Below are 57,671 nucleotides of genomic sequence, written 5' to 3'. Positions count from 1 at the left end.
TATTTGTTCATGGATCGTATGTCAGGGCTGATCAAGGAACGGGAAGAACAGAATTTGCAAATATCGCTGGAGCGGGCTAGAAAGGACATTCACACCATGATTGACGGGGGTATCGCTGTCAGTCACGCCTTAATCACGGACAAGCTGTTGTCCGAATCCATGGATCGTGTGTACAATGGTCAACTGGATTTCTACAATACGTTCGATGAACAGCTTCGCCATAGGGTGACATCTTATATACCCGTGAACAATCAGATCCAGCGAATCGGCATCTACACGAATAACCCAACCATCGTGTCTGGAGGAGATTATTATTATTTGGACAGCTCAATGTATGCCAGTGCCTGGTTCAGACAATGGGAAAAGGCAGGGGAATCACTGAGTGTGCTCGCTTATCGCGATCAGGCGGCGAATGATCGCGCGGCGACCTCATCATATTTTAGTGTGATTGAAAAAATGGACTATTACAACGTAGACAATTCTTACGAGAAGCTGGTGCGGATTGATTTTTACCTTAATCGATTCTATGACGTTATTGCGAGAGAGAAAAGTTCGCTGGACCTGTATCTGGTCAACGCCAAGAATCAGATTATTGTGTCTGCAGATGACAAGTATCAGGGCGAGGTAGACAGTGATTATGCGTTGTTCGATATGAGCAAGGTAGCGGAAAAGGATCTACATATCGTTCCGATTGGTAATGCCAGCTATGTGAAAGGTTGGAAGCTCATCGGCGTGCCTCAGGAAACACGTGTCAAACAAGCGATGTTCTCCATGAAGCTTTATTTCGGCATGTTGGCCGGTATCATTACTTTGGTTACCTCCATCTTCATCTATGTCATGCTGCGTTCATACAATTATCGAGTAAAGCGTCTGTCCAGACATATGCAAAAGGTGGGGAACGAGAAATTTGATCTGATCAACATTGATGGTGGACAGGATGAGATAGGTCATTTAATTCGTAATTTTAATATGATGACCGCGCAGATCCATTCCCTGATCAATAATGTGTACAAGCTTGAAATTCAGCAGCGGAGTCAGGAGGCCGAGCGCATTCGCGCTGAGCTAAATTTGTTGCAAAGCCAGATGAATCCTCATTTTTTATTCAATACACTTAATGCGCTGCTGGTGGTCAGCACCAAAAACAATTATGCGGATGTCAAAGATATTATTAAGGACCTCTCCAAGTTGCTTCGCCGCCTGTTGAATTGGAAGGATGATGTGGTCACTCTGGAAGAGGAAATGAGTTTTACGGTCATGTATATGGGAATTGAAAAATTCCGTTTTCGAGATAAGTTTGAATATTACATTGATATTAGCGATGAGGCGAGGCAGTATAGAATTCCAAAAATGAGTATCCAGCAGTTGGCCGAGAATGCTTGTAAACATGGAATTCAAGCCATTGAAGGACTTGGCTATGTGAAGATTAAAGCAGAAGTTGTAAGCGAGCGCTTGCGTGTTGTTGTATCCGATAATGGCAAAGGCATGGATAAGGAACGGCTACAAGAGGTTCTGTATCATATGCGGAGCAAAGAGGAGAGTGGAGGAAGTAATATTGGCATACGCAACGTATATCGTCGTCTTGAATTGTATTATGACGATAAAGTGAGCTTTAACCTGGTGAGCAGAATAGGTGAGGGAACAGAGGTATCCTTCGAAATTCCATTACAACTGCTGGAGTATCAGGGAGCAAAAGGAGGTAGGGACAATGGCATTTAAAGTGCTGCTGATTGATGACGAGCCATGGGCGCTAGAGGGCTTGGAGCTGTGGATTCCATGGGAAAGTCTTGGCTTTGAGGTATGCGCTTTATGCGGCAACGGGGTGGAAGGGTTGCAACGAATGGAAGAGCTTAAGCCGGATCTTGTTATGGTTGATATTCATATGCCAGTGATGAATGGACTAGAAATGATTGAAGAATGGCGACATCGAGGGAATTGGTCGACCAAGTTTATTATTCTTACGGGGTACAGCGATTTTGAGTTTGCGCGAAAAGCGCTTAAATTCAAAGTTTCCGGTTATCTGTTAAAACCATTGGATGAGGAACAGGCGAAGTCCGAGGTTCGCATGATGGGCATCGAACTAATGAAGGAGCAAGAGCAGCTTTATATTGGACAGATTGCATTGAGAGAGCAGGAAATGTTGACGATGAAGGAAGCTTTGATGGGCAAAGTGCTGTCTACAGAAGGTACTCAACTCATGGAGTCCCTGTCCCGGTCAGCTGAATCCTGGAATGTGTGCCTGGTTCAGGTGTCCGAGAAAGAGGTTGGCCGCTTGATTAGTATTGCTTCAGAGGTTCTGAGCGGACAACATGTCATTTATATCATTCGTCTGCGAAATGATCTCGTGTCCATTGTGTTCGGCGATGTTTCCTCCGAACCTCAGAGAACGAGCGGGAATTTAAGAAAACAATTAGAAGCACTGGCTCGCCGTCTGGCGGGCTTTCGTACATATATGGCGATTGGCACAACCGAATCCTCTCTTCATCTTATCAGCAACTCCCGAATAACAGCAGAGAAGGCGCTGCTGCACGCCTTTTATGAAATGCAAGGGAACAGCATAATGGATTATGCCGATCTCCAGCACCACGATTTTCAAAGGCATAACAAACAGGTCGAACTGGTCGAGCGAGTACTGGGAGCACTTCAGCTCATTGATTACGCCAACTTCCAGTCCGCTGTGGAGTTTATTGAGCAATCCTTTCGACAGATGCGGGTTCACCCGGATGAAGCCCGAAAATTTGTGATTTACCTTCTTCATGAAATTCGGGCTTATATGAGGGCGCAAATGGCAGAAGATTCAGAGAATTACCGTTTGTTCGAAATACCGGATCTGGATGAAGCACTGTTAACCTTTGATGATTTAGTTGGCATGTTGCATGCGTGTGGAAGAGTCTGCTTTGAGTTTTTGCTTAAAGAGAGCGTCTTCGAAGCACAGGGTATTGTACAGGATATCAACGATTATATTCATGTACATTTCCGGGAGGGATTGACCATTAAGATGCTGGCGGAACGTTTCTTCCTGCATCCGGCCTATTTAGGGCAACTGTTGATTCGCAAAAATGGAATCGGATTCAATGAACTGCTTCATAACCTGAGGGTAGAGGAGGCGTGTCGGTTGCTGCAGAAGAATCAGTACAAAAATAGCGAGGTCTCGGAACAGGTTGGATACGCCAATTACCATCATTTTTTAAAACAATTTGAGAAACGCATGGGCATGTCTCCTAATGAATACAAGAAAACCTGAGCTTTTCTCGGAAAGAGCTATAATTCGAATATAGTTTCCATAGTGATGTAAATTTATAATTAAATTATTCAAATGAAAGGGCTTTCATGCAGTGAGATCAAACTTTGGAGGTGCTTTATGGGGGACAGTAAAAAATCAATTTTCCGTATGGGGGCAACACTGTTATTGTCGTTGAGCGTTGTGCTAGCAGGTTGCTCAAGTGGCAATTCAGGCAGCGGAGAGGAAAGCAGTAAAGGTAGTGAGGTTGGTGCTGATAATCCGTTAGAAATCTCGGTATTCCTGAACGAGGCCGGACAACAGCCAACTGCTGACAACAAAATCTACAAAAAAATCAAGGAAGAGCTTGGCGTTACATTCAAATTTGAATTTTTGGCCGGCGACAAAAACCAAAAGCTCGGCGTCATGATTGCCGGAGGAGATTATCCCGATTTGATCTCTGCGGATACCAAGCTGACAGCAGCAGGGTCGGTCATTCCTCTAGAGGACCTGATCGAGGAACATGCGCCTAATCTGAAGAAGCATTACGAGAAATACTGGAACCAGATGAAGGACCCTAACGATGGACATATCTATTACTTGCCTAACTACGGTGCTTACAACGGTGAGGTGTCAGATACCTACTACAGCGGACCTGCCTTCTGGATTCAAAAAGCTGTGTTGAAAGAGTTTGGCTATCCAACACCAAAAACACTGGACGAATACTTTGATCTGATCGCGAAATACAAGGAGAAGTATCCTACTATCGACGGCAAGCCGACCATTGGCTTTGAAGTGCTGAACTATGACTGGAAAAACTGGGGGCTGCTGAACCCGCCACAGCATTTGATCGGTCATCCGAATGATGGGGGCGTCGTTGTAAACGACGGCAAGGCAGAGATCTTTGCAGACAAGGATTATGCCAAAACATACTATGAAAAGCTTAATGAAATTAACGGACAAGGCTTGCTCGACAAGGAGGCTTTTGCCCAGAACTACGATCAGTACATGGCCAAATTGTCCAGCGGCGCAGTGCTCGGCATGTTCGACCAGCATTGGAACTTTGGCAGTGCGGAAGATTCTTTGATAACGCAGGACAAAATCGAACGCACATACGTTGGCTTCCCACTGGTATACGACAGCAGCACAAAGGACTACTATCGCGATCGCGCAGCGCTTAACCTGAACAATGGTTACGGCATTACGGTAAGTGCCAAGGACCCTGTGAAAATCATTAAAGCGCTCGACAAGCTTATGGAAGAAGATTGGCAAAAGACGCTCACTTGGGGCATTCAGGATCAAGACTATTACGTCAATGACGAAGGTCGTTTCATGAAAACACAAGAACAGCGCGACAATGCTGCGGATGCGGCCTGGAAGCTGGCCAACAAAGCAGACGCTTTCTATGGAACCGCACCGAAGATGGAAGGTTATTTCAGCGATGGCAACGCCACTTCAGCAAGCAATCAGCCGGAAGAATATCAGGCCAGCTTGAAACCGTTTGATAAGGAAGTTCTGGATGCATATGGATTAAACAGCTTTATAGAGTTCTTCAGTGATCCGCCGGAAAACCCAATCTATTACCCGGCTTGGTCCGTCGATCTGGTTGAGGGCTCTCCAGCTAAAATCGCCAATACGAAGCTGAACGAATTATCAACCAAATATTTGCCGAAAGCGATTTTGGCCAACACATCCGAATTCAGCAGTGTGTGGAGCGAATACGTTTCCGAAATTCAAAAGCTGGATATCAAGGTATTCGAAGGCCGCATCAATGAAGTATTGCAGTGGAGAATCGATAACTGGTCTGTGAAATAAGAAGTTGCTGTCAGGAAGGAAGGTTACCTTCCTTCCTGATTTTTCAAAGAAACATGTCACTGGGCGCGGATTGTCATAGTGGGAAATGTGTCGCTAGACGTTTTTCCTTACAATATAAAGATGGATAGGGAGCTTGATATTATGGAGGAAATTGTAGTGGGCAGCAAGCCGCTCAGCCCAAAGAAAAAACCGAAAATTAGACGGCTGACCTGGCAGAACATCAAAGCGCAGAGACAACTGATCTGGATGTCTGTTCCTTTGCTCGCGTATATTATCACCTTTTCTTATGTGCCTGTCTGGGGCTGGACAATGGCTTTTCAGGATTATAAGCCTGCGAGAAGCTTCTCCCAGCAAACCTGGGTAGGATTCAAGCATTTTCAATTTTTATTCACCGATGACAATTTCCTGCGTGTGCTGCGTAATACGCTGGCCATGAGTGTTATCAATCTAATTTTGGGATTTGTAACCGCTATTATTCTGGCCCTTCTGCTTAATGAGATCAAAAAGGTCATGTGGAAGCGGACAGTGCAAACGATCTCTTATCTGCCCCATTTTTTATCATGGATTATCGTTACTGGCATCGTAGCGACCTCACTTGCATCCGATGGTATTATTAATGATATTTTAATGAGGCTGCATCTCATCAATGAGCCTATTCTCTGGCTGACCGAAGGGAAATATTTCTGGGGAGTTGTTGCGGGGTCCCATGTCTGGAAGGAAGTCGGCTGGAACACGATTATTTATTTGGCAGCCATAGCCTCTATTGATCCGGCGTTGTACGAAGCTTCTGACATTGATGGAGCCAATCGCTATCAAAAAATGTGGAACATCACCTTGCCGGGAATCAAGCCTACCATTGTCATCCTGCTGATTATGTCTATCGGACATATTCTGGAAGCAGGTTTTGAGGTTCAATATTTGCTGGGCAACGGACTGGTTGTTGACTGGTCGGAGACCATTGATATCTTTGTACTCAAATACGGGATCGCCCAGGGCAACTATTCGCTCGCTACTGCCGGCGGTATATTCAAAACGGTAGTCAGCATTACCATGTTGCTCATCGCGAATTGGACCGCCAAGCGGCTTGGGGAAGAGAGGCTTTTATAATGATGAAAAAAACACCATTGTCTGGTTCTGGAAATACAGCGGCACTTTCCGTTCGCCGCCCGGGTGGCAGAGGTATCGAACCACTTCTGTTCAACACCTTCAATACGATTTTCATGATTTTGCTGGTCATTGTAACGTTGTACCCGTTTCTTAACACGATTGTCGTTTCGTTCAATGCAGGGAACGACACCATCCGAGGGGGGCTTTATTTATGGCCCCGCGATTTCACGATGCAAAATTACAAAGCCGTATTTGCGTCAGGCACGATCTATAACGCGTTTTTGGTGTCCGTGGCGCGTACAGTTCTGTCCACTGTATTGAATATATTCCTGACCACGATGCTTGCCTACACGCTGAGCCGGCGGGATTATATTTTCCGTAAACTGATTACGACCATTTTTGTACTTACGATGTATTTCAATGCAGGGCTTATTCCGGGGTACTTCCTGATGAAGGACCTTCACTTAATCAATACGTTCTGGGTGTATGTTTTACCATCGCTGATCAGTGCGTTCAACCTGATCGTCATCCGTACTTATATTTACACGATTCCCGAAAGCCTGATCGAATCAGCAAAAATCGACGGTGCGGGAGATTTCAGAATCTTCTGGAAAATCATTTTTCCGCTGTGCAAGCCTGTGCTGGCAACCATCGCGCTTTTCGTTGCGGTAGGTGCGTGGAACTCCTGGTTCGATGCTTTCCTGTACACATCTTCGCGTCAAGAGCTGAGCACGCTGCAATATGAATTGATGAAGCTGTTGTCTTCCAGTATGAATGCCAATAGCAATCCATCGGTAGCCAATGGTGTGGGTATGGAACATTCCACCCAGGTTACACCGATTTCAATCCGAGCCGCGATTACAATTGTTGCTTCGGTACCGATCTTGCTGGTGTATCCGTTTATGCAAAAATACTTTGTTGTGGGACTAAATGTAGGGAGCGTGAAGGAATAGATGAAACAACTCGAAACGAATACCATCTGTTATGCCAACCCAATCCTTCCCGGATTCTATCCGGATCCCAGCATCGTAAAGGCGGAACAATATTTTTACCTCATTTGCAGCTCGTTTGAATATTTTCCCGGAGTGCCGATCTTTCGGAGCCGGGATCTCATTCATTGGGAGCAGATTGGCAATGTGTTGAATCGGGTCAGTCAGCTTGATTTGACCGGGCGGAAAAGCTCAGACGGCATTTATGCTCCTGTACTGCGTTACCATGAAGGAACATTTTATATGATTACGACAGATGTGAGAGGCATTGGCAATTTCTACGTTACGGCAACCAACCCTGCTGGCCCTTGGTCTGATCCGATTCGCATCCCATATGGGGGAATCGACCCATCGCTGTTTTTTGATGATGATGGCAAAGTATACGTGACCGCTCAACAAGGCGCCGATTACGATTCTCATGCCATCCAGTACGAGATCGACATCGCCACGGGTGAGGCGCTCTCTGAGCCACAAGTTGTGTGGCATGGGGATGGCGGGCCGTGGACCGAAGGACCGCATCTGTATAAAATTAATGGCTTGTATTATATGATGTCCGCTTCTGGCGGGACGGCTAAGGAGCATCGTGAGATCATCGGCCGAAGCGATCGACCTTATGGTCCTTTTGAACGCTATCCTGATCCCATTCTGACCCATCGCCATCTGGATCATCCGATTCAGTATTTGGGTCATGCCGATCTGGTGGAGGATCACAATGGGGACTGGTGGGCCGTTTTCCTTGGCGTGCGTTTGACAGCGGATGGATATAGCGTGCTTGGACGTGAAACCTTCCTCGCACCGGTTGTTTGGAACGAGGGGTGGCCGCACATTGACAACAATGAAGGACTAGTGAGTTTGGATATGAAGGTCCAACGTTTGCCAGTGGCATCGCCTTCCTTGCCTGAGAGCGATACAGCCATCATTGTCGGCCGGGAAGAATTCGACGGTGAGCTTGGGTTGCAATGGATGTTTGTGCGCAACCCGACAGAAGGAGTATGCATGCTTACGGAAAAACCAGGTTACCTGACGTTGTATGGCCAGGCGGGAAGTCTTGATGACATCGGTCAGATCACGTTTGTAGGTCGCAGGCAGCAGCATAGTCATGCCAGTTTTACGACCTGCCTTTCATTCATGCCAACTGCCGATGGAGAAGAAGCGGGATTGTGCGTTCGACGGGATGAGGACGCACATTATGAGATTGGAATTAAGCGGTTGAAAGGACGAAACGTTCTCTTTGCTCGCTTGACGGTGCGGGGAGAGTCGAACACGGTTCATGAGAGCGAGATTGTAACGGAGCGGCTATCGCTCCGAATTGAATCAACAGAGAAGGAATATAAGCTGGCTTGTTCCGAGGACGGACAGAACTGGACCGTATTGGGTTCAGGCTCGGCACAAGCCATTTCCCCGGAGGATTTTGTTCACAAAATGTGCTTTACCGGGGCGGTGGTCGGACTATATGCTACCGGAAATGGTCAGGCAAGCAGTGCACCTGCCCGATTCGACTGGTTCGAATACTCGATCTAATCCGCCAATAACAAGAGCTAAACTGCTAGTCAATTAGAAATAATAGAGGAGGGAAATCATGGGTTCATTTCGAGAAGAGGTTCCACTGAAGGACCTGTACAAGGATAGCTTTCACATTGGAGCAGCAGTGAATCCAAAGACGATCGAAAGTCAGCGTTCATTGCTTGCATATCACTTCAACAGCCTAACGGCAGAAAATGAAATGAAATTCTCCAGTGTGCATCCACAGCAGGGACTGTATACGTTTGAGGATGCGGATGTGATCGCTTCCTTTGCCAAAGAGCAAGGCATGGCGCTGCGCGGTCACACACTGGTCTGGCATAACCAGACTCCGGATTGGCTGTTCGAGAATGAAACTGGCGGACTGGTGGAGCGCGATGTATTGCTGGAGCGATTGAAGGAGCACATTCAGACCGTTGTTGGCAGATACAAGGACGTTATTTATGCATGGGACGTCGTGAACGAGGTTATTTCCGATGATGCAGATGACGAAAGCGCGCTCCTGCGGCCATCCAAATGGTTGGATATCGCCGGGGAGGATTTTATTGCCAAAGCGTTCGAATTCGCCCATGAGGCAGATCCACAGGCGCTTTTGTTCTATAACGATTATAACGAATCCAATCCGCAGAAGCGGGAACGCATCTTTCGGCTTGTTCGTTCGTTACTCGATCAAGGCGTGCCAATTCATGGTGTTGGCCTGCAGGCACACTGGAATCTGTATGATCCTTCCCTGGATGATATGCGCACCGCGATTGAGCGTTATGCGCAGCTTGGCCTGCAGCTTCAGCTCACCGAACTGGATGTATCGGTATTTCGCTTTGAAGACAGGCGGACAGATCTAGTTCAGCCTTCACAAGAGATGCTAGAATTACAAGCTGAGCGATATGAATCCATCTTCCGCCTGCTTCACGAATATAAGGAACATATTAGCGCTGTAACATTCTGGGGGGCTGCCGACGATTACACATGGCTGGACAATTTCCCAGTCCGAGGACGGAAAAACTGGCCATTCCTGTTCGATGAATTGCATCGCCCCAAGGAAGCCTATCAGCGTGTCGCGCGAATCACTGTACCCAAGTAAGCTGGAGCGGATCAATACCGTTTCGTTTGATCCATAGCAGTCTCGAAGAGAAACTCGGGAGTGCATATCTTTTGGAAGGAGACATTTGTATGTCCGAATTACCTAAACCGCATCAACCTATAGTTACGCATATATTCACTGCTGATCCTTCAGCGCATGTGTTCGAGGGTCGCATTTATATTTACCCATCCCATGATCTGGATCACGACGGTCCGGTAAATGACAATGGAGATCAGTACAAGATGGAGGATTATCATGTGCTATCTATGGCGGACACGGCTTCACCCGTGACGGATCATGGCGAGGTGCTGCATGTGAGGGATGTCCCTTGGGCGTCCAGTCAGATGTGGGCACCGGATGCCGCATACAGAAAAGGCACCTACTATTTGTTTTTCCCGGCACGGGACCATGATGGCATTTTCCGCATCGGCGTGGCTACGTCGTCGTCTCCAGCAGGACCGTTCAAGCCAGAGGAGCAATATATTCAGGGCAGCTTCAGTATTGATCCCGCTGTATTCGTGGACGAGGATCAGCAGGCCTATATGCTCTTTGGTGGCCTGTGGGGGGGACAGTTGGAAAAATGGCAGACTGGAAGCTATGTGGAACATGCGGAGGGCCCTGCTCCGGGTTCTCCGGCGATCGGCCCAAGAGTTGCAAAGCTGAGTGAAGATATGCTCTCAATGGCTTCGGAGGCGCTGGAGATATCCATCGTGGATCAGGAAGGAAATCCGTTGACCGCTGGGGACGAGAATCGCAGATATTTTGAAGGACCATGGATGCACAAATATAATGGAAAATACTATTTGTCCTATTCCACAGGAACGACGCACAAGTTGGTGTACGCCATCGGTGACAATCCCATGGGTCCGTTTACGTTCCAAGGTACCATTTTGCCGCCAGTCATGGGCTGGACAACACATCATTCAATTGTACAATTCAAGGAAAAGTGGTATTTGTTCTATCACGATTGTTCCCTTTCCGGCGGAGTTGATTACAAGCGCTGCGTAAAATTTGCCGAGTTGACGTACAACCCGGACGGCACGATTCGCATGATTGATCCATATCCAGAGAAATAAGATGCTTAAACTTTAAAACTCCGTGCTTTGGCACGGAGTTTTAGTTTTTATTGTACAGGCAGATTGAGTCTGATTAACCTACTTGGTGCGATCCATTGAACCATACGGATTTGATCGACAAGGTATCCGAAATCGTAGTTGTTGGATCACCGTCAACGAGAATGAGATCTGCTCGTGCACCTTCGGTAATGCGGCCGCGATCATGAAGACCAAAGCAACGGGCCGGTTTCGAAGTAGCCGACTGCAGAGCTTCGATCGGAGTGAACCCGGCCTTCACCAGCAGCTGCATTTCGTGGTGGACACTTGCTCCATGAGCAAGGCCGCCCAGATTTGGTACGGGAACCGGCGCGACATCCGTCCCTACCAAAATATCAACTCCGGCACGGTGAAGATCCATCACATTTTTAAAGCTGTTCTCCATATTGCCTTGGGGGAACGTATTGAAGCTTGAGTTCAAAATATCGATCCAATCTGAACTTAATTTGGAATGAACACGTGGATCATTCGCCAATTCGGATGCCGGATTTCCGATAATCGATGAATTCAACACCAAGCACGGAGTAACAAATGCGCCTGAACTCGCTATAGATTTCACTAACTCGGAGGTGTACTCGGGTCTGTCAATAAACAAGTGGCCCAAACCGTCGACTCCAAAATCGATGGCTTGTTGAGATGAAAGAGCTGTCAAGACATGGGCGATGACCAGCTTATCGAACTTGTGGGCTTCTGTCACGGCTGTTTTTAGAATCTCGTCGCTTAATACTGGCAGGCCAGGTGCACCCATGACCGTTCCTTCTTCAATCATGATCTTAATATAGTCGGCCCCATTCTCGACTTGGGTATGCACATGTTTAATCGCTTCTTCCACCGTTGTCACTTGCGGTATTTCTTCATGATCGTGAGCGTAAGCGGCTAACATGGCTTCCCGGTCTGCCTCCGATAACTTCGCTAATTCCTTTAATACGAATTCCGGTATTTCATCTCCATCCGGTAGTAATTCATCCGGGTGACCACCCGGAGCCGTGATCGCTGTGCCAGCAGAACGCACATCTGCGAGGTCATTCACGTTTTTTAACTGGATTTCGCGCCCTCTTTGAGTAAAATCGCCGTTCATTTCGAGTTCCGTGGTAACGCCGAATTTTAGGGCATCTCGTAATCCGCCGATCGAGGTGTGAACGTGTGCATCAATCAGACCAGGCATTAAAGTCGCATTTTCTCCATCGATAATCCTTGCATTGGCTGGAAGGTCGCCACCGACTGAAATAATAGACTCCCCTTTAATAACAACATGTCTAGGCGCAATGATTTGCTCTCCATCAAAGATTCGTACATTTGTAATCGCCGTAACTTGTTCTAACGCAGCAGTTTGAGTTAACTTCTCCATCTGAATTCCTCCTGAATGTTGTATTTGAACAATTTGAATGTTAACTGTTAGTTTTCTAACTGTCAATAGACTGATGTTTTTTGACAAGCGAATAGGATCGCTGTATAGTTTATTTACTTACAATTAGATAACTAACAATCAAAGGGGGGACGATGATGAAATCCCGAAAGGAAACACCTTATCTAGATTTATTTCAGATTATCGGTCTTAAGTTAAAGAAAAGAGCAGACGAGAGTATAAAAGAGCTGGGGTTAAACGCTCAACAAGGAAAAGTAATTGACTATATTAACGAGAACCAAAATAAAAATATTATCCAAATGGATCTTGCTGATCGGTTTCATTTAAGTCGGGCCAGCATTACAAGTATGCTTCAAGGTCTAGAGCAAAAAGGGTTCATCGAACGTAAAATCCCGGCCAATAATGAACGGCAAAAAAATATATACGTATTGCCAAAAGCGGTTGAACTGATTGAAGACTTTCAAGACTCTTTTCAAAAGGTGGAGGAAGAAATCGTTCAAGTCCTTACCGACGAGGAGAAGCAAGTATTAAAGAAATTGTTGATCAAAATCAATGAGACTATATAAATCCTCTGGGGTGAAAAACAAATCATTTGCCCCCGGCATAACGAGTGCAGGAGAGGAGATTTTACGTAATGCCTGCTCGAAGTTGTACCGATCGACGGGATTATCGCTAATGTCTCCACTTCTTCCTGTACGTAACATGGTAATCAAGTCATTCGCATCAAAGGAAAGAAACACTTGAACGTTTCCGCAAAGACTTTCCAGACGTTCGTCTTTTGTTTCGTCCCTTGTCAGGACAAGAGCTTAGAAATAGCCTAAGAGAAAGGCTTGCAGATGTGATATTTGTATTGGATGAATTCGTTGCAGCCAAAGACCTTCATTCAGAATTTTTGAAAGAGGAGTATTTTAAAATGGTGGTTTCTCCAGATCATCTTTTAGCAACTCGCTCCTCATTGAGCATTGATGACTTTCATAAACAGCACTTTTTGTTGAGTGAAAAAAATTGCCCTTATCTTACTCATTTTCACCAGTCCTTAATAAAAAAAGGCGCCAATGCTTTGACAGAACTGGAGTTTCATAGTGTAGAAGCAATTAAACAATGTGCTGTGGCTGGTCTTGGTATTGCACTGTTACCTGAGAGGGCTTTGAAGGAAGAATTAAGAGAGGGAAGACTAGTTGCTTTATCATGGGATTTATCGGATGTATCCTTTTCCGCACAGATGCTCTGGCATCGTGAGAAATGGATTTCTCCATCAATGGCTGCCTTCATTGATATCGCAAAGAGTGAGTTAAAAACGGAAGAAGTATCTGACTCATAAGAGGGAGAACACCAAAGGCAACGCCCATGAAAGGGATTTAAGGAGAGAGTCATATGCTACTAAAAGAGTTTGATTTAGATTTACCATATATTGTAGATCAAGATAATGTTAATTCAATAATAAAAATCAGAAATGTGAGTATAAAGAAGCAATAAAAATTTTGTCCACGACGGCATTTCGGTACTCGTAGGGGAGTTCCTTCTCCGAAGAAAAGCAGAGGACAATATCGGTTTTATTGTTATAGGTGTTCAGCATGATCGCCTTACCCGGCTCGTTGTACATCTGTGTCGTATTCTCCCTGATCAACAACTTATCCACAATCGTGATAGAGAAATACGTTTTAAGAAAATGCGAAAATTCCGCCTCCTCGTCGAAGTACAATTTTCTGACGGCCGAATGAATACCATCACAGCCGAATACCAGGTCATACGAGCGCTTTTGTCCTCCTTTGAAAGCTACCTCAACGCCATTATTTTCTTCCTTCAATGATGTAATGCTATCTCCGAAAATAAACTCAACGTCATCTTTGACAGCCTTGAACATGATCTCCCCGTGATGGGTTATTTCCTCAATTGGCTGCTTCCGGTCATCCCGCTGGCGGCAGCCTTTGCATTGGCGGCTGCACTAGCACCTACCGATGCTGTGGCCGCGGGTGCATTGGAGCAGAAAGTGAAGATTCCCCATCAGACGATGCAAATTCTTGAGGGAGAATCTTTAATAAATGACGCATCGGGGCTGGTCTCATTTCAATTTGCCGTAGCCGCAATGGTCACTGGTGTGTTCTCACTCCAATCTGCCAGTATCAGCTTTATCTCCATTTCACTTGGGGGTGTTGTACTCGGCCTTCTGCTTACCTTTGTAAAATATGGTGTGGTGAAGTGGTTACGAAAACTGGGGATGGAGAATGTCACGCTCCATATGCTGATTGAGATTTTGACTCCCTTTTTGATTTTCATGGCAGCGGAGGAATTAGGAGTCAACGGTATCCTCGCCGTCGTCGCCGCAGGGATTGCACATTCTCTGGGTTACAAGAAAATGAACCCCGAGGTAGCCAAGCTGAGTGTTGTATCCAAAAGCACCTGGTCGGTCATTATCTTTGTGTTGAACGGACTGGTTTTCCTGCTGCTTGGAACACAGCTTCCTGATATTATCCAGAGGATTTGGAGTAACCCGGAAATAGGGAATTTTAAAGTCATTATGTATACACTGGTATTGACTTTGGCTGTACTTGGGCTGCGTCTCATCTGGGCTATTCTGATGGATATTTCTAAAGGACCCAAACAGAGCGAACCTTGGAAGCATAGATTGAAGAATGCGCTTATCCTGAGCCTATCGGGAGTCCGGGGAACGATCACACTGGCGAGTACGTTGTCATTGCCGTTTTTTCTTAATGATGGCACTGCATTTCCGGCCAGGGATCTGATCATTTTCCTTGCGGCTGGCGTTATCCTGTGGACGCTTCTGGCATCCAACTATCTGTTGCCGCTTATATTAGGTAAAGAAACACAAACGGAGCAGGAAGAGGATGAGATTCAGGCCAAAATTGAGATTCTGAGGAATGTGGTTACCGGATTAAATGAACTGACCACGGACCAGAACCGGCTTGCGACCGCTCAGATCATCAATACGTATACTTCCAGAATCCGAACGCTTAAGAAAGATGAAAATAAAAATAAGGCACAGCGATCCTTGGGCTTGTCCGTTCTGAAATGGGAAAGAGAGAATACGCTGCTTGCACTTGAAAAGAAAGAGGTGAATCCGTACACAGCGTACCGTTACCTTAACCGAATTAACCAACTCTTGTTTATGCATACAAGAGATGCGAGTTATAAAAAAGAGCTGTTCCCGGTAAAACATTGGGACGAGGTGCTCGGAGTGCTGCAGCAATTCCGGTTAAGTTTCCGAGAAAGAAGGGCGGAATTGAACAGACTTAGAATTCAAAATGTTACTTATGTCATTAAGCAGCTAAATGTCCTGCTCGCAGAAGGCGAGCGGGATATGGAGATGGTCAGCTCGCTGATTCTGCAATATGAACGTATGCTGCTGGGTCTGACCAAAAATGAACGGGATGCCGACACCCGAAAAGACTTCGGCATATCGATGCAGGAGCTGGCACGGGTCGGAATTCAGCTGGAGAGAGACAACATCCAGTCCATGTTCGAGACTGGCCGGATTTCAAGACAGGGCATGAAGGAAATGAAACGAGACATTCTCTTCATGGAGCATGATTTGCGAGAAGAGACAAGTTGAGATTGATCCGGATTAATGTTCTTGTCAAAAACCTAGAAGAGGTGCACACATCGTTCCTGGTAACCCATTGAGAGTCGCTATTTTAGCGGCTTTTTTGCTTTGCGGAACAAGTTTCTTCCCAAGTTCAGGACAGTTCTCGTCCCGATTAACTATAGGCAGTTTTTTAGAGAAGGAGTTGTCTGGAGGAAATAAGTGTGTTAAAGTACCTATTAACCAAACATCCTACGTTTAAATAAAATAGATGAAATGAGGACTGAATTATGCTTCAGAAAACAAATCGGCTGACGCTGGTCGAGCAAGTCGCCTTGCAAATGGAAAGACAGATCGAATCTGGCAAGTGGGCTGTCGGGACACGTATTCCGGCTGAACCGGAATTGATGGTCGAATTGAATGTTAGTCGTAATACATTAAGGGAAGCCATTCGGGCGTTGGTCCACGCAGGACTCTTGAAGACGAAGCAAGGGGACGGGACGTACGTTTGCTCTTCAAGCGTGCTGGGAGTTGTGCTACATAAACGAATCATGCGCTCCGACACGATGCAGACATTGGAAGTCCGGCATGCGCTTGAGCGCGAGGGAGCCCATCTTGCCGCACAGCGCAGAACGGGCGATGAGGCGCGCGAACTTCTTCTCCAATTGGAACGCTGGGAGGGGGCGGCAGCACGCGGTGACATGGATGGAATGGTAACGGAGGATATCCGTTTACACCAAGGCATCATCGCGGCGTCTCATAATGAGATCTTGATCGAATTATACAACCATATCGCGGACGCATCACAAGATACGATTATCAGCTTGACTCGTTATGAAATCGACGCGAGTTTCAAGGAGATGCACCGGCAGCTGGTTGAAGCGATTGTTGATCAAGATGCCGATCGTGCCGTGGCAGCGGTTCACCGTCATATTGCAGAATCGAAAGCTGTTCTTGAGGTCAAAGGAGACGAGCAGCCATGAGTGTATTAAGCGATACAAAGTCAACGATCAGGAAGAAGCCATTGTCATTGGGTTGGCCGATCATCCTTGGCATCGTCCTAATTGCAATGATTATGCGGTCGCCGTTAACATCGGTAGGCCCATTGATTGGCTCGATTCGTGAATCCCTCGGACTGTCGAATGCTACAGCAGGTCTTCTCACCACACTGCCGTTACTTGCTTTTGCACTGCTCTCACCGTTCGCGCCCCTTCTGGCACGCCGTTTTGGGGTAGAACGGACCCTGCTTTATGCACTTGTTTTACTCATGGTGGGTATTGCGATCCGTTCGTTGGCTGCAACCGCGTCTTTGTTTGCAGGAACTGCTTTGATTGGGCTGGCGATTGCGGTATGCAACGTGCTCATTCCAAGTCTGGTCAAACGTAATTTTGCTCATCAAGTCGGCCTCATGACCGGTGTGTACTCCGTGTCGATGAATTTATCCGGGGCGATTGCATCCGGTGTCAGTATTCCGGTCGCCCGCGATCTCGGTTTTGGCTGGAATGGCGCGCTCGCCATTTGGGGCGTACTCGTTCTGTTGGCCGCGCTATTCTGGTTGCCTCAAGCTCGGGCGAGTAGAGGGTCTGCCATAGCGGCAACAAGCGGTGTGCTCAAGCGGCGAAGTCTGTGGCGTTCGCCTCTGGCATGGATGGTTACGATTTTTATGGGGATGCAGTCTCTCTTATTCTATGTTTTGGTTGCTTGGTTGCCTGAAATGATGACAAGCCGAGGCTTGAGTGAAGATAGCGCCGGTTGGATGTTATCACTGTTTCAAACAGCTGCGCTGCCCGTAGCGTTCATCGTGCCGATCGTTGCGGGACGCATGAAGAACCAACGTTTACTGGTCATCATAATGACTATCCTGTTGTTTGTCTCATTGGGAGGCCTTTACTTCGGGGGAAATGCTCTCATTTAATTATGGACAGTTTTACTTGGAATTGCTGGGGGATGTGCGTTCAGCTTGGCCATGATCTTTTTAAGCTTACGGACGAAAGATGCCCAAGATACAGTTTCTTTGTCAGGCATGTCGCAATCCGTTGGATATTTGCTGGCGGCAACCGGACCGATCTTGTTCGGTTTGCTTCATGACATCACAGCAAGCTGGAACCCTCCGCTATTGCTGCTGCTTGTCGTTAGCGCTCTGCTGCTCCTGTCCGGCTTGGGCGCTTCCAGAAATCGCACGGTATAAAGCACGTGAAAGTAGTAAATAAAAGATCATCAACATGATACAAAAGTTGGTGATCTTTTATTTTAACGAATTGAATTCAAACACAATGTACTAACTCAATAAACCCCAACGGAAAGCAGAGGCAACGACCTGTGTCCGGTTTTTGGCACGCAGCTTGATCATCAAGCTGCTTACGTAATCTCTCACTGTATACTCACTTAGGAACAACAAGGAAGCGATTTTCTTGTTATCGTATCCTTCTGCCAGAAGTTTGAGAACGGTAGACTCCCTTTCTGTTAACAGAATGGCCATCGTTTTCGCGGTGTTTTCCTTTTCTTTCCTGGATAAAAACAACCCAATTCGCTTTCCCACTTCTTCAAGCAACTCCAGTTCACCCTTCGTGCAGTCAAATGAATCTCCCATTTGGTCAAAAGTAACCCAGCCATACAATTGATGCTCATGAGCAATCGGTACAAATATGATGGAAGACAAGTGAAATAACTCGATATGCTCGTCCCTTAGATAAGGCTTTGGATTTTTCAAATAGATCGGTCTTTTGGAGTTGAAGATTACATTTTGCTCGGTCAATTGTCCCTTCATACTCTGAACCTTTGGAAGCTCTTCCCCGATGACACCATAGAACTGGTTGGACCAAGGTACATAGGCATAGAAAACGCAGCGTTTATAATTAAAATACTTCTCACATTTTTTTAGGATAAAGGCTAGATCCGAAACTCCGGAAGAACTGACTAGGATTTTGTTTAATTGGTCCAGAAGACGGAGCTTCTTCAATTCGTCATTTTCATCCGCATCATGATGAATAGACCCGGTATCTGCCCACTTGTGAAAGCTATGTAATAGATAAGAAAAAACAGATAAAAGGGACATGAGAGGGTCCATCATCCGCTGATGTTTCAATTGAATCAATAGTGTCAGCAAAGCTTTTTCAAAAATAATTTGAAGCCAATTTAAGCTTGCCATATTTAACATGGATAGCTGAGATTGAACCCAGGTGTCCAAATAAGAAGAGTAGTGATGATCCATATTATCAATATCTGAATAAGTAAATATGCGAAAGAAGGATTTCATCAGCGCTTCCGTTTCGATCCGATGTGTTTCAGAGATGTTAATTTCCGAGATCAAGTAAATGTTTGTATTTTCTTCGAGCTGTTTGCTATGCGTTCTGAAAAACAATACAAATTCCTGAAAAGTCATTTCAGCATATGGGTGAAAAGATTGTGTCATAATAAGCCGTTCCCTTCAAAATAAAATACCCTACAAACGGGGGGTATACAATCCATTATTACACAGAACTTTATAGGATAGTATTTCAAAATTAAAAGAGTAAGATTGAAGAGTACAAGGTCTTGAATCTTTTGAGTCCGATTAGGATTTATAAGATGGTAATGAATGGACAAAATATGTATATAAACTTAACTAATGATGAATGGAGCGGTTGAATCGTATGAAATTAAAAGATAAAGTTGCTATTGTCACAGGTGGGGCCAGTGGAATTGGTGAAGCCACCGTTCGTCTTTTCGCACAAGAAGGAGCAAGAGTCGTCATTGCTGACTTTTCTGATCATGGTAAGGAACTAGCTGCCGAACTCAATGGGGAAGGTCATGATACGGTATTCATCAAAACAGACGTTACTAAAGAAGAAGATATTAAGCACATGATTAATGAAACTGTTGAGAAATACGGTAAACTGGATATTATGTATGCAAATGCGGGGGTTGCCGATGACGATACCGCTGATGCATTATCCTATGATAAATGGAAACGTACGATTGATATTAACTTGTCAGGCGTATTTCTTTCCGATAAATATGCAATCGAACAGTTCCTTAAGCAAGGAAATGGCGGAGTTATTGTGAACGCTGGTTCAATTCACAGCTTTGTTGCGTTGCCTAAAACCACAGCGTATGCCTCGGCAAAAGGTGGCGTTAAGCTGTTAACTCAGAATTTATGTACTGCTTATGCAAAAGAGGGAATACGTGTCAACGCGGTATGTCCTGGATACATTGAAACTCCTTTATTGAAAAACGTAGATGAAAAAAGTAAACAATATTTAACTTCACTTCATCCGCAGGGCAGACTTGGACGTCCAGAAGAAGTAGCAAAAGCTGTGTTGTTCCTGGCCAGCGATGATGCTAGTTTCGTGAATGGTACGACCTTGCTTGTTGATGGAGGTTATACTGCACATTAATTTGGGTCGAAAAAACATAATTTGATCTGAAAACAGATTTCCGAATCGAAATAAACCTCTGAATGTTGAAGACTTCTTCAATGATTTAGAGGTTTTTTTACATACAAAGCTCAGGCATTTATTTAAGATCAACTAGAAAAATCGACTTTTTAGATACGCTGAACATCTATATAAATTGAACTAAACATTTACACGATAACGGAGAGGACAGAAATAACGTGAAGAAGCGGAGCTAAAAGCTTTCTGAAAGAAAGCTACATCGGAAGCTTAACAGCGGATCGGAAGGTTGTTCTGTCATCGGAGTGGCATATGTAAATATTCTTTAGTTCAATTTATATAGAAGAACAATTTGAGAAAAATCGAAATGAAGACAAAAACGAATGAATACTCCATTTCATTTCAATATAGTTCGTAAATAACTGTGAACAATACGTTAATTCGTTGACAAGGAGTGTTGTTTTTATTAAAATTCGAAAGGGGCATCAGGTTAAAACAGAATGAGTATCTTTTTCATTGGTTTAGAATCTCAGTTTTTAATCCTAATGACGAATATAGGAGCGGTAATATTACAATCCTATTACGATGATTAGGATTTTTTTGTTTTTGGCTTGGGTGAATAAATTGAAAGTTGGAGGCTGGCTTTATCATGGACAACTGGTTCAAACTAAAAGAAAGAGGCACGACCGTTTCAACTGAGATCATCGCAGGAATCACAACATTCTTCACGATGGTATACATAGTTATCGTAAACCCAGGAATACTCAGCAGTACGGGGATGGACTTTAATGGAGTATTCATTGCTACGGTGTTGGCGAGTATTGTGGCGACGCTAATTATGGGAATAGGGTCCAATTATCCGATTGTTATCGCGCCTGGTATGGGTCTGAATGCATTTTTCGCCTATAGTGTAGTTGCCGGATATGGCGTGTCTTGGCAGGTTGCACTGGGAGCGGTATTTATAGCAGGGCTCTTGTTTATTATTTTATCGCTTACCTCATTCCGTTACATGCTGCTTGATGCCATTCCTGCGAGCCTTAAACACGCGATAACAGCAGGAATCGGATTGTTTATTACAACGGTAGGCCTGCAAAATTCAGGAATTATTGCTGATTCAGAATCAAATTTGATTACGATTGGGAACTTGGCAGAGCCAATGACTTACCTGACCATTATCGGATTGATTATCACTGTAGTGCTTATGGCGTACAATGTTAAAGGTTATCTGTTTATCGGAATGGTGGTCACAGCGATACTTGCCTGGATTATGGGACTGTTTCAAATGCCGGAATCGATTGTATCCATGCCGCAAGGCCTCACGACAACGGCTTTCCAACTAGATTTGTCAGGTGTATTCTCTAATGGCTTGTATACCATCATATTTACCTTCCTGTTAATCACGCTGTTTGATACAACGGGGACGATGCTCGGAGTTGCTGAACAAGCAGGTCTGCTGAAGGAAGGCAAATTTCCGCGCTCACGCGGCGCCCTATTAGCTGATGCCGTAGGGACTACCACAGGCGCTTTGCTTGGAACGAGCCCAACATCGGCTTATATCGAGTCCAGCACAGGAGTGGCTGCAGGAGGAAGAACAGGACTGACGGCAGTAACGGTAAGTGTTCTGCTTGCTCTTACTTTGTTCTTTACACCTATCGTAAGTGTGATATCAGGTATCCCGGCGATTACTTCACCAGCTCTGATTATTGTTGGCTACTTTATGATTAGTGTGATCAGCAAAATCAATTGGAAGGATCTCGAAGAAACATTTCCTGCTTTCCTGATTATCATTCTTACTCCATTGACGCACAGCATTGCTACAGGCATTGGCGTAGGCTTCATTTTCTATCCGGTACTCAAGCTGCTTCGCGGAAAGGGTAAGGATGTTCATCCGATATTCTACATTTTTGCCGTATTGTTCTTCATTCAGCTTGTATTCCTGGACCACTAAGAAACAGTTAAGAAACTGTCTAATCAAAGGGGCTTTTGAGAAGCCCCTTTTCATATTAGCGTTTCGGCATTTTGCTTCATCCATGTACAGCGAGCTAACGCTAGAGTTCAATTAAAAGGGACCGTTTCTGTACAATTACCGCTGGCTCTTGTTGGGATCACAATTACGATTGTACGCGGTACGCTGGCAACAGATCCGGTGATTTGATGTCAAGAAATCAAATCGTACGGTGGGCAGGCTATTGGTGTAAAGGGAGATGTCTCCAAAGAAGAGGACGTAAAGGAGCTGGTACAGGCGGCGCATGAACATTTTGGCTCCCTGGATATTATGATCAACAATGCCGGCATTGAGAACGAGGTTCCGTCAGAGGAGCTGAGTTTGAAAGACTGGAAACGGGTCATTGATGTGAATCTAACCGGAGCGTTCCTCGGTTCAAAGGAGGCCGTGAATTACATGCTGGAGCATGATATCAATGGCCGAATCATCAATATTTCCAGTGTACATGAAGTTATCCCATGGCCGCATTTCCTTCATTATGCCGCGAGCAAGGGCGGGGTCAAGATGATGACTGAGACGCTAGCTCTGGAGTTTGCGCCAAAGGGCATTCGTGTGAACAGCATCGCTCCGGGTGCAATTAACACGCCCATTAACGCAGTTAAATTCGCCAATCCCAAACTGCGAACATCGGTTGAGGATCTGGTGCCGCTCGGTTATATCGGAAAGCCGGAAGAAATTGCAGCGGCTGCCGTATGGCTCTCTTCTTCGGAATCCAGCTATGTGACAGGTATTACCCTGTTCGTTGATGGAGGCATGACAAAATATCCTTCCTTTCACGGCGGACGTGGGTAATCGACAGACTCAAATGAAGCATAGCAGACCGAGCAACGTTTGGAATGTTACAAACCAGCCTACTATGTATTTTTAATAGGGGCTTTTTTTTGTTAGTTGCATTAAATGGGTAAGCATTTGAGGAGAAGCAAGTTGTCCCTTAAAAATGTATCCCAGGTGCTACCCGAGGAGTTCTTTGGCTCCGTTCATCATTAAGGGCATTGTCTGTTTAACGAATGCTTCCGCACTTAATTGACACCCTTCATTGTTCCAAACGTAAGCGGCCCCATACATCCCCCAACTTAACATGATAGAAGATGTATTTATTAATAAGTACGCGTTTGGACTTGATAGCATCTTGTCTTTATCTATAAAGGATAGGAGAATCGATTGGATTTTTTCCTTTATTTGAATTTCGAATACAGATCCAAGCGATGTATACCTTCTTTTGCACATCGTGCTTAAACCCTCGTGAAAATCGCACACACCCAGAAAAACACTCTGAATGGTTTCTTCATTTAATACTTCGTGACCGGTTAATCTTCGATTTATGATTGTCATGAATGATTCCATTAATTTTGCTTCCAGAATCTCAAATTTATCGACAAAGTGCGCATAAAAAGTCGCTCTGTTAACCGTTGCACGCTCTGCAATATCCCTAACGGTTATCGATTCAAAATCTTTTTCTTGAGTTAATGAAGCAAAAGCGTCCTGAAGGAGTCGCCGTGTACGTTTCACACGAGGATCAGCATCATTTTTTTTAATTGTCATCGTTAAGATCTCCCCTAATAATACGACATTATAGAAGTAGTGTTGTCTATCCAACGGTTTATGTTTATTGATGATTGCGTACCATTCGGTTGGTATTATACCATATAAATACAACAAGTGTTGTTCAAACTACTTATGTTGTATTGAAAGAAAATAAAGAATGCTGCTTTTCAAAAGGGAGGAAAGAAACATGCCGGTTTCACAACCATTTGTAACAATGGGGCACCAACTTTTTTTTGATGTTATTGGAGAACGCCGTTCGGTTCGTAGTTATAATGCCGAAGCCAAGATTTCGCGGGAGGAATTGACCGACATATTGCGACAAGCCACGTTGGCTCCTTCAGCCGCTAATCTGCAGCCATGGCGTTTTCTCGTTATCGATTCGCCGGAGCTGAAGCAGAAGCTGCTTCCAATCGCATTCAATCAACAGCAAGTCGTCGAGGCTTCGGCAGTTATTGCGGTACTCGGAGATTTGGAGTGTTATACATTGGCCGAGAAAATCTATGGAATGGCTGTCGAAGCGGGTTACATGCCTGCAGAAACAGCTAAATCGTTCGTGGAACGCTATACTGGGATGTATTCGAGCATGCCACCCGAGGCTATCCACGAAAAAGTGTATACCGACGGGGGGCTAGTATCGATGCAGCTCATGCTTGTCGCCCGTGCTAAAGGCTACGACACGGTATCGATGGGCGGCTACGACAAACCAAAGCTCAAGGAAGCTTTCCACATATCAGAACGCTACATTCCGATTATGTTAATCGCCATTGGCAAGGCGGCGAAGCCCGGTCATCCGACGGTGAGGTTGGCAGTTGATGATGTAGCTTTCTTTAACGAAATGCCTAACGAATAACAAACTGTAAAAGACCCTGGCGCCGCATAAACAACGGCAAACTATGGTCTTTTACAGTTCTAAGTCTACTTATGGAATCATGAGCTTAGAAGTTGCAATACAAAGATATGTCTGGCACGGGCAACATCATATTGCACAAATAAATCAACCGGAACGAGTTTACGACTTTATCGAAAACAAAAGAGTGATGCCACTCAAAATGGCCATATCGATTGCCGATTCCATCGGTTTTTATATGGGAAATACCAAAAGATCTCTTCACTAGTGAAGAGATCTTTTGGTGTACAACAACTTTTTAAGAAAATCACATTACATCATAATAACGGATGAGAGCTTGAATCCACTTGCAAGGCCTGTTTATGGTGTCTAATGTCCACCTGTATTGGAAGCCCAGACAGGATACCAGCCCAAGGCCGGATTTTCATTGTTGTACAGTACCAGATTGCCGTCAGTTTGCATGATCAACACATTACCTCTAAGATTGGCTGGCACATTGTCTGCTCCATACCATGCCTTAGCCCACGCCAAGTTATCCGATGTCCAATAAGGTGTGTTTTGCGGATCTGATATGACCAACTTACCGCTGAAATAATTAATCTGGAGTTTATGTATTCTCGTGTCTTTAGTCTTGGAGTTCCATATCATCGTGCGTGTCTTGACGTCCCAGATTTGCGCATCGCCCCAGTTATCAAATTGAAACGAAAATCTGTTATTGTTTGACACTAACCCTCCACCAGCGACATTATACATTGTGTCATAAATCAGCCGATCTCCACTCGCAGCGGAAGTCACAGGGGAAAATGGAATCAAAAACATGAGTATGGCAAGACAAGATAAAAAGACTTTTTTCATATAACATCCTCTTTTCCCGAATATGTTTTAGTTGCTTGTCAAATATATCATATATTTTTCTTTTATGGATAAAAATTCAATAAGTACAAGGACTCATACTGGATCGGGAAGAAGAAGGGAATTGGTTCAATCCTTTAGAGAAGAATTCGTATTGAATACCTCAAATGCTTCTTTTAAAAAATCCATGGTATGCTTAGGCACTAACGACTCATAGGCTTTTACGTTTTTATACAGTTCTTCGTTATGTACCCCGTTATAGAAAATCAGATTATTTAATGGAGTATTTGCAACTATGTCTTGCAGCTGCTGCTGGAAGCAGGGATAATCTGGTTTAAGATCGTTCACGATAGCTCGATGGACAAGCAATAACAAATTATATAGTTGTCCATCCAAGTACGTTTGCTTAGAGATATCCTCTGGAAACACCTGATCAATAATATCCATAGAGACATACTTTTGAAGCAGCTTTTTTTGAGCCTTCTCAACACGCATGGAATTCATAAGGAGCATGAGTATTTCTGAGTTTGATTCTAAGAGTTGATCTTGCTCGGTTAACAATTGTATTCGTTTAATTAAAGCTAAAGAATAATCAATTGCTTCTCTTCTTTGTTGAAGTGATTGTTCTTGAACTCTGATTATTTCTTTGAAAGAATATTTCGGATTTTCAAAACAGACTTTAATTTCGTTCAAAGAAAGACCTAAACTTTGTAATAATTGGATTTCATGAAGCCTTTTAAAATCCTCGTTTACATAGATATAATGGTCATTTTCATTTTTTTGTGTGGGTACTAATATTCCAAGTTGTCGATAATGTCGTAATGTACGAACCGTAGTGTCAGCCAGCTTTGCAAATTTACTCACTGTTAATTTCATATCATTCCTCTTTTCAAAAAATCATTTCTTGTATTTTTTCGCCAAAATAATTCCAATAGAAGTATTATAAATCCCATGGGCAAGCATGGATGGAATTAACGACCCGGTAAAATAAAAAAGTAGTGCAAAAATCAAACCATTTACAAACACACCTGTGAGGATGCCGACGGCTCCTTTATATTGGGGAACATGTATTACCCAAAATAGAAAAGTGCTTATTAAAATAACGAGCCAATCCACTATTAAAGAGTATCCAATAAATAAACCAATGAGCACGCCTCTAAAAAAGAATTCTTCAAAAAAACCACCGCCTATTGCAGATACAGCTATACCACTTGGTCTAATCATTATTTTTTTAACCATATCTGATCCCTCGGTTTGGGGTAGTTCTGTTCTTGTTTTAATGAATGTAACTAGAACAATAGTCGTTATAAACAAACTGGAAATAAGACCAATGAGTATTGCGGATAAAATACTAATCTCATTTGGTATAAATAAGGAAGCTATAAATGGTAACATTTCTCCCCGTTTAACTATCCAAATAAGAACCAATCCAATAAAAAGAAATGTTGTTAGCGTTAGTGATACTCTCAACAGTATTTTGTACGGTTCCTTTGCCTTGGTTTCAGTCATAATATAAAGCTCCTTTTATCACATTTTTTTCATTATAGATTGTGACGTAGCGTCCCAAGCAACATTTGCTTTTTGTTCAGAAAAAAGCTCTTGTCCCAAACGGAGGGCAAGAACTTTCTCTAATATCTGTAAAGTTGGAAAAAATGATGAATATAATTATGGTTACAGGAAATTCTAACCTCTAGAAATTAATGAAGAAGAAGAGGAGAGGAGGGATAATTATGATCCATAAGCCAGCTTTATTGATTATAGATGTGCAAACCGGATCTTTTAAGAACCCTCTCTTTATTCATAACAGTGAAAAATTATTAACCAATATCAAGCAGCTTATTACTTGGGCCCACATAAGTAAGATTCCAGTTATACTTACGCAGCATAATGGGAAATTAGGGACAATTACCTCAAAAACGTCTTCAGGCTGGACTCTTCACCCCGACTTACCCTTGTTAGTTGAAGATGTAAAAATTGAAAAGGACTTTCCGGATTCATTTCAAGGTACCAACCTTGAATCACATTTAAATCATTTAGGCGTTAATCGACTGATTGTCGCGGGAATTCAGACGGAGATATGTGTTGATGCGACATGTAGAAGAGCATTTAGCTTGGGATATGACGTTATTCTAGTAGAAGATGCCCACAGTACCGCGGAGTCTTCCTTATTAAGTGCAGAACAGATCATTTTACACCATAATATTATTCTACAAAACTGGTTTGTTTCTTTAAGCGACACTCAGAAGATCATAATGTCGGTTTCAAGATAAACAAATATCCATCTACGTTTTGGTTGGAGATTTAGCATCATGGTTAGGGAAAGGGCCCCCAATTTTGGGGGCCCTTTATGTTTCAAGGTCTGGGGACAAGAGCATGATTGATTTTAATGGGGCAAGATGAAAGTGACGCTAAATTTACCAATAAGTTTGAAGTGTTAGCGGATCAAAATGGGCAATAATTTAAAATACATTGCAAACGGAACTACGTTCCGTATATAATAGGAACACCGTTCCGCTTAACTCATCTTATCTTTGGTACATGATAGGCGGCGGCAAACACAAATCTTATATCTCTTAAAGAAGGGCAGGAACATTTATTATGGAAATTATGAATAATACATCCTCTCCAATCGTTTCAGTGAAACAGATCGTGCTATCAGCCCCTTGGCGTGGGGAAGATCTGAGAGTGAGAGTATCCGCGCCGACGACTGGTGGAAACTTACCAATCATTGTTTTTTCACATGGCTCTGGCTCGTCATTGGAGGGTTACGGCCCGCTGGTTGATTTCTGGGCTGCACACGGTTTTGTGGTCATACAACCCACCCATCTCGACTCAAGGACCGTGAATCTCCCCAAGGACGACCCCCGCACACCTCGGATCTGGCGTTCCAGAGTTGAAGACATGAAGCTCATCCTCGATCAGCTTGATTTTCTAGAAGCTGCTGTTCCTGGCCTGAGCGGGCGCCTTGACCGAAGCCGCATCGCCGCAGCCGGACACTCCTTCGGCGGCCAAACGGCGGGCAATCTTCTGGGTTTGCGAGTTTTCAACCCGGAGACCAAGCAGGAAGAGGACCTATCCGACTCGCGCATCAAAGCAGGCGTGCTGTTTGCCACCGCTGGGCAAGGTGGAGACAGCCTGACACCGTTTGCAGCCGAGAATATGCCGCATCTGAACGTGAGCTTCGCACACATGACTACACCCAGCCTTGTAATTGTTGGGGACCAGGACTACGTCCCGCAAAAGTATCAGTTGACTGTCCGCGGCCCAGAATGGATGGCCGATCCTTACTTCTTAAGCCCGGGAGCCGAGAGCCTGCTCACCCTCTTCGGTGCAGAACACTCACTTGGTGGAATCCCAGGTTATGAGGTCAGGGAAACAACAGATGAAAATCCAGAACAAGTCGCCTTGATCCAGCGAGTCACGTGGGCTTACCTTCGCCATGCACTCGATATTGATCATGCCAGCTGGTCAGCAATACACAAGACTTTGTCGGAAAGTGCCAGTCCTGTTGGTCGACTTGAATCCAAGTGAAGCTCTAGGAAATGCAAAATGCGCTCCCTTCTCGGCATCAGCCGGTGAGGGAGCGCACTGTCGATATTCTGATGGTCTTGCTGCGTAGATGAACTTGAGCACTTGGAGATGTTAGCGGTTCGCACGATAGCGCAACCCATCTACGAGCAGAGAAATGATATGTTGCACATGTACCGTATCTCCGTTGTCTACCGCCGTGCAGAGGCTCGCAACGGCCCACAGCAATTCGTCTGGTTCGACATCGGCACGTATTTTACCAGCAGTGGTCGCCGTTTCAAGCAAGATTTTAAGAGCTGGACTTAGTTCCTCTACAAAACAGACAGGCAAAGTCTCGTATGCCGGATCCTTTGAATGTAGGGCCGCCGCGAGTCCGCGTTTGGTCGCTATGAAGTCCAAATAGCGCAGCATCCACTGCTCTAATGCTTCAACTGGTTCATATTTAGCAGCTAAATCTTCAGCAGCATCTGCGCAAGCATCAATCTCCTGTCGGAAGACAGCCTCTATGAGATCCGAACGTTGTGGAAAATGGCGATATACCGTGCCGACGCCAACGCCAGCCTTCTCCGCAATCTCCCGAATTGGAGCGTCTACTCCTGAAGTTGCGAATACAGTCATCGCGGCCTGGAGCAAAGCATGAATGTTGCGCTTTGCGTCGGCTCGTACGGATCGAACCGTGCAGTCGTAAGACTCTGATTGATCACTACGGTCTTCCGTTTTGTCGTTCATTAAGTAGCATCCTCCATAAGTTAATCCCCAATTTATAATAATAGAAATCCTCTATTACTGTATATCCGGATAATTGTACTATTAACACTAAAATAAATATACATCTATTAGATCATCACAATGGAAAATCGAAATAAAAATACGGAAACCTATTGTTTTTTGACTATTGTCTTACGTTTTTGGTCTAGGAATCATCTGGAGATTTACATAGAATTACAACTCATGCTGCCCTTGAAATCACTCAAAATCGAATCCATGACCCCGGTAAGATTGGATTCTTTCATTTATATACATCTTGGGATTATAAATCACTGTTCTCTTCTAGATTACACCGTGCTAATATAAACATTATAACATTATAATCTTTAAAGTGGAGCAGCTCACCAAGTTTATTATTCAATTTAGGGGTGTTCTGCTTCCAAGACACTTATCATTTTTTTTGAATTTTTTCTGTATACAGGGGTTAAAGAAGGAGATGGGATGAGTGGGCACAGAGAATGTGCTGCGCAATTTGCAGCTTGTGGATGGGCGAATAATGGATATAGCCATTCAGGATGGGATTATCACCGCCATTACACCGGCAGCCCAGGCGGAAGGAGAGAGTGGGCTAGACTGTACGGGGCTATATGTGTCCAGCGGATGGATTGATCTGCATGTGCACGCCGTACCGGAGCTCGATCCCTATGGCGATGATATCGACGAAATTGGAGTAAAGCAGGGAGTAACGACGCTGGTGGATGCCGGAAGCTGTGGTGCAGACCGAATAGGAGTTTTGTATACCGCGAGTCTGAAGGCTGATACCCGAGTGTTTGCTTTACTAAATATTTCAAGAATCGGGCTTGAACGGACAGATGAATTGTCTCAGCTGGAATGGATTGACCGGGAGAAGGTTCTGGAAGCGGCAGCAACCTATCCTGAATTCATCGTCGGTCTGAAAGCCCGCATCAGCCAGAGTGTTGTCAAAGACAGCGGTATACAGCCGCTCAAGCTGGCACGCACAATGTCGGAAGAAACGAAGCTTCCGCTCATGGTGCATATTGGCTCCGCTCCGCCCGCGATATCCGAGGTGCTGGAGCTGCTGCAACCGGGTGATGTAATCACCCATTACCTTAACGGCAAGTCCAACAATCTGTTCCACGCGGACGGCACACCCCTGCAAGGGTTGCTGGATGCAGCTGCCCGAGGAGTTCATTTGGATGTGGGGCATGGCACGGCGAGCTTCTCCTTCCAGATTGCAGAACAGGCCAAGGCGGCAGGCATTGCGCTGAATACCATCAGCACGGATATCTATCGGGGCAACCGTCTGAACGGACCGGTGTACAATATGTCAAATGTGCTGACGAAATTTTTGATTCTCGGCTATAGCCTGGAAGAGGTCATCCAAGCTGTCACAAGCAGCGCAGCGGGGTGGCTCGGCAAGCCGGAGCTTGGACAGATAAGGGTGGGACAGCAAGCCAACCTGACTTTGTTTGCACTGGAAGCAGGCGAGAAGCAGCTTAAGGACTCGGAAGGCGATGTTCGGGTAGCGCAGTACTATATTGAGGCTAAAGGAGTCTTTACGAATGGGTCATTCATTACAGGCTAGATATGGATTGAAACGGGTTATTAATGCCAGTGGAAGAATGAGCATCCTTGGCGTTTCCGCACCAACAGATTCGGTTATGGAGGCGATGAAGCAGGGCGGACAGCAGTACGTGGAAATTGCGGATCTTGTGGACAAATCCGGAGAATATATTGCACGACTGCTTGGCTCGGAAGGGGCGGTTGTCGTGAACTCAGCATCCAGCGGCATTGCGCTGTCGGTGGCAGCCTTTGTGACTTCCGGAGATCCGCGACTCAGCCTTCGCCTGCATCAGGAGCCGATATTGAAAAATGAGATTATTATGCTGAAGGGCCATAACGTGCAGTATGGAGCTCCGGTCGAAACCATGGTATTCCTTGGCGGAGGCAGAGTGGTGGAAGTTGGATATGCCAATGAAGGCCGCAAGGAGCATATTGAACAGGCGATTGGTGAACGCACCGCAGCCATTCTTTATGTCAAATCCCACCACGCCGTCCAGAAGAACATGATTTCTGTAGAGGAGGCGTGGGAAGTTGCAGTGCGCAGAGGGGTGCCACTGATCGTCGATGCGGCTGCGGAAGAGGATCTGCGCAAATATGTTAAGTATTCGGATCTGGCGATTTACAGTGGATCAAAAGCTATTGAAGGCCCTACCTCAGGCATTGTCGCTGGCAAAATGAAATATGTCGAGTGGTTAAAGGTACATCTGCACGGGATCGGTCGCAGCATGAAGGTGGGTAAAGAGACTACCTTCGGGCTGCTTCAGGCTTTGGATGAATACCAGGACAAAGCCGACAACAGCGAACGGGAGAGGCAGGCGCTGGAGGCACTTCAGCCGCTTGAGGGGCTTCCTGGAGTTTCCATCCGCATCGTGCAGGATGAAGCGGGCAGAGCGATTTTTCGTGGGCGCATCCAGATTGATTCCTCTGTTGCAGGAGTGGATGCGAGGCATGTCAATGATCGGCTGCGTGAAGGCGTAATTGCCGTATACACCAGGGATTATGGGGTTAAGCAGGGGTATTTCGATATTGATCCAAGGTCGCTTCAAGGTGATGATCTTCAGGTCATCGTCAGCAGAATACATGAAATCGTGGGGGGAAACAAGAATGAGTAATATTCTGCAGCGTCTATATAAGAACAGAGCCGCACTTAATGTACTGGCGGGCAGTATCGAGAACGCGAAGGAAGTGTACGAGGCTGCGGAAGGATATGTTTTGGTAGGTGTGCTTTCCAAAAATTATGCTACGGCGGAGGAAGCGGCAGCCGCGATGACTCTATACGGTCAGACGATCGAGGACGCTGTATCCATCGGACTGGGTGCCGGAGATAACCGACAGGCGGCAGTTGTGGCGGAGATTGCCGGAAGTTACCCGGGAAGCCATATTAATCAGGTATTTCCAGCAGTGGGGGCGACCCGCGCCAATCTGGGAGCTAAGGACAGCTGGATTAACAGCTTGGTTTCTCCATGCGGGCAACCCGGCTATGTGAATATATCGACCGGCCCTGTCAGTGCAGGCACCACTCCGTATGCTATTGTTCCGGTTCAAGCCGCCATTGCGTTGGTTCGTGACATGGGCGGCAATGCGCTGAAATATTATCCCATGGAGGGGTTGAAATTGGAGGAGGAGTACCGTGCGGTTGCCAAGGCCTGCGGGGAAGCCGGGTTTGCTCTGGAGCCTACGGGCGGAATCGACCTAGATAACTTCGGACCCATTTTGGAGATTGCACTTCAGGCTGGGGTGCCCCAGGTTATCCCGCATGTGTATTCATCTATTATTGATCGGCAGACGGGAAGCACGAACGTCCAGGATGTCGTCAGACTGCTTGAAACGATGAAATCGCTGGTGGACCGGTATGCATAGGATTGCGGCTTTCGGTGAAGTAATGATGCGGCTGCAGGTCCCGGGCCATGAAACCCTGGTCCAGAGCAACAGGCTGGAATATTCTTTTTCCGGCAGCGGGGTTAATGTAACGGCAGCACTGGCTGGGTACGGCCATAACGGTGCGCTTATTACCACCTTGCCGGAAACACCGGTAGGCGAAGCGGCAATTGCTTACTTGCGTAAACTTGGGGTGGATACCTCACTAATTAGCCGGGGAGGCAAGCAGCTGGGCATGTACTTTCTGGAGAATGGCTTTGGAGCACGACCCGGCAGAGTCACTTACACAGATCGACTGGGCAGCAGCTTCAATACCGCGGAGGAAGGCAATTACGATATGGTTGCTCTTGCCTCCCGGATCGACGTTCTTCATTTATGCGGGATTACGCTGGCTATGAATGATGGTGTGCGTAAACAAATGAAAAGGCTTGCTGCGGAAGTGAAGAGTACCGGGGGCAAAGTTGTTTTTGACTGCAATTACCGTCCTGCGTTATGGGGAGCAGATGGCTATGCCAAGGCCCGCCCGCATTATGAGGAACTGCTGGAGCTGACGGACCTGGTGCTGATGAATGAGAAGGACGGACAGTTTATCCTTGGCTTTGGAACTGGAGAATATGATAGAATGACACAGTTGAAGCAGGCGATTCCCGAAGTGGTTGAGCGCTTCGGAATCGGAACGGCAGCGGGAACCCACCGTGAGATTAACGCTGACCATACGCATTCCCTGACAGGATATATCTATCATCAAGGTACGTTTCTGTTTTCTCGCAAGCTGACTTTCCCGGTGTATGACCGAATCGGTGCCGGTGATGCCTTTGCCAGCGCCATCATTCATGGGGAATTGCAGCAATATCCGCAGCAGCAGACAGTTAATATGGCAGCGGCAGCAGCGATGCTGGCTCATACCACTCAAGGTGATACAGCGCTTTTTACCGAGATCGAGGTGCTCCGAGCGCTGTCGGACCATACCTTAGATGTTGAAAGGTAGTGAACAACGAGTGTCTTTGAAACGCAAGCAAGGCCCTTTATATCAGCAAATCCAGAAAATTCTCAAAGACCGGATTTTGCATGGCGTATATCCTTTAGGGAGCATCATCCCCTCCGAACCGCAGCTGGAGAAGGAATTTGGTGTCAGTAAAATGACAGTCCGCGGCGCGGTTCAGGAGCTTTCCCAGGAAGGTTATGTGCAGAAGAAAAGCGGTATCGGAACGATTGTCATGCGCAATACCTCCCATCAGAAGCTCTCTAAGGGCAAACGGTTTACAGAGCTGCTCGTAGAAGAGGGACACAAGCTGGAAAAGAAACAGCTGAAATCCCGGTTAATTTCGAATGATGCCGGTACGGAGGAATATGACCGCTACGGCCCGTATTGTCAGCGAATTGAACGGCTCTATATTTTGAATGGACAGCCTTATATTCATCTGATACACTTCTTGGCTGCAGCTGCATTGCCCGGTGGAGGTACGGCAGAAATGGTCACAAACATCCAGTCGCTGTATGACTCACTGGAGGAGAACGACATTGCGCTGGAAAACTTCAAAGACCGTTTCTTTGTAGAGAAGGCAACTCCTGAGGTGTGTCATTTGCTGGAGATCCCACCAGGGACACATGTGCTCAAACGCCTGCGTAACTCTTTCGACGGGGAAGGCAGACTCATTGAGCATAGTATCGGCTGCTATAACACAGAGCTTCATCACTATCTGGTCAATTACGACACTTGAAGTCGGTTAAGCAGTAGCTGGATGGTTCGATAAGCAGCCTTGTGTCTTAGGGACATCTTGTGAGCAGGGCTTTGCAAACGGCTTATTCAACGGATCGAGTACCAGACGAAAGGTGTTAATACAAAACCCACCGTGGGCATTTAGCTTTAAACGGTGGGTTTTGTTTTTTTTATCATTGATTATGAAGTGATAAGCATCTCCATTGAAAAATAGATGCTCTAAATCCACTATTTACAAATTTGCTAGAAACTTTTTCCTGAAACTAGCGTCTAATACTATGACTTTTTATGTGGGTAAACATTACTTGGGAGCAGAAGGAGCCAAAGACAAAGCATGAATCTGAAGAAGAAATTGTCCATTCTTACCGCTTTAGCTGTTTTTCAAGCATTTGCAGTCGGTTCTGTGAGTGCGCAATCAACACCGCAAGATGACACAGCGTCAGTAAATACAGCCACAACAGAATCGGTTGAGGTGCTAAAGCAAGAGCAACCAATTGCAGAGCAAGAAGTGAAAACGGGTAGCAGTAACGCATCCAGCAGTACTCTGTCCACTAAAGTAAAAGAAACAACAACTTCAACAGGCACGGAGGCAACACCTAAAACAGATGTGGACAAATCCGCCATTGGCGGGGAGGAAACAACTACAAACGAAACCAAAACGGGATCTACGATCCAGGAAGGAACCACTGAGGGTGTTGATACGCAAATTCCTCCTGCTCAAATAGAGCAGCCATCCATCGGGGGGGATTCTACCGTAGCATCAGGCGGGAATCTGACGTTGTACATGAATAGCAATAAAATGGAGCAGGATGGCAAAACGTATCTTGCTGGCCAGCCGATGACTGTCAAAAACGGTGTATCCTATGTTGCGATCCGCGCACTCGTGGACCGTGTGGGATACGGGGTCAAATACGATAACAAAACCAAGGAAACCATCATCATCAGTGGTGCTAATGAGCTCCGATTCAAAACTAACAGCACGGTCTATACCGTAAATGGAGAGTCCAGAACGATGAAAGGCCCTGCTTATCAGCAAAAAAATACGTTCATGGTGCCGTTAACTTCCATTACTCAAGCTCTGAACATCACCTATAAAGTGAATCAGTCCGCTAAAACGGTTGTGCTGAATCTAAATACTAAACCCGCTGCAAGCTTTTTGGTTTCACAAAAGGAAATTTTTGCGGGCGATAAGGTGGACTATATAACTTCTTACGTTTCTCCAAATGGACTGAAGATCGTTGACGAACGCTGGACAAGTCGTCAGGAATCGTTTGATCAAGCGGGTACATATACGATTTCATATCAAGTTCAGGATTCAAGCGGCCAATGGAGCGATCCCTATTCGATTACGATTCAAGTTCTGAGTCCTAATCTTCCTCCTGTAGCCATGTTCACAACCGACAAGGAACAATATAAAATGGGCGAAAAAATAACGTATATTGACCAGAGTACAGATGATGAAAACAGCATTAAAAAAACGGTTTGGGAGAACAATTCGCTGGCCTTCTTTGAACCTGGTCCCAAAACAGTGACACTCACCGTTACTGACAATCACGGTGCGACGAACACGTACTCCAAAGTTATAACTATAACCAATGAGACATTATATTCTTTTTCCGATTTCAATTTACTGTTCACGCCGGTAGGACAGAAATTTACCTTTAACGGTGGCGAAGTGACTTCTATGGAAAAAGTACCTTATACGTACACGGATGAGCCAAGTCTGCTGATCCGCAGCAACAGTCCGGAAACGGTGAATACGGAAGGCATCGTATACAAAGAATCGTCTTTAGGTCAGACCCGTTTCATGATTCACCATGTGAACAATACAGGTAAAAGGGTAAAAATGTATGTTATAGCAACAAACAACAACCCATATGCGGCAGTATTTGAACAACAAAATATGGGGTTTGCAGGACCTACTCCTTATGCTACTGTAGCTGGGAAATTGTCTATTGATAAATGGTTTAAGTCGATCCAGACCGGAGCCGATAAAAAGAAAGAGGTTATTCAACCTGGAGAAAGTAAACTGATTTTGACCGAACTCAATAAAACTCCAATAAAAGAAGGACAAGTGATTTCACTCTATTCGGATGCTTATAGTGATTATTCCCTCGACTATAACGTTATCCTGGTCGAAGAAAATAAAGATCCGTTCGAGGCTTTACCTATGCTACCTGTTCTTGATCGTGACGGTGTACACAACCGTGGAACATACCCTAATGCCACTCGTATCATAACGTATGATCAACAAGTGGGAGCCAAACCAGCTCGCCTGCCGCTTGGTGATAACGCAAGTGATCCCAATCTGGTTGGAACAGATCCAATGGCTTATACAGATGCGTCCAATGCGGGTAATTTCGGCGTATTATACAAAATCACGTTGAACAATGTCGCTCCGCGTACACTAATCTCATTTAACCCTCGTGGAGGGAAGTACTCAGGGGTAGCTCTAGTGAACAATCAGGTTGTATCCATTGCTGATGGTAACGTTGCTGTTAGCAATTCAAGTGAGCAAAGCGTTCTTTACCGCACAGGGGCATATGGAGAGAGCGTAACGATTCTTTTCTCTGCCGCGCCAGGAAGCAACCTGCCGGTCAATCTGCTCTTTACACCGCTCCCATCGGAGAAGTAATGCAGTTGTCTCTCATAAGCTAGAGCGGGAATGAATGATTTGGCTGACGTGTTAACATCCAAAGAAGAGACTCCGTAAGGAGTCTTTTCTTGTCACTGGGCAATATGAAGACATACGGAATAGATGTCGCTTAAAAAGCCATATGAGATGCTTCCCACAGTGTTTTAGGTCAACTTGGCGAATACGAGCTTATGATTTAAGTCATTTCTTACTCTTATTTCTACTGAGGAGGAATCAAATTCCGATGAATGTAGTCGTCAAGTTGATACGTGAATTCAAAGACCGCGATACCCGGCGTTTGTTGAAAGACTATCGAGACAAAGTGGAACTTATCAGGAAACGGAATTTGGAAGATTGGGACGATCAGCGGCTGCAAGCGGAATCCCTTCGGCTGCAAGAAGAAGCAAGATCAGGCACGCCTCTGGATGAGCTGCTTGTTGATGCTTATGCGTTAGTGTGCGAGGCTGCGAAGAGAAAACTCGGATTACAGCCTTACGATGTTCAAATCATGGCTGCTATCGCTTTGCACGAGAGATATTTGATCGAACAGCATACCGGTGAAGGAAAAACACTCTCTGCTGTTATGCCTGCTTATCTAAACGCGTTGACTGGTGAAGGCGTTCATGTGCTCACTTTTAACGATTATTTGGCAAATCGAGATGCGGCGTGGATGGGCCCGATCTACCGCTTCCTCGGGTTAACCGTAAGTTCAGTTCAAGCGGGCATGAGCCTGTTCGAGAAACGGGAAGCATACGCCAAGGATATAACCTATGTTACGGCAAAAGAAGCAGGGTTCGATTATTTGCGCGACACAATCGCATTAAATGAAGCTGATACTGTACACCGCCCTTTTCACTATGTCGTCGTCGACGAAGCGGATTCACTTCTTCTTGATGAAGCGCGGGTGCCGCTGGTCATTAGTGGCGATTCGAGTTCTTCCGAGAGTGACGGCGTTCTTTTCGCAGAAGTGGCCCGGCAGCTCCAGCCAGGAGAGCATTACGATTTTGACGAGTTCCAGCGGAACGTATACTTGAATGATGCGGGAGCTGCGAAAGCGGAGTTGCTGCTGGGATGCGGCAATTTGTACGATAGCCATAATAGTCATTTGTTAACGTCATTGAATTGTGCGCTGTATGTGGAATCGTTATTAAAAAAAGACGTCGATTACATCGTCCGGGACGGTGAAATTGAGCTAATCGAAGAACATACCGGCCGTGTGGCCGAGAACAGGTATTTGCCGGACGGGCTGCAAGCTGCGCTTGTGGCGAAAGAAGGGTTGCAGTGGAAGGCAGGTGGTAGAATTCTCGGTACGATCACCATTCAACACTTCATTAGCCTGTATTCAGGGATTTGCGGAATGACGGCCACGGCGCAAGCTTCAGCAATGGAATTCGAAGATATCTATGCGCTGCAGGTCGTGCAAATTCCGCCGAATCAGCCAAACATACGGATCGACCACAAGCACCGAATTTACACCCATAAAGAAGCCAAATATAAGGCGCTTGTACAAGAAATCTCTTCCGTCCATAGGGTGGGACGCCCCATTCTTATTGGTACGTCAAGCGTCGAGGAGTCTGACATGCTGGCGGAGGCACTTGCGGTTGCCGGCGTACCTTGCCAGGTTCTGAATGCAAAAAATGATGCGAAAGAAGCCGAAATCATCGCTAAAGCGGGAGAAATAGGCGCCGTAACGGTATCTACAAATATGGCAGGGCGCGGCGTCGACATTCGTCTCGGCGGCGGTAATCCCGCTCAGGCAGAAGTGGTTGCCAAACTGGGCGGATTATACGTGATAGGTACACATGTGAACGAAAGCATGCGGATAGATAACCAGCTGCGCGGGCGTTCTGGCCGCCAAGGTGACCCGGGAGCTTCCGTATTTTATTTAAGCCTGGAAGACGAGTTGATGCTTCGATTCGGCATTCATAGACTGTTTCGCGCTCCCAGGCAGGACGAGGTTCTTGATGATCCGGCGCTCCGCAGCAAAATCGAGCATATTCAGCGCGTTATCATGGGTCAAAACTTCGATATTCAGCGGGAATTGAACGGTTATTCGGATATGGTGGAGGACCAGAGGCGAATCCTATACGAGGAGCGGCTCGGAATATTGAAAGGCGAGAGATCGATGAGCCCATCGGAGCAGCGGGTACGGCTTTTTTATATCGATGAGTTCTGGGCTGACCATCTGGCATACGTTTCTTACATTCGCGAAAGCATCCATCTCGAGAGCATTACCAATCGCAACCCGATCGACGAGTTTCATACGCAAATCACCCAAGCATTCGAACAAATTCCGGCTAAAATAGATCATGAGTCGGCGAATATGCTTAGAAAACTTGGAGGTTCGAATGATCCGGCCAAATGGGAAGAGTTCGGTCTGAAGAGTCCTATTTCGACTCGGACTTATATGATCAACGATCAATACAGCCAAGAAAAGCGCAGCTCATGGACCGGAACGACGGTATTTGCTTTTTGGGGACGCGAGATTTTGAGGTTGGTACTGTGGCCGGTACATAGGCTGTCAAAATATTGATTGGAGCGTGACGATCGATGAACAGTAGAGAACGGTTTACGAGCCGGGTCGATTCGTATTTAAAATACCGCCCGAGCTATCCAAAAGAGGCTATTGACCATTTGTACGACGTCGTCGGTTTACGTGCGAACAGTAACATAGCAGACATTGGTTCAGGTACTGGGAGCATCTCAAAACTACTTTTGGAACGCGGAAGCGATGTAATCGCGGTCGAGCCAAATCAGGCAATGCGGGAAGCCGCCGAGCAAACGTTAAAAAGCAGTCCGAAATTTCAGAGTATGGCAGGTTCTGCAGAATCTACTGGATTACCTGATCAATCGGTTGAGTTTATTGTCTGCGCTCAGGCATTCCACTGGTTTGATCGCTCAGCAGCACAAACCGAGTTCCGCAAATTCTACAGCCAGGTGGGAGAGTAATACTCATCTGGAATTCACGTCTTACACACGGTACTCCATTTCGTGAAGAGTACAATCAACTGCTTCATACATACGGAACCGACTACGAAAAAGTTAATCATAAAAATATTTCTCAGACGATGCTGCTCTCTTTTTTCAAGGAAGGTTCAATGCATGAAGCTCGATTCAGAATGAGTCAAAAGTTCGATTTCGAGGGTTTGAAGGGCCGGTTGCTATCATCTTCCTACAGCCCTGTACCCGGGCATGCAAATTATGATCCAATGATGACAGAACTGCGGAATTTATTTGATAGGAATAATCAAAATGGTACTGTTGAATTTGATTATGAAACTGAGATTTTTTGGGGAGAAGTATAATTCCTCAAATTATGTTCCTCAAATTATACCCAGCTATATCCTCAAGCTATAGCTGGGTACGTTTGTGGAATTTATGTCCATAGAGCTTGTTCACAATTATACAGCTAGATGTTGATTTTAAGACGTAATTCGGCCATCATAGCCTCAGCTTGTGGTGGATCTTCATTCAACAGCTTCCTGTATGTCAGCATCCAATTCAGCGTTACAAGCATATGATCGTATTCGTCCTTCTTGCGTTCAATCTCATTGATCTTCTGAAGAATCCATTCGATTACTTCTTGGTTGGTGCGTGCGTTCGTATCATGATCCTGCAAAATTGTCTTCAGCTCAGCTAACGAACAGCCGATGCCTTGAAATTTCTTAATCAGCTTTAACCGATCAATGGCTTCGTCTGAGTAGTTGCGGTAATTATTCTTCTCGCGCTGAATATGTCTGCTATCAAGCAAGCCTTCCTTCTCATAAAATCGAATGGTGTGAGGGGTTAAACCCATCAAATCTGCTAATTCTTGAATTTTCATATAAAATCATACCTCCAAACGCTTGCCTTAGAGTTCACTTCATAGTTTAGACTGAAGTCATATCTTCGTCAAATGCTTAAGGAGGCGTTCAAATATTATGCGTATATTCGTTACTGGTGCAGCAGGTTATATTGGTACAGCCGTTGTCAGCGAACTCATCGGTGCGGGCCATCAGGTAGTTGGCCTGACCCGTTCGGAGAGTGGTGCTCACGTATTAGAAAGCTTGGGAGCCGAGGTGGCTCGCGGTGTTTTAGAGGATCTGGATTTACTGCGCAGCTGTGCAGCCACTTCAGACGGCGTTATTCATCTCGCATTTAACCACGATTTTTCTAATTTCGCCGGATCACTGGCAACTGATCTTCGCGCCATCGAAGCAATGGGAGAGGGGCTCGCGGGCTCCGGTAAACCACTTGTTATCACAGCACATGCGAATGGCAAAGCATCGGAGGATGCAGCGCTTGCGTTTATAGAACAAGACGTGAGAGCATCGATCGTCTCGCTTGCACCTTCCGTTCATGGAGAAGGAGATAAAGGCTTCGTGCCGGAATTAATCCGGATCGCTCAGGAAAGAGGTTCTTCGGCTTACATTGGAGACGGCTCTAACCGTTGGCCAGCGATTCATCGCTTGGATGCGGCAGTTTTGTTCCGCCTCGCTGTAGAATCTGCGCCTGCAGGCGCACGACTGGATGGCGTGCACGATGAAGGCATTGCGTTCAGCGACATTGCCACGGTCATTGGTCGTCATGTGGATGTGCCGGTAGTCAGCATCCCGCCTGAAGAAGCGCAAGCCATCTTCGGTTTTCTAGGTATGATCGCGTCGCTTGACTTAGCAAGATCAAGTGAAGGGACGAAGGAGCTGCTCGGCTGGAAGCCAGTCCAGCAAGGACTTCTCGCAGATCTGGAACAAGGACATTATTTCACAAAATAGCTTAACCGGAATGAAACAAACGTCTTGCTGTCGATGTTATATTTAACAAAAAAATCATCGTTGCCTAAGTACTAAACCAGGCAACGATGATTTTTTTGTTTTTTTTAAAATTTTTATCAACCTGAATCTTAACTATCCAAGAAGGTTAGTTTTTGCGGTACAAGTCCAAGATAGGCTATTTATCAACTGTTCGGCACTGACCACAATAGGGGACGGTAAACTTACTTAATATCTTGTAAGAAATTCTTGAAATTTCAGAAATTTATCCGATAGGGGGGTGCTAATATACAAATACAAACAAAGACGAGGTGATGATATGCAAGCGAAATTGGCAGCGGACGCCATTCCCCTCTCCAAAAAGCGGAAGTCATGGATAAGGACGATCCAAAAATATAAAGTGATGTATGCTCTCTTATTACCGGCCTTAATTTACTTTGCCGTATTCAAATACATTCCTATGGCGGGAATATTGATTGCTTTTAAAAACTACAACCTGGCTTTGGGAGTATGGGATAGCCCGTGGGTGGGATTCAAAAATTTTACGGATTTTATGAACGGCGTTTATTTCTGGGACATCATGAAAAATACGATTGTTATATCGCTCTATAAGTTATTGTTCGGTTTCTCCGCTCCCATCTTACTTGCTTTACTGCTCAATGAAGTTCATACCCAATGGTTTAAGAAAATCGTACAAACCATTACTTATTTACCCCACTTTCTATCTTGGGTCATTGTATATGGATTGATGGTAGCATTATTAGCTCCAGGCGATGGCCTTTTTAATATGATTTTGAAAGAAAGTGGTTTTCAGCCCATCTCATTTCTAACGGAGCCTGCTTGGGGAAGACTGCTGGTCATCGCATCTGAAATATGGAAGGACATAGGATGGGGAGCGATACTGTACCTCGCCGCATTAGCAGGCATTGATCCAAGCTTATATGAAGCAGCTCGAATGGATGGCGCTTCCAAATGGAGACAACTCTGGCATATCACTTTACCAGGGATTCGAGGAGTCATTATTCTGATGCTGATCCTTAAATTAAGCCATATTCTAGATGCTGGCTTTGACCAAATATTCATGTTTGCCAACACCTTTAATCAGGAGAAGATCGACATTATCGACACATGGGTATACCGTGAAGGGTTGGAGCGTCTTAAGATTGGCTTGGCTACTGCCGTAGGATTGTTCAAAGCTGTCATTGGATTTGGTTTAGTTTTGGCAGCAAATAAGCTCGCCAAAAAATTCGATGGGCAAATTTGGTGAGGTGGTTTTTAAAATGATCAATTTGACAATCGGGGAAAAAGTCTGGCAATCCGTCGTTTATGTTATTCTAATTTTTTTATCACTACTTTGCTTACTACCCTTTCTGTATGTGATTGCTGTCTCAGTGACGCCAGAATCGGAAGTGTTAAGAAGAGGGATCGTTATTATACCAGAATCTTTTACCTTTCTGGCCTATAAAGAAGTATTCATCTCTCATGGGATCTGGCAGGCGTATAAAATTACGTTGTTTCGAACGATTGTAGGCACAATGCTTAATGTGCTTTTTACGGTCTTAGCAGCTTATCCGTTATCCAAAAAATATTTGCCGGGACGCAGTCCGTTTTTACTATTCATTGTGTTTACCATGATGTTTAGTGGGGGGTTAATTCCGACTTATCTGCTAATTCGCTCTCTGGGGCTGCTAAACAGTCCGTGGGTATTGATTATTCCAAATCTGATTAGTGCATTCAATCTGGTGATCATTAAAGGCTTTTTCGAGCAATTGCCTGGCGAAATCGAGGAATCAGCGAGGGTTGACGGTGCCAGTGAACTTCAATCGTTATGGCGGATCATTTTACCACTGTCTTTGCCGGTCATTTCCACCATTTCTTTATTTTACGCAGTGGGACATTGGAACAGTTATTTTGATGCCATTGTTTATATCAATGATTCCAACTTCATGCCGCTTCAAGTCGTCTTGCGCAACATCCTGCTTAACGTCGCAACACAAAGCGCTGAGTCGCTCGCCAATTCCGGAGCTGTAAGTACGTTTGCTGTGCAGATGGCTACAGTTGTTGTGACTACGATTCCGATTTTGATCGTTTACCCATTTTTACAAAAGCATTTTACCAAAGGTGTGCTCTTGGGATCCGTTAAGGGTTAAAAGGTGTTCCAACCTAACTTATTACGGTGAAACCGTGATAATATACAAGCAAAGGAGAGGTCAATATGCAGCGTAAAAAGATTTCATTTGCTATTCTGTCGGCAATCTTAGGACTGGGAACGCTATTGTCAGGATGTGGGGGAAATGAAGAAGTTACATCGACAACTTCGAGTAATTCGCAAGGGCAGTCTGGCCAGTTTGCAACCAAAATGAAAATCTCAATGTTTAACCAAGGCACTTTCAACGCTGCCGCTCCGGTACCTCCACGTGATGAAGATGTTCAACGCCAAATGTTGGAAAAAGAGATGAACATCGACTTGGATATGATGATTCCTCAAGCTGGGCAAGCAACAACCAAACTGAATACGCTCATTGCAGGCGGAGATATTCCAGATTTGATCTTCTTGAAGAGTCGGGCTGATCTTGCGCAATATTACGACCAAGGCGTTCTTGTGGATTTGACACCGTATCTGGATCAATTCCCTGAATTGCAGAAACGGTTTGGCAACGACTCTTGGGAGGCAATGTCCTATCAAGGAAAAACGATCGGAGTTCCAGGCTATGATAATGTTAACGGTATCAGCCGAAGCTTTTTCATTCGCAATGATTGGCTGAAAAAGCTGAATATGGAAGTGCCGACGACACCGGATGAGCTGTTCGAAGTTATGAAAGCCTTTACAGAGAAAGACCCGGACGGTAATGGCAAAAACGATACGTACGGATTCATCGGCGGTATGAACAAAGAAGGCAATCTGCAAACCTACGGCTTCGATAGCTTGATGTGGATGTTTGGCGTCAATCCTCCTTCGGCCATTGAAATAAAAGATAATGAACCGATATTCCTGTTTATCGATCCCAAAATGAAAGAGGCGCTTGCTTACATTAACAAAATGATGGCAGCCAAAGTGGTAGACCCAGACTGGGTGACGATGAATTCGCCTGATCTTTTGGACCAAAAGATGTTTAAAGGTAAAGTTGGCTTCATGATCAGAGATGCCCGCAGGCTGGAGCCGGATTATCAGCAGAAAATGAAAGAAATTAGTGGCGAGGTGCCGGAATGGATCGTCATTCCTCCGATGAAAGGTCCTTATGGTGATCAAATTGTAGAGAGAAAATCATTCCAAGGCAATTCATGGGCCATTTCCGCGAAAGCGGATAAGGACAAAATCATTCGAATCTTGTCCATGCTGAATTATCTCTTTACAGACGAAGAAGCTTATCCGAATTTTGCATACGGAATTAAAGGTATTCATTGGGATGTAGTGGACGGCAAGATCAAAAATAAAACCTCCGAGTTATCGAAGGAAATGAAAGAGAAGTACCTGTGGGTCGATCATTACAGAATGCCACGCCGTGGTGATGATGCGGAGTACTTCAGCTTCCAGAATCCGAAGACAGCGGAAGCGTTCAAGGACAATCAGCAATATGTAGGGCCAACGTTGCCCGGAAATTTATTGACCCCAGACCCCAGCGATACCTTGGATGCTGACCGCACACGTTTCATTAATGAAAGTTTAGTTAAATTTATGACGGGCAAAGAGCCTCTTTCCAACTGGGACAATTTCCTCCAAACGTTGGATACCAAGTTTGACATGCAGAAATATAAGGAAACAGCAATCAAACAATTTAAAGAAGCCGGCCTTATCAAGTAAAATAAATAAACGAAGAGAGTGGCTATTCGTAGCCCCTCTCTTTATTAGCATATGCTATTCTTAGTTTAAAACGGAACTAAAAGGAAGATGATCGATGCGAAGAAGAATCAGCTTGCCTTTAAAATTATTTTTGATCGTGTTTGCATTTGTATTAGGGTGCATCATCTTGATAAGCCAATTGTCTTATCGCTATGTCCAAAAGGAAATAAGAACCAATGACATTTTTTACACTAACCAAATCCTTAACAAGGTAGACCAGTACTTCACTGTTAATTTTTCCTCCTTCCAGACGATTCTCTTCTCAGTCGAAACATCCGTGAAAGCCAATATTGACAATACGGAAGTGATTAAAAAACAATTAAGAGAACTGTATGAACTCAATAGTAATTACGTCAGTAATATTTATTTGATCAAAAGCGATTTATCCATTCTAGGTGGAAGTACAGCTACTCGAATATTCGATGAACCTTTATCTGAAAGAGAACCTTTGTTTGATGCGGCCGACAAGAACAGAAGGACTACCTTTGTTAGTGAACCTTACAAATCGAAGTATTCCGGCTGGACCGTTACGATGGTTCGATATCTGAACGGTGCTCCGTTTCCTATGGCCATTGCGGTTGACTTGGATCTAAATGCTATTGAAGAAACCTTGTTCAAGATTAATAAACAAGAACAAATGAATCTGGCTCTGATCACAGCGTCAGGTAAAATCATTGCCGGATTTTCTGGAAATAAAGGACTACTGAATATTCAAGATCATACGTTTTCGATCGGGGAAACGTCAGCGGAACAAATCCTGGATACGACAGAAACAAGTCTTCAACTGCATACCATGGATGGCATTCCGGTCTCCCTTCTGAAAAAACCGACGGAGAAATTCAACTGGACCATCATCTCAATCAATGATGATTCACGCTTGAAAGCCGCTTTATCCAGATTGGAAATCTATTATATTGAGCTTCTAGCTGCAGGTCTTCTCTTAAGTTTGTTCATTTCTTTTTTGGTTGCCAAATATATAAGGAAACCACTCTATACACTCAAAACAAAAATGAAGCAAGTGGAGCAAGGCTTACTCACAACGACAATTACGATTAATCGAAACGATGAGTTTGGAGATCTTTCACGAGCATTCGATCGTATGCTGCAGCAAATTGTGGAACTGATTCGGCGAGCGGAACTTCATAATGAGCTTGAGCGGAAGTTGGAAATCCAGGTGCTGCAGTCTCAAATTAATCCTCATTTTCTGTATAACACACTGGGTTCGATCAGCAACGTTATACGTCTCGGACAAATAGAGAAAGTAGATGTGGTAATCGGATCGCTCATTTCATTATTGGAATACGGGATAGACGATGCTTCAGAGAAGGTTTCCTTACGTCAGGAACTACGCAATGTAGCGGATTATATCGAGATCCAGAACATTCGGTATAACCGAAACTTCCACTTGATTGAACATATCGAAGCAGGGTTAATGGATTTCCCTGTTTTTCGAATGCTGCTGCAGCCGCTTGTAGAGAATAGCATCTTCCATGGTTATAACGGAGGGGCAATTGAGGGGCCTATTACGATTCATGCGTACAGGGAGGACGGTATTGTCATCATAGAAGTTGTTGATCAAGGCGAGGGAATTCCAGCTGATAAAATAAAGCATATTTTAATCTCAGAACCGAGTGAAATGGAAGTAAAAAGGAAAAGAATCGGGCTAAATAATATTCATGGCCGAATAAGACTTCACTACGGAGATCAATTCGGACTGCAAATCATTAGCATACCTAAGGAAATAACCCGTGTGCGCGCTTTATTCCCGGCAGAATTGCAAAAAGGAGATTCATAATGGTGAGAGACTATACCTGCTTCATTGTTGACGATGAAGACCTGATCATTCAAAGATTGGAATTGTTTTTTAATGAACTCTCTCATAGGGATAAGCGATTTGTTCTAGTGGGCAAAGCGAATAATGGGCTGAATGGGATCGAGGAGATTTTAAGACTTAAGCCGGACATCGTCATATCCGATATCGTTATGCCGCGAATGGACGGAATCTCCATGATTGAGCAGCTCAAGGCGGAGCTCCCCCATACCCAATACATACTTTTGACCGCCTATTCATCCTTTGAATACGCCCAGCGAGCTATTCAAGCCAACGTATTGGAGTACATTGTAAAGGTTCCGCTGAGGGAAACGGATTTGAATCGAGCTTTGGATAAGGCAGCCGGAATATTAAATGAGTTTAAGAAAAAAGAAGCGGAATTTCAATCGTTAAACGTATCCGTGCTTGAAAATAAATATAGAGTGCGCAAGCAATTTTTTAACGAACTGATCAGAGGCGAAATTCCTTCTCATCGGGCATCGGATTTTGCTAATCGCATGCAGTTTCATTTCTTTCAAGCCAACTATTGCTGCTTCATCGTCGAAATGAATACGTATGAAAGTTTCCGAAACGAATACACTGCCGCAGATCAAAGCATCTTGAAATATGCGATTACGAATATCATCGAAGAAACGGTGATGAATGGTGGTAGTGGGGTAGCTGCGGATCTTTCCGATAATCGTTTTATTGGCTTTTTATCCTGGGAAAATAACCGCAGTGATATGGAAACGGAATATGCTTGCCTATCCTTGGGAGGGCAGATCGTCTCTCATTTGCATCAATATTTGAATCAAAGGGTATCTGTCGCTTTCGGTGGTCCACACCGAGGCTGGGAATCGATCAAACAGGCGTACACGGAAGCTAAAAATGTGAGTGAGGATTTCTATTATCATACCGAGAAAGTAGTAAAAACACCGATGCATCGGTTCCAATACCATAATGACAAAAAAGCAGACTTTCAGCAAAAGCTGGCTGATTTTCTTATGCGGCTGAAAAGGAAGATTTCCAAGGAAGAGCTGGAGAATGCACTTGCCGATCTGAACCAATTTGTTACGGACCATAAAATCCACAAGTCTATCATGGCTCCAATGATTAGAGACTTGTACAGAGACATTACCGTAAAGTTTAAATCAGGGAATAAGATGGCCACGGAAGTTTCGGACTTCCCCATGGAATTTATGGTTTTTCAGGAGCAGCTCTCCTATATTGGCGACTTCACCTTCGAATACGTACACGCGGGCCAACTATTACATCGTGCAGAGATCATGAGTGCTATGCATTTTATAGAGAAAAACCTGAAACAACGCTTAACGTTGGAGGCAATTGCGGAGGAAGTGAATCTAGCGCCATCGTATTTTAGCAGCTTATTCAAAAAAACAATGAACGAAGGCGTGATCAGCTATATCAACCGTAAAAAAATCCATCTCGCTCTCGAGTTGTTAAACGTCCGGGATTATTCTTTATTGGAATTGTGCGAGGAAGTAGGCATCGTCAATGAAGGTTACTTTTGCAAACTGTTTAAAGAATATACGGGTGATACGCCTAAGCAATATCGGATAAAAATGACACGGTACGAATCCAAATAAGGATGCAAAAAATGTATGATTTTTTCGCGAAATCCTGTAAAAAAAAAAGGGCCAAAACCATTACCATGATAGAAGCATCTAATCATGGAGGTTATCAAAATGGAGCTTATGAAAGCAGATGTAACCGTCGTAGGTGGAGGTATTGCAGGGATATGCGCTGCCATTGCAGCTGCACGCCAAGGTCTGCAGGTTTCACTTATTAATGATCGGCCGGTGCTTGGGGGAAATGCGAGCAGCGAGGTGAGAGTTCATATCAACGGGTCGGCATATCTCGGAAACAGTCCATCCTATTATGCCCGCGAGGGCGGGTTGGTAGAAGAACTCAAGCTGAAGATCTTTCATTATAATCCGTTATACAACAAGAAGCTTATGCTTTCGCTTTCGGATACGGTCTTGCTCGACATGGTTTATGATGAGCCTAACATTTCTCTATTTCTGAATACATGTGTACATGAAACGGGCATGGAGAACGGCAGAATTAAATGGGTGGAAGGCCTTCAATTAGCTTCCGAAAGAAAATTTCGTTTTGAAAGCCCAACCTATATCGATTGCTCCGGCGATGGAATTGTTGGATACCAAGCAGGTGCTCACTTCCGATGGGGAAGAGAGGCGAAGCATGAATACAACGAGGAGCTCGCTCCAGAAGTGGCGGATCATTACACTATGGGCGATACGATTCTGTTTCAAGCCCGTGACGTAAACTATTCCGTTCCTTACAAAAGACCAGGCTTTGCGTATGACATTACGAAGCTGGAATTTTTCGATAGTATCAGAAAAGGCTTAAACCATCGGTCTTTTCCAAGGAAAATCAACGGGCTGGGCGGATTGTGGTGGCTGGAATACGGCGGACATATGGATATTATCAAGAATAATGAAGACATCGCATTGGAACTGCGAAAATTGGTGTATGGGATATGGGATTATATCAAAAATAGCGGCGAGTTTGATGATGTGGATAATCTCATCTTGGATTATGTATGCCCAATTCCCGGTAAGCGGGAGTCGAGGCGGTTTATCGGGGAGCACATGCTGTCTCAGAACGATCTTACAGGAAAGCCGCATTTCGAAGATGCGGTATCCGTCGGGGGCTGGTATATGGATCTGCATGCGAACAAAGGCATCTACGATGAAGGGCCTGCTACAGCGTGGAATTTCGTGCCCGGATTGTATAATATCCCTTTCCGCAGCTTATTTTCACGCAACATTCCTAATCTGATGTTCGCTGGCCGCAATATAAGCGCTACCCATGTGGCTTTCGGTTCTACAAGGGTCATGGCAACCTGCGGTTGTATGGGGCAGGCGGTAGGAACGGCTGCGGCGTTATGCTTGAAATATGAGACAGACCCCGCGTCCATAGTCAAAGAGCATATGGGTGAGCTTCAAAAGCAGCTGCTTCGTGACGGGCAAACGATTGTAGGGCTTCAGGAGCAGTTGGAACCTTATTTCGCTGACGGATTAACGATTCGTGCCTCGTCTCAGCGCAGCTATGATAATCCTGAGCCAACTGAAGAGATCTCCTTGGAGAAAGCGTTATGTTTGGTCTTGCCAATTCAGACATCGGTGGCTGAAAGCGTGCGAATCAAAATTAAAAACAGGTCCGAGCATGCGGAAACGTTGCATGTAAAGCTGTTTGGCGGGGAGCGGAAGGAAAACTATATTCCCACCAGCGAGCTGAAAGACTATCACTTGCTTATTTCAGCGGGCCATGATGACTGGATTACGCTGGACCTGGGCTGCGAGAAGCCGGCTGACGACAAAATCTACATCGTTTTGGAAGGCCCGGCGAGCCTTGCCGTACATGGCAATGAAGAGAAGTTGACAGGAGCGGTCAGCTTCCATTATAGACCAGAAGTGCCTTCCAGGTTGAAGAAGCTTAATAAAAGCATTTGTTTCAAAGACCTATTGCCATCTCAAAATATGTATTATCCTGAGAGTGTCGTCAACGGCTTCTCCAGACCTTATGGTCTGCCGAACGGCTGGATTTCTGAACGCACGGAAGGGCAGGAATGGTTGGAATTTGGTTTTGCAAGCCCCAAAAATGTAGACGAAATCCATCTTGTCCTTAATTCGCAGCTGAATTTGGAGCATTTTGACGATCCGATCGAGCCACTTATCCAAGATTATGATGTGACCTTAACCTTAGAAGATGGAAGCGAGAGTGAAATTAATATCCGTGGTAATTATCTTTCGTTGAATAAACATCAGGTGCATGCAAAAGGGGTAACCCGAATCCGGTTTGATTTCTCTGCAACGTATGGTTCGCCTTATTATGAAGTGTTTGCTGTAAAATTTTTTGCTCCTAAAAACGCTAAGTGAGGGCGGGTGAAGTCGCGATGAAGGATTATTTCCCTCGAAGAGGGCTGCCTAATGTCATTCAGAAGTTGGAAAATGGGGAAACCGTAACAATCGTCTATTTTGGCGGCAGTAATACGCGTTCTGAAGGATACAGGGTCATGACAGCGGATTGGCTGCGAGGGCAATATCCCGATGCAGATATCCGCTCTGTGAATGCAGGCATTGATGGGACAGGATCGGACCTCGGCTGCGCCCGTTTGGAGACAGATGTACTGAGTCATCAGCCTGATCTCGTATTTGTTGAATTTGTTGGAAACGATGGGGGAGTTCCCGAATCCAAAGCGCGAATCGAAGGAATTGTCCGACAGATCCGCAAGCGGAGCCGTTTTACGGATATCCTGTTTGTATATACGGTTAAGGAGCGGGATTTGACCTCATTTCAATCCGGCGAATACCAGAAGGGAGCTCTTATGCAAGATGAAGTCGCCGACTATTATGGTATTCCTTCGATTCATCTGGGTGTAGCGGTCAGTCAATTGGTTTCAGATGGAAAGCTTATTTTTACTTCAAGGGAAGACGTGTCCATCCCCGGAGCCGTTATTTTTACACATGATTCCATCCATCCAACGATTCCCGAAGGACATCAGATTTACACAGATACAATCACACGGTCGTTTGAGAAAATGAAAGAACTTCGAGATCACGTGGGAAAGGTCGAACATCACTTGCAGCAGGACCCTTTGGTCCCGGCCAATCCTTGGGAGTATGCAACCATACTGCCACTGGATATTTTTACTCATTTTTCCGCAGGTTGGTCTTACATGACCCCTGATGATTTTCCTTTAGTGCGTGAGTACGATTGGTTGTTCCCCGGTCTATGGCGAGCAGTCGATCCCGGAGAGACGATCACAGTGGAATTTGAGGGAACCCACATCGGATTATTCGATATCGGGGGGCCGGATTCCGGCAGATTGAAGGTGTCGGTGGATGGAGGGGAACCCTTCCTTATTGATCGATTCACACCATATAACGATCATAATCGCAATCAGTATGTTTTCTTACCGGAGCTACCAAATGGGAAACATACCATTCGTTTCGAAGTTGACCACGAGAAGACAGATAAAGCGGCCGTTTTTGAGGCAGCCGGCAATGAAAGAAGTATGGAGCATGTTCGGCAGCATCCAACTTGGTATGATCAAACGGTCATTCAGCTTGGGAAATTGCTATTGGTGCAGCCGCCATTATAATGAATTAGTCCACTTGGAAAACCTATATTCTATCTGAATGCAACTGAGCAATCAATTAGGATGTAGGTTTCTTTTTTTACTTAAAATCTTATAAAAAATTGTTAAAATGAAAGAAATTTCACTGTGATGTGACATGCTAAGATAGAAACGATAGAGCGGGATTAGCCAGAAGGCTAGGTTTATTGCTTTTTTACGATCATTTGAGCAAAGGGACATCTTTTTTTGGAAGCGTTATCATTAATAGGAGAGGCTGTGAGTTGTATGGTTAAAAGGAGGCTGTTTTTCTCAATCGTTTACATGTTGACGATCGTAGTTCCTTTAAGCCTGGCTGGAATAAGGGCTGCTTATGCGGAGACCTTACCTTATCAAACGATTATCATCGATGACGGAAGTATCAAAATCAATGATGTTGTGACACTGGATCCAGATAACGAGAACAATGGATATTCGGCTCCAAATTGGACCACAAGCACAGGGGTAAAGGGGTATGACAATTCCAGCTCCAAATATACGAGTACAGCAGGCAGAACGATAACATGGAATCCACGCTTGGAAGCAGGAACCGCGAAAATATCGTTCTATAAGCTGGATTGGGCGGATAAAGCAGATAGTAATGTAAAAATTGAGATTGTTCATAATGGAACGACGGATGTAGTCTTTATGGATCTAAGACCATCATCTGGCGCTCCAGCAGGTTGGGTTGATTTGGGAGAGTACTATCTTTCCGGGGTTGGTGAAGAATTCGTTAAATTGACCCGCTCTACCAGCACCTCGAACACGATCCTTACGCGCGCTGATGCGGTCAAGTTCGAAGGGAATATAAGGCAGAAAGAGCCACATAAGACGATCATCATTGATGATGGAAGCCTTACGATTGATAATGTCGTTACTGTTGATTCGGGCAATGCCAGTAACGGATTCTCCGCTCCTTATTGGAACACAAGTACGGGAGTGAAGGGATACAATAATTCCAGTTCCAAATATACGGACGCCGTAGGCAGAAGCATCACATGGAATCCGCGTTTGGAAGCAGGGAAGGCGAGAATATCGTTCTATAAGCTGGATTGGGCGGATAAAGCAGATAGTAATGTAAAAATTGAGATTGTTCACAACGGGGTTACGGATGTCATGTTTATGGATCTGAGACCTTCGTCGGGCCCATCTGTCGGATGGGTGGATTTGGGGGAGTATGAGTTTAGTGGTGATGATACCGAATTTGTCAGGCTGACTCGAACTCAACCTACGACGGGCAAGATTATTACCCGGGCTGATGCGGTCAAGTTCGAAGGAAATATCCGGCAGCAAGCACCACCATTGCCTCCGCTGCGCAGCCGCACATTAGAGAATCTCAGTTACACAGAAAAAGGCAGCATCGAAAATGAAAACTATAAAGCGACCTTCTATGAGGCAGAATGGGATGGGGGCAAATCCATCGTTCGTGACATGTTCTACAAGAACACGGACACAGGAAACTGGATGCCCATAAATAGTGTGTCGGAAAGACTTGAGGAGCAATGGGTTTTATTGGATGGGAATGCGGGGAGCCTAACCAATTACTACGATACGATGAACAAACGCTGGATTACATTCGACGGAATTCATTTTCCCGACAGCCACACAGCGGTATTGACCGATTCTTCGCATGGCAGTGATTACGATTTTGAAGTGAACTGGTCTATGGCAGAGGGCAAACCTGATGTTTCCTTCGCCTTTACACCTCGCCGCGATGGCAATTATGTGATTGGATATCAGTCCTTCACAACAGAGGTCGTCTCGGGCATCAATGAAGTGTTAAGTGGGTTCAGGTCGCACGCAAAAATGGTAGGGACAGTGGAATCAACAAGTTTGAGGGAACTGAGCGCTCCAATGAGTTTGGTTGAGAAGAATGACGGTGCGGGGAATCCTTTGACGTATGGGGTATTTGTACCATCAGATAAGCTCCCGGTTGAATTTGAACCGACGGGAGGTGTGACGAAACAACGACTGGGCATGAGCTTGGTCAATAACGAAGGCAGCGTGCAGCCGATCCTGTATGCCCCTCAACTGGGGACATATTCGCAAATGACCGCAGAGAGCACCTACCAATTTCATATAGGGTTAATCGCTCAACACAGCAAACTTTATGAGTCCTACGCGAATATTCTTCGCAGTGAGTATGGATATTCGGCATACCGGGAAAATGTCTCCGAGCAATCGCTTACTGACGCGATGTTCAATATGATTGATGTGCTTAAGATAGAGCCGCAAGGGGACGACTCTGTTGATTATGTCCCGTCACCCAGCGGGTGGTGGAGCCGAGCCAAGGGTTTTATTGATATCGAAAACGAGGATAGCGTTCGAACAAGCTCGAATGCGGTTCTTCTGGGAGCTTACTATTTGACCGGTGATGACCAGCTTTATGATACGAGAGCATTGCCATCCGTCCAGTATGGCGTTTCGCGAAATGGCATCGGATGGTCGCCGACGAAGAAGAATGTATACGGCGTGCCTTCATTATGGAAAATGGCTGCTCTGCCGTTCGATGTTTCAAGCGTAGCCTCAGTGAATCAGATGATGGGCACTTCGGCAGGAATTGAGGCGATGGCACAGGAAGAGTACCTCGTGCGTGATCCTGACCAGAAAGACCGAGGCCCTGTCATTCAGCCGCTGATGATGTATCGTATGACGGGAGATGCACAGTATTTGCAGGCTGCCAAGGATGCAGCCGATAGCTATATCATGCAGCATATTGATACGCCTGCATCCGTGAATGTGAGTAAAAATGAGTTCATTTATTATTATAGCAAGCTGTGGATGGAGATCTTGGAGCTTTATGAGGAAACTCAGGATCCCAAATACTTGGATGCCGCTTATAAGGAAGCCAAACGGTATGCAACCATGTTCGTTGCTCGTCCAGTTCCTGAAGGGAACGTTACGATTCCGCAGCCTGAGACATATAACTATGCTGAATCTTTCCATTGGCCGGAAAGCGGAAAATTTCAATATCCTAGGCTCAAGCTTCCAGAAGATGTAGCCGGAGGCGTACAAGCGGAACGATGGCTCGTTTCACCAAGCGGATTGACGTTTGAAGCGGGAAGTACAACCGGCTATTATCGGATGAATGCCCAGGAAGCTCCATTCATGCTGAGGTTGTCGCTCTATACAGGTGATAAACTGCTGCAGGATATTGCTCATAATGCGGTTATTGGTCGATATTCCAGTTACCCAGGTTATTACTATAAGGGCTTTGCCGTTAGCCAACTGGAACCCGATTTTCCTTTGGAAGGCCCAAGCGGGGCTACATCCATCTATTATCACCATATCCCGGGGCAGCTCGGGCAAACGATGGATTATCTGATCAGCGAACAAACGTTGAAATCGAACGGGAGTATTTCATTTCCTTCCGTATTCGAAACGAATTTTTTATGGTTCAAGTATCACCTCTATGGGAATAAACCAGGCCAATTTTATGGGAATTCGGATGTTTGGCTTTGGATGCCCAATGGGATTATTCAGACCAACCATCCTCAATTGAACTGGATAACGGGTGAGAGCGGGGATAAATTCTACATCGGGCTAAGCAACGCATCGTCAGAAGAAGTTCAGACTCCGATCGAATTGAATGAACAGATCATTGGGTTCAACCCGGCACAAGATTATAACGTAACGATCATCCGCGATAATGGCACACCAGAACAAGCGGTTATGAGGGGCGGAATCATTCAAGCAACGGTTTCAAGCAAGGGAATCACCGCTATCATTGTAGAGGGACTCGATATTGATGTGCCGCTGCATCAGGTTAGAACGGCTGATCCATCGGATGCAAGCTATTTCTTCGATACCCATAGTCCAATCGATGCGGTTAAAGGCATGCTGATCGTCAAGCCTGACGAAACGGTTTATGATGCTTATGTGCAGGCCAAAACGACGAAACCAGCGACAATCCATTATTCCTTGGATGGCGGAGCTACATATACGACCATCCCAGATACGATATATCCGATGGAATGGTCGATACGGGTGGACGATTTATCCCAAACCTTCACGTATTATGTGGAATCGGAAGGGAAAGAGACCCGCAAGCGGACACTCTATCTGCCCGATCAGGTAACGGAAACTCCAGTCCAACCCGATGGTCCGGATGGTTCATCGATCATTGTGGATAATACGGAGGCGGAGACAGAAGGCGTCTGGATAAGGGATACGACGGCTAACGACTATTACTATGATAACTATGTGTATGCCAAATCGACAGCCGGCACAGCGACAAGCAAAATGAAATGGCGGCCGGAGCTGCCCGAAAGTGTTACTTACAGTGTGTATTACAAGCTTCCGCAAATAACGGCTGCGACTGAAAATTGGGCGACGAATGCCTCATTTACCGTTTATTATAGCGGGGGCTCCGAGACGGTTACCGTTGATGAGACAACGGCCAATGGTACTTGGGTACATCTAGGTGACTATCCTTTTGCGGCAGGTGATAGCGGCTACGTTGAATTAACCAATAAGGCCAACAAGTCAAGGGTCGTTGCCGATGCGATCATGTGGGTGGACCCAAACAGGATACCGCAATTGGAATCTGCGGTAATCCTGTCCGATCGGAACGAGCTTCAGATGACTCAAAACGCACAGCTGAGCGTAACTGGCTATTTGGATAACGGTTTGATTGGTGATCTGACACAGGCCAATGTGCAGTATTTCGTTGACCGTACGGATCTGG

The 57,671-nt window shown here is 45.3% G+C and carries 42 protein-coding genes and 3 pseudogenes (2 of these 45 cut by a window edge); 36 read left to right on the top strand and 9 right to left on the bottom strand.

What is annotated here, in order from left to right:
- The 8 genes from Q0V21_RS00485 to Q0V21_RS00450 form a co-directional block, all read left to right on the top strand.
- Positions 1 to 1,716, top strand: partial view of a sensor histidine kinase gene (locus tag Q0V21_RS00485; protein WP_079348999.1) — the 3' portion only. The gene continues 108 nt to the left of window position 1, outside the view; 1,716 of the gene's 1,824 nt are visible here — the last part of the coding sequence; the start codon falls outside the window, past its left edge; it ends in the stop codon at positions 1,714 to 1,716.
- Entirely contained in the window at positions 1,706 to 3,241 is a 1,536-nt protein-coding gene (locus tag Q0V21_RS00480) for a response regulator (RefSeq protein ID WP_079348998.1), read from the top strand. The genes Q0V21_RS00485 and Q0V21_RS00480 overlap by 11 nt, the downstream gene beginning before the upstream one ends.
- Positions 3,242 to 3,358: 117 nt before the next feature.
- Positions 3,359 to 5,032 (top strand): ABC transporter substrate-binding protein, encoded by a 1,674-nt coding sequence (locus tag Q0V21_RS00475; protein WP_301877071.1) that lies wholly within the window; start codon positions 3,359 to 3,361, stop codon positions 5,030 to 5,032.
- A gap of 141 nt (positions 5,033 to 5,173) precedes the next feature.
- Complete coding sequence (locus Q0V21_RS00470; protein ID WP_301877070.1) at positions 5,174 to 6,139, top strand: ABC transporter permease; 966 nt, start codon at positions 5,174 to 5,176, stop codon at positions 6,137 to 6,139.
- The gene (locus Q0V21_RS00465; protein ID WP_301877069.1) at positions 6,139 to 7,092 is read left to right on the top strand and encodes a carbohydrate ABC transporter permease; all 954 of its coding nucleotides are present in this window, start codon (positions 6,139 to 6,141) and stop codon (positions 7,090 to 7,092) included. The genes Q0V21_RS00470 and Q0V21_RS00465 overlap by 1 nt, the downstream gene beginning before the upstream one ends.
- On the top strand, positions 7,093 to 8,649 hold the full coding sequence (locus Q0V21_RS00460) for a glycoside hydrolase family 43 protein (protein ID WP_301877068.1): 1,557 nt from the start codon (positions 7,093 to 7,095) through the stop codon (positions 8,647 to 8,649).
- Positions 8,650 to 8,707: 58 nt separating this feature from the next.
- Entirely contained in the window at positions 8,708 to 9,730 is a 1,023-nt protein-coding gene (locus Q0V21_RS00455) for an endo-1,4-beta-xylanase (RefSeq protein WP_301877067.1), read from the top strand.
- Positions 9,731 to 9,819: 89 nt separating this feature from the next.
- Positions 9,820 to 10,806, top strand: a complete 987-nt coding sequence (locus Q0V21_RS00450; protein ID WP_301877066.1) for a glycoside hydrolase family 43 protein — start codon at positions 9,820 to 9,822, stop codon at positions 10,804 to 10,806.
- 73 nt (positions 10,807 to 10,879) lie between these two features.
- Here Q0V21_RS00450 and Q0V21_RS00445 read toward each other — a convergent pair whose 3' ends face one another.
- On the bottom strand, positions 10,880 to 12,190 hold the full coding sequence (locus tag Q0V21_RS00445) for an amidohydrolase family protein (RefSeq protein WP_301877065.1): 1,311 nt from the start codon (positions 12,188 to 12,190) through the stop codon (positions 10,880 to 10,882).
- Between the two features lie 155 nt (positions 12,191 to 12,345).
- Between Q0V21_RS00445 and Q0V21_RS00440 the strand changes: the two genes are divergently transcribed.
- On the top strand, positions 12,346 to 12,774 hold the full coding sequence (locus Q0V21_RS00440; RefSeq protein ID WP_301878377.1) for a MarR family winged helix-turn-helix transcriptional regulator: 429 nt from the start codon (positions 12,346 to 12,348) through the stop codon (positions 12,772 to 12,774).
- Positions 12,775 to 12,986: 212 nt separating this feature from the next.
- Complete coding sequence (locus Q0V21_RS00435; RefSeq protein WP_367620499.1) at positions 12,987 to 13,529, top strand: substrate-binding domain-containing protein; 543 nt, start codon at positions 12,987 to 12,989, stop codon at positions 13,527 to 13,529.
- A gap of 126 nt (positions 13,530 to 13,655) precedes the next feature.
- On the opposite strand, the gene Q0V21_RS00430 is transcribed toward Q0V21_RS00435, so the two are convergent.
- On the bottom strand, positions 13,656 to 14,072 hold the full coding sequence (locus Q0V21_RS00430; RefSeq protein ID WP_079348990.1) for a Rossmann-fold NAD(P)-binding domain-containing protein: 417 nt from the start codon (positions 14,070 to 14,072) through the stop codon (positions 13,656 to 13,658).
- Between the two features lie 12 nt (positions 14,073 to 14,084).
- Here Q0V21_RS00430 and Q0V21_RS00425 point away from each other — a divergent pair, with 12 nt between their 5' ends.
- The 3 genes and pseudogenes from Q0V21_RS00425 to Q0V21_RS00415 all read left to right on the top strand — a co-directional run bounded on the left by Q0V21_RS00425 (position 14,085) and on the right by Q0V21_RS00415 (position 17,937).
- The gene (locus Q0V21_RS00425) at positions 14,085 to 15,779 is read left to right on the top strand and encodes a cation:proton antiporter (protein ID WP_301877063.1); all 1,695 of its coding nucleotides are present in this window, start codon (positions 14,085 to 14,087) and stop codon (positions 15,777 to 15,779) included.
- 260 nt (positions 15,780 to 16,039) lie between these two features.
- Positions 16,040 to 16,732: a FadR/GntR family transcriptional regulator gene (locus Q0V21_RS00420; protein WP_301877058.1), complete on the top strand. Its 693-nt coding sequence runs from the start codon at positions 16,040 to 16,042 to the stop codon at positions 16,730 to 16,732.
- A pseudogene (locus tag Q0V21_RS00415) lies at positions 16,729 to 17,937 on the top strand (CynX/NimT family MFS transporter). Before Q0V21_RS00420 ends, Q0V21_RS00415 begins: the two are co-directional and overlap by 4 nt.
- Positions 17,938 to 18,027: 90 nt before the next feature.
- Here Q0V21_RS00415 and Q0V21_RS00410 read toward each other — a convergent pair.
- Positions 18,028 to 19,161: a LuxR C-terminal-related transcriptional regulator gene (locus Q0V21_RS00410; RefSeq protein WP_301877057.1), complete on the bottom strand. Its 1,134-nt coding sequence runs from the start codon at positions 19,159 to 19,161 to the stop codon at positions 18,028 to 18,030.
- Between the two features lie 220 nt (positions 19,162 to 19,381).
- Between Q0V21_RS00410 and Q0V21_RS00405 the strand changes: the two genes are divergently transcribed.
- From Q0V21_RS00405 to Q0V21_RS00395, 3 genes and pseudogenes are all read left to right on the top strand, one after another.
- Positions 19,382 to 20,125, top strand: a complete 744-nt coding sequence (locus Q0V21_RS00405; RefSeq protein ID WP_024633414.1) for an SDR family NAD(P)-dependent oxidoreductase — start codon at positions 19,382 to 19,384, stop codon at positions 20,123 to 20,125.
- Between the two features lie 646 nt (positions 20,126 to 20,771).
- Complete coding sequence (locus Q0V21_RS00400) at positions 20,772 to 22,070, top strand: NCS2 family permease (protein ID WP_301877056.1); 1,299 nt, start codon at positions 20,772 to 20,774, stop codon at positions 22,068 to 22,070.
- Between the two features lie 210 nt (positions 22,071 to 22,280).
- A pseudogene (locus Q0V21_RS00395) lies at positions 22,281 to 22,919 on the top strand (SDR family oxidoreductase); the annotation flags it as partial.
- A 159-nt stretch (positions 22,920 to 23,078) separates the two neighbouring features.
- On the opposite strand, the gene Q0V21_RS00390 reads toward Q0V21_RS00395, so the two are convergent.
- Positions 23,079 to 23,669: a TetR/AcrR family transcriptional regulator gene (locus Q0V21_RS00390; RefSeq protein WP_301877055.1), complete on the bottom strand. Its 591-nt coding sequence runs from the start codon at positions 23,667 to 23,669 to the stop codon at positions 23,079 to 23,081.
- A gap of 190 nt (positions 23,670 to 23,859) precedes the next feature.
- Here Q0V21_RS00390 and Q0V21_RS00385 point away from each other — a divergent pair, with 190 nt between their 5' ends.
- Positions 23,860 to 24,522: a nitroreductase family protein gene (locus Q0V21_RS00385; protein WP_301877054.1), complete on the top strand. Its 663-nt coding sequence runs from the start codon at positions 23,860 to 23,862 to the stop codon at positions 24,520 to 24,522.
- A gap of 366 nt (positions 24,523 to 24,888) precedes the next feature.
- Here the strand turns inward: Q0V21_RS00385 and Q0V21_RS00380 are convergent, their stop codons facing one another.
- From Q0V21_RS00380 to Q0V21_RS00370, 3 genes are all read right to left on the bottom strand, one after another.
- Entirely contained in the window at positions 24,889 to 25,245 is a 357-nt protein-coding gene (locus Q0V21_RS00380) for a hypothetical protein (protein ID WP_143805485.1), read from the bottom strand.
- Between the two features lie 255 nt (positions 25,246 to 25,500).
- On the bottom strand, positions 25,501 to 26,247 hold the full coding sequence (locus Q0V21_RS00375; RefSeq protein ID WP_301877053.1) for a MerR family transcriptional regulator: 747 nt from the start codon (positions 26,245 to 26,247) through the stop codon (positions 25,501 to 25,503).
- A gap of 21 nt (positions 26,248 to 26,268) precedes the next feature.
- The gene (locus Q0V21_RS00370) at positions 26,269 to 26,880 is read right to left on the bottom strand and encodes a CPBP family intramembrane glutamic endopeptidase (protein WP_301877051.1); all 612 of its coding nucleotides are present in this window, start codon (positions 26,878 to 26,880) and stop codon (positions 26,269 to 26,271) included.
- Between the two features lie 221 nt (positions 26,881 to 27,101).
- Here Q0V21_RS00370 and Q0V21_RS00365 point away from each other — a divergent pair, with 221 nt between their 5' ends.
- Positions 27,102 to 27,641, top strand: a complete 540-nt coding sequence (locus Q0V21_RS00365) for a cysteine hydrolase family protein (protein ID WP_301877050.1) — start codon at positions 27,102 to 27,104, stop codon at positions 27,639 to 27,641.
- 328 nt (positions 27,642 to 27,969) lie between these two features.
- Positions 27,970 to 28,902: an alpha/beta hydrolase family protein gene (locus Q0V21_RS00360; RefSeq protein ID WP_301877049.1), complete on the top strand. Its 933-nt coding sequence runs from the start codon at positions 27,970 to 27,972 to the stop codon at positions 28,900 to 28,902.
- Between the two features lie 111 nt (positions 28,903 to 29,013).
- Here Q0V21_RS00360 and Q0V21_RS00355 read toward each other — a convergent pair whose 3' ends face one another.
- Positions 29,014 to 29,628, bottom strand: coding sequence for a TetR/AcrR family transcriptional regulator (locus tag Q0V21_RS00355; protein WP_285075511.1), 615 nt, complete (start codon positions 29,626 to 29,628; stop codon positions 29,014 to 29,016).
- Between the two features lie 535 nt (positions 29,629 to 30,163).
- Here Q0V21_RS00355 and Q0V21_RS00350 point away from each other — a divergent pair.
- From Q0V21_RS00350 to Q0V21_RS00315, 8 genes and pseudogenes are all read left to right on the top strand, one after another.
- Positions 30,164 to 31,213: an amidohydrolase/deacetylase family metallohydrolase gene (locus tag Q0V21_RS00350; RefSeq protein WP_301878374.1), complete on the top strand. Its 1,050-nt coding sequence runs from the start codon at positions 30,164 to 30,166 to the stop codon at positions 31,211 to 31,213.
- Entirely contained in the window at positions 31,191 to 32,303 is a 1,113-nt protein-coding gene (locus tag Q0V21_RS00345; RefSeq protein ID WP_301877046.1) for a DgaE family pyridoxal phosphate-dependent ammonia lyase, read from the top strand. Before Q0V21_RS00350 ends, Q0V21_RS00345 begins: the two co-directional genes overlap by 23 nt.
- Entirely contained in the window at positions 32,296 to 33,051 is a 756-nt protein-coding gene (gene dagF, locus Q0V21_RS00340; protein WP_301877045.1) for a 2-dehydro-3-deoxy-phosphogluconate aldolase, read from the top strand. The genes Q0V21_RS00345 and dagF overlap by 8 nt, the downstream gene beginning before the upstream one ends.
- Positions 33,044 to 34,057 (top strand): sugar kinase, encoded by a 1,014-nt coding sequence (locus tag Q0V21_RS00335; RefSeq protein WP_301877044.1) that lies wholly within the window; start codon positions 33,044 to 33,046, stop codon positions 34,055 to 34,057. Before dagF ends, Q0V21_RS00335 begins: the two co-directional genes overlap by 8 nt.
- A gap of 10 nt (positions 34,058 to 34,067) precedes the next feature.
- Entirely contained in the window at positions 34,068 to 34,790 is a 723-nt protein-coding gene (locus Q0V21_RS00330) for a GntR family transcriptional regulator (RefSeq protein ID WP_301877043.1), read from the top strand.
- Between the two features lie 333 nt (positions 34,791 to 35,123).
- Complete coding sequence (locus Q0V21_RS00325; RefSeq protein WP_301877042.1) at positions 35,124 to 37,424, top strand: stalk domain-containing protein; 2,301 nt, start codon at positions 35,124 to 35,126, stop codon at positions 37,422 to 37,424.
- A 244-nt stretch (positions 37,425 to 37,668) separates the two neighbouring features.
- On the top strand, positions 37,669 to 39,957 hold the full coding sequence (locus Q0V21_RS00320; protein ID WP_301877041.1) for a preprotein translocase subunit SecA: 2,289 nt from the start codon (positions 37,669 to 37,671) through the stop codon (positions 39,955 to 39,957).
- 17 nt (positions 39,958 to 39,974) lie between these two features.
- A pseudogene (locus Q0V21_RS00315) lies at positions 39,975 to 40,729 on the top strand (class I SAM-dependent methyltransferase).
- Between the two features lie 104 nt (positions 40,730 to 40,833).
- On the opposite strand, the gene Q0V21_RS00310 reads toward Q0V21_RS00315, so the two are convergent.
- Complete coding sequence (locus Q0V21_RS00310) at positions 40,834 to 41,247, bottom strand: MerR family transcriptional regulator (protein ID WP_301246794.1); 414 nt, start codon at positions 41,245 to 41,247, stop codon at positions 40,834 to 40,836.
- A gap of 97 nt (positions 41,248 to 41,344) precedes the next feature.
- Here Q0V21_RS00310 and Q0V21_RS00305 point away from each other — a divergent pair, with 97 nt between their 5' ends.
- The 9 genes from Q0V21_RS00305 to Q0V21_RS00265 form a co-directional block, all read left to right on the top strand.
- The gene (locus Q0V21_RS00305) at positions 41,345 to 42,175 is read left to right on the top strand and encodes an SDR family oxidoreductase (protein WP_079345217.1); all 831 of its coding nucleotides are present in this window, start codon (positions 41,345 to 41,347) and stop codon (positions 42,173 to 42,175) included.
- Between the two features lie 316 nt (positions 42,176 to 42,491).
- A complete protein-coding gene (locus tag Q0V21_RS00300; protein WP_079345219.1) occupies positions 42,492 to 43,439 on the top strand; it encodes an ABC transporter permease in 948 nt (315 codons plus the stop codon).
- 13 nt (positions 43,440 to 43,452) lie between these two features.
- Positions 43,453 to 44,322 carry a carbohydrate ABC transporter permease gene (locus Q0V21_RS00295; protein ID WP_285075529.1) on the top strand — a complete coding sequence of 290 codons (870 nt, stop codon included), beginning with the start codon at positions 43,453 to 43,455 and terminating at the stop codon, positions 44,320 to 44,322.
- A 65-nt stretch (positions 44,323 to 44,387) separates the two neighbouring features.
- Positions 44,388 to 45,974: an extracellular solute-binding protein gene (locus Q0V21_RS00290; protein ID WP_301877038.1), complete on the top strand. Its 1,587-nt coding sequence runs from the start codon at positions 44,388 to 44,390 to the stop codon at positions 45,972 to 45,974.
- Between the two features lie 166 nt (positions 45,975 to 46,140).
- Entirely contained in the window at positions 46,141 to 47,808 is a 1,668-nt protein-coding gene (locus Q0V21_RS00285) for a sensor histidine kinase (protein WP_301877037.1), read from the top strand.
- The gene (locus tag Q0V21_RS00280; RefSeq protein WP_301877035.1) at positions 47,808 to 49,430 is read left to right on the top strand and encodes a response regulator transcription factor; all 1,623 of its coding nucleotides are present in this window, start codon (positions 47,808 to 47,810) and stop codon (positions 49,428 to 49,430) included. Before Q0V21_RS00285 ends, Q0V21_RS00280 begins: the two co-directional genes overlap by 1 nt.
- 99 nt (positions 49,431 to 49,529) lie before the next feature.
- A complete protein-coding gene (locus Q0V21_RS00275) occupies positions 49,530 to 51,746 on the top strand; it encodes an FAD-dependent oxidoreductase (RefSeq protein ID WP_301877033.1) in 2,217 nt (738 codons plus the stop codon).
- A 17-nt stretch (positions 51,747 to 51,763) separates the two neighbouring features.
- Positions 51,764 to 52,972 (top strand): SGNH/GDSL hydrolase family protein, encoded by a 1,209-nt coding sequence (locus tag Q0V21_RS00270; RefSeq protein WP_301877032.1) that lies wholly within the window; start codon positions 51,764 to 51,766, stop codon positions 52,970 to 52,972.
- Positions 52,973 to 53,233: 261 nt separating this feature from the next.
- Positions 53,234 to 57,671 carry the 5' portion of a golvesin C-terminal-like domain-containing protein gene (locus Q0V21_RS00265; protein ID WP_301877031.1) on the top strand. 626 nt of this gene lie beyond the right edge of the window, so 4,438 of the gene's 5,064 nt are visible here — the first part of the coding sequence; its start codon is at positions 53,234 to 53,236; its stop codon lies off the right edge, out of view.

The organism is Paenibacillus sp. 11B (assembly GCF_030487755.1).
In the GTDB taxonomy this organism is placed as follows: Bacteria; Bacillota; Bacilli; order Paenibacillales; family Paenibacillaceae; genus Paenibacillus; species Paenibacillus vandeheii.
The sequence above is the reverse complement of the archived record's forward strand: the minus strand, read 5'-3'. Positions and strand labels throughout refer to the sequence as shown.

Excerpts from the sequence above, each read along its gene's own strand:
- Q0V21_RS00480 (WP_079348998.1), top strand. The coding sequence starts at position 1,706 with ATGGCATTTAAAGTGCTGCTGATTGATGACGAGCCATGGGCGCTAGAG.
- Q0V21_RS00475 (WP_301877071.1), top strand. The coding sequence starts at position 3,359 with ATGGGGGACAGTAAAAAATCAATTTTCCGTATGGGGGCAACACTGTTA.
- Q0V21_RS00470 (WP_301877070.1), top strand. The coding sequence starts at position 5,174 with ATGGAGGAAATTGTAGTGGGCAGCAAGCCGCTCAGCCCAAAGAAAAAA.
- Q0V21_RS00465 (WP_301877069.1), top strand. The coding sequence starts at position 6,139 with ATGATGAAAAAAACACCATTGTCTGGTTCTGGAAATACAGCGGCACTT.
- Q0V21_RS00460 (WP_301877068.1), top strand. The coding sequence starts at position 7,093 with ATGAAACAACTCGAAACGAATACCATCTGTTATGCCAACCCAATCCTT.
- Q0V21_RS00455 (WP_301877067.1), top strand. The coding sequence starts at position 8,708 with ATGGGTTCATTTCGAGAAGAGGTTCCACTGAAGGACCTGTACAAGGAT.
- Q0V21_RS00450 (WP_301877066.1), top strand. The coding sequence starts at position 9,820 with ATGTCCGAATTACCTAAACCGCATCAACCTATAGTTACGCATATATTC.
- Q0V21_RS00445 (WP_301877065.1), bottom strand. The coding sequence starts at position 12,190 with ATGGAGAAGTTAACTCAAACTGCTGCGTTAGAACAAGTTACGGCGATT.
- Q0V21_RS00440 (WP_301878377.1), top strand. The coding sequence starts at position 12,346 with ATGAAATCCCGAAAGGAAACACCTTATCTAGATTTATTTCAGATTATC.
- Q0V21_RS00430 (WP_079348990.1), bottom strand. The coding sequence starts at position 14,072 with ATGTTCAAGGCTGTCAAAGATGACGTTGAGTTTATTTTCGGAGATAGC.
- Q0V21_RS00425 (WP_301877063.1), top strand. The coding sequence starts at position 14,085 with ATGGGTTATTTCCTCAATTGGCTGCTTCCGGTCATCCCGCTGGCGGCA.
- Q0V21_RS00420 (WP_301877058.1), top strand. The coding sequence starts at position 16,040 with ATGCTTCAGAAAACAAATCGGCTGACGCTGGTCGAGCAAGTCGCCTTG.
- Q0V21_RS00410 (WP_301877057.1), bottom strand. The coding sequence starts at position 19,161 with ATGACACAATCTTTTCACCCATATGCTGAAATGACTTTTCAGGAATTT.
- Q0V21_RS00405 (WP_024633414.1), top strand. The coding sequence starts at position 19,382 with ATGAAATTAAAAGATAAAGTTGCTATTGTCACAGGTGGGGCCAGTGGA.
- Q0V21_RS00400 (WP_301877056.1), top strand. The coding sequence starts at position 20,772 with ATGGACAACTGGTTCAAACTAAAAGAAAGAGGCACGACCGTTTCAACT.
- Q0V21_RS00390 (WP_301877055.1), bottom strand. The coding sequence starts at position 23,669 with ATGACAATTAAAAAAAATGATGCTGATCCTCGTGTGAAACGTACACGG.
- Q0V21_RS00385 (WP_301877054.1), top strand. The coding sequence starts at position 23,860 with ATGCCGGTTTCACAACCATTTGTAACAATGGGGCACCAACTTTTTTTT.
- Q0V21_RS00375 (WP_301877053.1), bottom strand. The coding sequence starts at position 26,247 with ATGAAATTAACAGTGAGTAAATTTGCAAAGCTGGCTGACACTACGGTT.
- Q0V21_RS00370 (WP_301877051.1), bottom strand. The coding sequence starts at position 26,880 with ATGACTGAAACCAAGGCAAAGGAACCGTACAAAATACTGTTGAGAGTA.
- Q0V21_RS00365 (WP_301877050.1), top strand. The coding sequence starts at position 27,102 with ATGATCCATAAGCCAGCTTTATTGATTATAGATGTGCAAACCGGATCT.
- Q0V21_RS00360 (WP_301877049.1), top strand. The coding sequence starts at position 27,970 with ATGGAAATTATGAATAATACATCCTCTCCAATCGTTTCAGTGAAACAG.
- Q0V21_RS00355 (WP_285075511.1), bottom strand. The coding sequence starts at position 29,628 with ATGAACGACAAAACGGAAGACCGTAGTGATCAATCAGAGTCTTACGAC.
- Q0V21_RS00350 (WP_301878374.1), top strand. The coding sequence starts at position 30,164 with ATGGATATAGCCATTCAGGATGGGATTATCACCGCCATTACACCGGCA.
- Q0V21_RS00345 (WP_301877046.1), top strand. The coding sequence starts at position 31,191 with ATGGGTCATTCATTACAGGCTAGATATGGATTGAAACGGGTTATTAAT.
- dagF (WP_301877045.1), top strand. The coding sequence starts at position 32,296 with ATGAGTAATATTCTGCAGCGTCTATATAAGAACAGAGCCGCACTTAAT.
- Q0V21_RS00335 (WP_301877044.1), top strand. The coding sequence starts at position 33,044 with ATGCATAGGATTGCGGCTTTCGGTGAAGTAATGATGCGGCTGCAGGTC.
- Q0V21_RS00325 (WP_301877042.1), top strand. The coding sequence starts at position 35,124 with ATGAATCTGAAGAAGAAATTGTCCATTCTTACCGCTTTAGCTGTTTTT.
- Q0V21_RS00320 (WP_301877041.1), top strand. The coding sequence starts at position 37,669 with ATGAATGTAGTCGTCAAGTTGATACGTGAATTCAAAGACCGCGATACC.
- Q0V21_RS00310 (WP_301246794.1), bottom strand. The coding sequence starts at position 41,247 with ATGAAAATTCAAGAATTAGCAGATTTGATGGGTTTAACCCCTCACACC.
- Q0V21_RS00305 (WP_079345217.1), top strand. The coding sequence starts at position 41,345 with ATGCGTATATTCGTTACTGGTGCAGCAGGTTATATTGGTACAGCCGTT.
- Q0V21_RS00300 (WP_079345219.1), top strand. The coding sequence starts at position 42,492 with ATGCAAGCGAAATTGGCAGCGGACGCCATTCCCCTCTCCAAAAAGCGG.
- Q0V21_RS00295 (WP_285075529.1), top strand. The coding sequence starts at position 43,453 with ATGATCAATTTGACAATCGGGGAAAAAGTCTGGCAATCCGTCGTTTAT.
- Q0V21_RS00290 (WP_301877038.1), top strand. The coding sequence starts at position 44,388 with ATGCAGCGTAAAAAGATTTCATTTGCTATTCTGTCGGCAATCTTAGGA.
- Q0V21_RS00280 (WP_301877035.1), top strand. The coding sequence starts at position 47,808 with ATGGTGAGAGACTATACCTGCTTCATTGTTGACGATGAAGACCTGATC.
- Q0V21_RS00275 (WP_301877033.1), top strand. The coding sequence starts at position 49,530 with ATGGAGCTTATGAAAGCAGATGTAACCGTCGTAGGTGGAGGTATTGCA.
- Q0V21_RS00270 (WP_301877032.1), top strand. The coding sequence starts at position 51,764 with ATGAAGGATTATTTCCCTCGAAGAGGGCTGCCTAATGTCATTCAGAAG.